54 protein-coding genes (1 of these 54 cut by a window edge) are annotated in these 57,085 nt (G+C 53.9%); 39 read left to right on the plus strand and 15 right to left on the minus strand.

Translation table 11 applies throughout. The annotated features are described in order from the left end of the window. Window positions 1-136: 136 nt before the first annotated feature. Window positions 137-1,432, minus strand: a complete 1,296-nt coding sequence (gene purD, locus CX650_RS04600) for a phosphoribosylamine--glycine ligase (RefSeq protein WP_039035243.1) — start codon at window positions 1,430-1,432, stop codon at window positions 137-139. Window positions 1,433-1,566: 134 nt separating this feature from the next. After that, window positions 1,567-3,156, minus strand: a complete 1,590-nt coding sequence (gene purH / locus CX650_RS04605; RefSeq protein WP_101095166.1) for a bifunctional phosphoribosylaminoimidazolecarboxamide formyltransferase/IMP cyclohydrolase — start codon at window positions 3,154-3,156, stop codon at window positions 1,567-1,569. A gap of 276 nt (window positions 3,157-3,432) precedes the next feature. On the opposite strand from purH, the gene zntR reads away from it, so the two are divergent. Together zntR and CX650_RS04615 are read left to right on the plus strand one after the other, a co-directional pair. Beyond that, the gene (gene zntR, locus CX650_RS04610; protein ID WP_101095138.1) at window positions 3,433-3,930 is read left to right on the plus strand and encodes a Zn(2+)-responsive transcriptional regulator; all 498 of its coding nucleotides are present in this window, start codon (window positions 3,433-3,435) and stop codon (window positions 3,928-3,930) included. Further along, window positions 3,924-5,258: an SO_0444 family Cu/Zn efflux transporter gene (locus tag CX650_RS04615; RefSeq protein WP_101095139.1), complete on the plus strand. Its 1,335-nt coding sequence runs from the start codon at window positions 3,924-3,926 to the stop codon at window positions 5,256-5,258. Before zntR ends, CX650_RS04615 begins: the two co-directional genes overlap by 7 nt. An 84-nt stretch (window positions 5,259-5,342) precedes the next feature. Here CX650_RS04615 and CX650_RS20515 read toward each other — a convergent pair whose 3' ends face one another. Further along, window positions 5,343-5,474, minus strand: a complete 132-nt coding sequence (locus CX650_RS20515) for a hypothetical protein (RefSeq protein ID WP_264184863.1) — start codon at window positions 5,472-5,474, stop codon at window positions 5,343-5,345. Window positions 5,475-5,898: 424 nt separating this feature from the next. Then, on the minus strand, window positions 5,899-6,786 hold the full coding sequence (locus tag CX650_RS04620) for a DMT family transporter (RefSeq protein ID WP_101095140.1): 888 nt from the start codon (window positions 6,784-6,786) through the stop codon (window positions 5,899-5,901). 125 nt (window positions 6,787-6,911) lie between these two features. Here CX650_RS04620 and CX650_RS04625 point away from each other — a divergent pair, with 125 nt between their 5' ends. Next, the gene (locus tag CX650_RS04625; protein WP_101095141.1) at window positions 6,912-7,715 is read left to right on the plus strand and encodes an AraC family transcriptional regulator; all 804 of its coding nucleotides are present in this window, start codon (window positions 6,912-6,914) and stop codon (window positions 7,713-7,715) included. 356 nt (window positions 7,716-8,071) lie between these two features. Here CX650_RS04625 and CX650_RS04630 read toward each other — a convergent pair whose 3' ends face one another. Continuing rightward, complete coding sequence (locus CX650_RS04630; protein WP_224867961.1) at window positions 8,072-8,461, minus strand: GreA/GreB family elongation factor; 390 nt, start codon at window positions 8,459-8,461, stop codon at window positions 8,072-8,074. A 229-nt stretch (window positions 8,462-8,690) separates the two neighbouring features. After that, window positions 8,691-9,665, minus strand: a complete 975-nt coding sequence (locus CX650_RS04635; RefSeq protein ID WP_039035238.1) for a LysR family transcriptional regulator — start codon at window positions 9,663-9,665, stop codon at window positions 8,691-8,693. A 683-nt stretch (window positions 9,666-10,348) separates the two neighbouring features. Between CX650_RS04635 and CX650_RS04645 the strand changes: the two genes are divergently transcribed. Together CX650_RS04645 and CX650_RS04650 are read left to right on the plus strand one after the other, a co-directional pair. Continuing rightward, on the plus strand, window positions 10,349-10,816 hold the full coding sequence (locus tag CX650_RS04645) for a GNAT family N-acetyltransferase (protein WP_101095142.1): 468 nt from the start codon (window positions 10,349-10,351) through the stop codon (window positions 10,814-10,816). Next, on the plus strand, window positions 10,817-11,134 hold the full coding sequence (locus tag CX650_RS04650; protein WP_101095143.1) for a putative quinol monooxygenase: 318 nt from the start codon (window positions 10,817-10,819) through the stop codon (window positions 11,132-11,134). Window positions 11,135-11,190: 56 nt separating this feature from the next. On the opposite strand, the gene CX650_RS04655 is transcribed toward CX650_RS04650, so the two are convergent. Next, window positions 11,191-11,442, minus strand: a complete 252-nt coding sequence (locus CX650_RS04655) for a hypothetical protein (RefSeq protein ID WP_025888228.1) — start codon at window positions 11,440-11,442, stop codon at window positions 11,191-11,193. Window positions 11,443-11,652: 210 nt separating this feature from the next. Here CX650_RS04655 and CX650_RS04660 point away from each other — a divergent pair, with 210 nt between their 5' ends. Beyond that, window positions 11,653-12,531: a radical SAM protein gene (locus CX650_RS04660; RefSeq protein ID WP_028781372.1), complete on the plus strand. Its 879-nt coding sequence runs from the start codon at window positions 11,653-11,655 to the stop codon at window positions 12,529-12,531. Here the strand turns inward: CX650_RS04660 and CX650_RS04665 are convergent, their stop codons facing one another. After that, window positions 12,532-13,377 carry a mechanosensitive ion channel family protein gene (locus CX650_RS04665; RefSeq protein WP_025011552.1) on the minus strand — a complete coding sequence of 282 codons (846 nt, stop codon included), beginning with the start codon at window positions 13,375-13,377 and terminating at the stop codon, window positions 12,532-12,534. A 123-nt stretch (window positions 13,378-13,500) separates the two neighbouring features. Here CX650_RS04665 and CX650_RS04670 point away from each other — a divergent pair, with 123 nt between their 5' ends. Then, window positions 13,501-13,992 (plus strand): hypothetical protein, encoded by a 492-nt coding sequence (locus CX650_RS04670; RefSeq protein ID WP_071476013.1) that lies wholly within the window; start codon window positions 13,501-13,503, stop codon window positions 13,990-13,992. A 19-nt stretch (window positions 13,993-14,011) separates the two neighbouring features. Here CX650_RS04670 and ygiD read toward each other — a convergent pair whose 3' ends face one another. Beyond that, entirely contained in the window at window positions 14,012-14,791 is a 780-nt protein-coding gene (ygiD, locus tag CX650_RS04675; protein ID WP_101095144.1) for a 4,5-DOPA-extradiol-dioxygenase, read from the minus strand. Window positions 14,792-15,202: 411 nt separating this feature from the next. Between ygiD and CX650_RS04680 the strand changes: the two genes are divergently transcribed. Further along, window positions 15,203-16,378 (plus strand): type III PLP-dependent enzyme, encoded by a 1,176-nt coding sequence (locus tag CX650_RS04680; protein WP_045282588.1) that lies wholly within the window; start codon window positions 15,203-15,205, stop codon window positions 16,376-16,378. 73 nt (window positions 16,379-16,451) lie between these two features. Here the strand turns inward: CX650_RS04680 and CX650_RS04685 are convergent, their stop codons facing one another. Beyond that, a complete protein-coding gene (locus tag CX650_RS04685) occupies window positions 16,452-16,664 on the minus strand; it encodes an HP1242/YdcH family protein (protein WP_093981952.1) in 213 nt (70 codons plus the stop codon). A 307-nt stretch (window positions 16,665-16,971) separates the two neighbouring features. On the opposite strand from CX650_RS04685, the gene udp reads away from it, so the two are divergent. Continuing rightward, window positions 16,972-17,730 (plus strand): uridine phosphorylase, encoded by a 759-nt coding sequence (gene udp / locus CX650_RS04690; protein ID WP_025011557.1) that lies wholly within the window; start codon window positions 16,972-16,974, stop codon window positions 17,728-17,730. 58 nt (window positions 17,731-17,788) lie between these two features. Here udp and CX650_RS04695 read toward each other — a convergent pair whose 3' ends face one another. After that, window positions 17,789-18,541 (minus strand): outer membrane protein OmpK, encoded by a 753-nt coding sequence (locus CX650_RS04695; RefSeq protein WP_054744496.1) that lies wholly within the window; start codon window positions 18,539-18,541, stop codon window positions 17,789-17,791. A 411-nt stretch (window positions 18,542-18,952) separates the two neighbouring features. On the opposite strand from CX650_RS04695, the gene CX650_RS04700 reads away from it, so the two are divergent. The 4 genes from CX650_RS04700 to CX650_RS04715 all read left to right on the plus strand — a co-directional run bounded on the left by CX650_RS04700 (window position 18,953) and on the right by CX650_RS04715 (window position 22,267). Continuing rightward, window positions 18,953-19,414: an NfeD family protein gene (locus tag CX650_RS04700; protein WP_101095145.1), complete on the plus strand. Its 462-nt coding sequence runs from the start codon at window positions 18,953-18,955 to the stop codon at window positions 19,412-19,414. 22 nt (window positions 19,415-19,436) lie between these two features. Further along, a complete protein-coding gene (locus CX650_RS04705) occupies window positions 19,437-20,363 on the plus strand; it encodes an SPFH domain-containing protein (RefSeq protein ID WP_025011560.1) in 927 nt (308 codons plus the stop codon). Next, window positions 20,360-21,316 (plus strand): SPFH domain-containing protein, encoded by a 957-nt coding sequence (locus tag CX650_RS04710; RefSeq protein ID WP_101095146.1) that lies wholly within the window; start codon window positions 20,360-20,362, stop codon window positions 21,314-21,316. The genes CX650_RS04705 and CX650_RS04710 overlap by 4 nt, the downstream gene beginning before the upstream one ends. A 420-nt stretch (window positions 21,317-21,736) precedes the next feature. After that, on the plus strand, window positions 21,737-22,267 hold the full coding sequence (locus CX650_RS04715) for a PH domain-containing protein (RefSeq protein WP_071476016.1): 531 nt from the start codon (window positions 21,737-21,739) through the stop codon (window positions 22,265-22,267). A 53-nt stretch (window positions 22,268-22,320) separates the two neighbouring features. On the opposite strand, the gene rarD is transcribed toward CX650_RS04715, so the two are convergent. Next, entirely contained in the window at window positions 22,321-23,205 is an 885-nt protein-coding gene (gene rarD / locus CX650_RS04720) for an EamA family transporter RarD (protein WP_101095147.1), read from the minus strand. Window positions 23,206-23,311: 106 nt separating this feature from the next. After that, a complete protein-coding gene (locus CX650_RS04725) occupies window positions 23,312-23,776 on the minus strand; it encodes a thioesterase family protein (protein WP_044733531.1) in 465 nt (154 codons plus the stop codon). A 204-nt stretch (window positions 23,777-23,980) separates the two neighbouring features. Between CX650_RS04725 and recQ the strand changes: the two genes are divergently transcribed. Next, window positions 23,981-25,768, plus strand: coding sequence for a DNA helicase RecQ (gene recQ, locus CX650_RS04730; protein WP_373297560.1), 1,788 nt, complete (start codon window positions 23,981-23,983; stop codon window positions 25,766-25,768). On the opposite strand, the gene CX650_RS04735 is transcribed toward recQ, so the two are convergent. Further along, on the minus strand, window positions 25,750-27,513 hold the full coding sequence (locus tag CX650_RS04735; RefSeq protein ID WP_101095148.1) for a diguanylate cyclase domain-containing protein: 1,764 nt from the start codon (window positions 27,511-27,513) through the stop codon (window positions 25,750-25,752). The genes recQ and CX650_RS04735 overlap by 19 nt on opposite strands. Before the next feature lie 479 nt (window positions 27,514-27,992). On the opposite strand from CX650_RS04735, the gene leuA reads away from it, so the two are divergent. The 10 genes from leuA to CX650_RS04785 all read left to right on the plus strand — a co-directional run bounded on the left by leuA (window position 27,993) and on the right by CX650_RS04785 (window position 40,135). After that, window positions 27,993-29,561, plus strand: a complete 1,569-nt coding sequence (gene leuA / locus CX650_RS04740) for a 2-isopropylmalate synthase (RefSeq protein WP_101095149.1) — start codon at window positions 27,993-27,995, stop codon at window positions 29,559-29,561. Then, window positions 29,558-30,652: a 3-isopropylmalate dehydrogenase gene (leuB, locus tag CX650_RS04745; protein WP_039035217.1), complete on the plus strand. Its 1,095-nt coding sequence runs from the start codon at window positions 29,558-29,560 to the stop codon at window positions 30,650-30,652. Before leuA ends, leuB begins: the two co-directional genes overlap by 4 nt. Beyond that, on the plus strand, window positions 30,652-32,061 hold the full coding sequence (leuC, locus tag CX650_RS04750) for a 3-isopropylmalate dehydratase large subunit (RefSeq protein ID WP_101095150.1): 1,410 nt from the start codon (window positions 30,652-30,654) through the stop codon (window positions 32,059-32,061). Before leuB ends, leuC begins: the two co-directional genes overlap by 1 nt. Window position 32,062: 1 nt before the next feature. Next, complete coding sequence (gene leuD, locus CX650_RS04755) at window positions 32,063-32,668, plus strand: 3-isopropylmalate dehydratase small subunit (RefSeq protein ID WP_101095151.1); 606 nt, start codon at window positions 32,063-32,065, stop codon at window positions 32,666-32,668. Window positions 32,669-33,175: 507 nt separating this feature from the next. Then, window positions 33,176-34,540, plus strand: a complete 1,365-nt coding sequence (locus CX650_RS04760; RefSeq protein ID WP_101095152.1) for an outer membrane protein transport protein — start codon at window positions 33,176-33,178, stop codon at window positions 34,538-34,540. A gap of 178 nt (window positions 34,541-34,718) precedes the next feature. Further along, complete coding sequence (locus CX650_RS04765) at window positions 34,719-35,189, plus strand: nuclear transport factor 2 family protein (protein WP_101095153.1); 471 nt, start codon at window positions 34,719-34,721, stop codon at window positions 35,187-35,189. A gap of 25 nt (window positions 35,190-35,214) precedes the next feature. Next, window positions 35,215-36,720, plus strand: coding sequence for a glycerol kinase GlpK (glpK, locus tag CX650_RS04770; protein ID WP_101095154.1), 1,506 nt, complete (start codon window positions 35,215-35,217; stop codon window positions 36,718-36,720). 89 nt (window positions 36,721-36,809) lie between these two features. Beyond that, entirely contained in the window at window positions 36,810-37,523 is a 714-nt protein-coding gene (locus CX650_RS04775) for an NUDIX hydrolase (protein WP_101095155.1), read from the plus strand. A 152-nt stretch (window positions 37,524-37,675) separates the two neighbouring features. Continuing rightward, complete coding sequence (gene prs, locus CX650_RS04780) at window positions 37,676-38,542, plus strand: ribose-phosphate diphosphokinase (RefSeq protein WP_101095156.1); 867 nt, start codon at window positions 37,676-37,678, stop codon at window positions 38,540-38,542. Between the two features lie 12 nt (window positions 38,543-38,554). Continuing rightward, window positions 38,555-40,135, plus strand: coding sequence for a nicotinate phosphoribosyltransferase (locus tag CX650_RS04785; RefSeq protein ID WP_101095157.1), 1,581 nt, complete (start codon window positions 38,555-38,557; stop codon window positions 40,133-40,135). Window positions 40,136-40,166: 31 nt separating this feature from the next. On the opposite strand, the gene CX650_RS04790 is transcribed toward CX650_RS04785, so the two are convergent. Then, window positions 40,167-40,466, minus strand: coding sequence for a hypothetical protein (locus CX650_RS04790; RefSeq protein WP_052248197.1), 300 nt, complete (start codon window positions 40,464-40,466; stop codon window positions 40,167-40,169). Between the two features lie 571 nt (window positions 40,467-41,037). On the opposite strand from CX650_RS04790, the gene mraZ reads away from it, so the two are divergent. The 15 genes from mraZ to lpxC all read left to right on the plus strand — a co-directional run. After that, window positions 41,038-41,496 (plus strand): division/cell wall cluster transcriptional repressor MraZ, encoded by a 459-nt coding sequence (mraZ, locus tag CX650_RS04795; protein WP_039035209.1) that lies wholly within the window; start codon window positions 41,038-41,040, stop codon window positions 41,494-41,496. Window positions 41,497-41,525: 29 nt separating this feature from the next. After that, window positions 41,526-42,467, plus strand: coding sequence for a 16S rRNA (cytosine(1402)-N(4))-methyltransferase RsmH (gene rsmH / locus CX650_RS04800; protein WP_101095158.1), 942 nt, complete (start codon window positions 41,526-41,528; stop codon window positions 42,465-42,467). Between the two features lie 7 nt (window positions 42,468-42,474). After that, on the plus strand, window positions 42,475-42,789 hold the full coding sequence (gene ftsL, locus CX650_RS04805) for a cell division protein FtsL (RefSeq protein ID WP_101095167.1): 315 nt from the start codon (window positions 42,475-42,477) through the stop codon (window positions 42,787-42,789). Next, complete coding sequence (locus CX650_RS04810; RefSeq protein ID WP_039035207.1) at window positions 42,786-44,522, plus strand: penicillin-binding transpeptidase domain-containing protein; 1,737 nt, start codon at window positions 42,786-42,788, stop codon at window positions 44,520-44,522. Before ftsL ends, CX650_RS04810 begins: the two co-directional genes overlap by 4 nt. Next, window positions 44,519-45,988: a UDP-N-acetylmuramoyl-L-alanyl-D-glutamate--2,6-diaminopimelate ligase gene (murE, locus tag CX650_RS04815; protein WP_101095159.1), complete on the plus strand. Its 1,470-nt coding sequence runs from the start codon at window positions 44,519-44,521 to the stop codon at window positions 45,986-45,988. Before CX650_RS04810 ends, murE begins: the two co-directional genes overlap by 4 nt. Further along, on the plus strand, window positions 45,985-47,361 hold the full coding sequence (locus tag CX650_RS04820) for a UDP-N-acetylmuramoyl-tripeptide--D-alanyl-D-alanine ligase (protein WP_101095160.1): 1,377 nt from the start codon (window positions 45,985-45,987) through the stop codon (window positions 47,359-47,361). The genes murE and CX650_RS04820 overlap by 4 nt, the downstream gene beginning before the upstream one ends. Continuing rightward, complete coding sequence (gene mraY / locus CX650_RS04825; RefSeq protein ID WP_071237737.1) at window positions 47,362-48,444, plus strand: phospho-N-acetylmuramoyl-pentapeptide-transferase; 1,083 nt, start codon at window positions 47,362-47,364, stop codon at window positions 48,442-48,444. A 6-nt stretch (window positions 48,445-48,450) separates the two neighbouring features. Next, the gene (murD, locus tag CX650_RS04830; RefSeq protein ID WP_025010891.1) at window positions 48,451-49,770 is read left to right on the plus strand and encodes a UDP-N-acetylmuramoyl-L-alanine--D-glutamate ligase; all 1,320 of its coding nucleotides are present in this window, start codon (window positions 48,451-48,453) and stop codon (window positions 49,768-49,770) included. After that, window positions 49,760-50,977, plus strand: coding sequence for a cell division protein FtsW (gene ftsW, locus CX650_RS04835; protein ID WP_101095161.1), 1,218 nt, complete (start codon window positions 49,760-49,762; stop codon window positions 50,975-50,977). Before murD ends, ftsW begins: the two co-directional genes overlap by 11 nt. After that, window positions 50,974-52,077 carry an undecaprenyldiphospho-muramoylpentapeptide beta-N-acetylglucosaminyltransferase gene (murG, locus tag CX650_RS04840; RefSeq protein WP_101095162.1) on the plus strand — a complete coding sequence of 368 codons (1,104 nt, stop codon included), beginning with the start codon at window positions 50,974-50,976 and terminating at the stop codon, window positions 52,075-52,077. The genes ftsW and murG overlap by 4 nt, the downstream gene beginning before the upstream one ends. Further along, on the plus strand, window positions 52,074-53,543 hold the full coding sequence (murC, locus tag CX650_RS04845; RefSeq protein WP_101095163.1) for a UDP-N-acetylmuramate--L-alanine ligase: 1,470 nt from the start codon (window positions 52,074-52,076) through the stop codon (window positions 53,541-53,543). Before murG ends, murC begins: the two co-directional genes overlap by 4 nt. 96 nt (window positions 53,544-53,639) lie before the next feature. After that, a complete protein-coding gene (locus tag CX650_RS04850; RefSeq protein ID WP_101095164.1) occupies window positions 53,640-54,404 on the plus strand; it encodes a cell division protein FtsQ/DivIB in 765 nt (254 codons plus the stop codon). 3 nt (window positions 54,405-54,407) lie between these two features. Next, window positions 54,408-55,643 (plus strand): cell division protein FtsA, encoded by a 1,236-nt coding sequence (ftsA, locus tag CX650_RS04855; RefSeq protein ID WP_039035199.1) that lies wholly within the window; start codon window positions 54,408-54,410, stop codon window positions 55,641-55,643. Between the two features lie 35 nt (window positions 55,644-55,678). After that, window positions 55,679-56,851, plus strand: a complete 1,173-nt coding sequence (gene ftsZ / locus CX650_RS04860) for a cell division protein FtsZ (protein ID WP_039035198.1) — start codon at window positions 55,679-55,681, stop codon at window positions 56,849-56,851. Window positions 56,852-57,029: 178 nt separating this feature from the next. Next, window positions 57,030-57,085: the 5' portion of a UDP-3-O-acyl-N-acetylglucosamine deacetylase gene (gene lpxC / locus CX650_RS04865; RefSeq protein ID WP_071476031.1), read on the plus strand. 865 nt of this gene lie beyond the right edge of the window; the window shows 56 of its 921 coding nt (coding positions 1-56); its start codon is at window positions 57,030-57,032; the stop codon falls past the right edge of the window.

Consider the following 57,085-nt stretch of genomic DNA (forward strand, 5'->3'; position numbering starts at 1 on the left):
AATCGGAAACCTACAAACAGGTTTCCGATTGTCTCTCATCAGGAGGATCGGTCAACCGATCCTTATCTGATCTACGTTGCGGAATTTTCCGGGCTTTTCTGTTGACTGTTGAGTCTGGTTTACTGAGTGAAAGCCGTTATGCCTGCTCGCGGGCGATGGCGCGATAGCCTATGTCGGTTCTGAAGTAGACATCGTCCCAATGGACTTCATCCACCAGGGCATAAGCGGCCTGCTGGGCCTCGGTCACTGTGTTGCCCAAAGCCGTGGCGCACAATACCCGGCCGCCATTGGTAACTACATGGCCATCGACCATCTTGGTACCGGCGTGGAACACCTTGGCTTCATTATTGCCGAGCGACAGCCCTTCGATAACATCACCCTTGCGGTAATCATCCGGATAACCCCCGGCGGCCATGACCACACCGACGGCGGCGCGCTGATCATATTCGGCGCTGACCTTGTCCAGCTCACCACGGCAGGCGGCCAGGCAGAGCTCCACCAGATCCGACTTGAGGCGCATCATGATAGGTTGAGTCTCGGGGTCGCCGAAGCGGCAGTTGTATTCCAGCACCTTGGCGCTGCCATCGGCGGCAATCATCAAGCCGGCATAGAGGAAGCCGGTGTAGACATTGCCTTCGGCGGCCATGCCGTCAACCGTTGGCCGGATAACATTGGCCATGACCCAATCGTGCACTGTTTGGGTGACAACCGGCGCCGGGGAGTAAGCACCCATGCCGCCTGTGTTGGGGCCGTTGTCGGCGTTGTCACGGGCTTTGTGATCCTGGCTGGTGGCCATAGGCAGAATATTGTTGCCGTCGACCATCACGATAAAGCTAGCTTCTTCGCCGCGCAGAAACTCCTCCACGACCACTCTGGAGCCGGCTTCGCCGAACTTATTGCCGGCCAGCATATCGTCGATGGCGGCATCGGCCTCGGTTTGATCCTGGGCGATGATCACCCCTTTCCCTGCGGCCAGGCCATCGGCCTTGATCACCACAGGGAAACCAGTGCGACCGGCAAGCTCGGCGACATAGGCCTTGGCCGGGGCAATTTCAGTGAAGTTCTGGTAGTCGGCGGTTGGGATCCGGTGGCGGGCAAGAAAGTCTTTGGTAAAGGCCTTGGAGCCTTCCAGTTGCGCTGCCGCTTCGGTGGGGCCAAAGATATTCAGGCCTTCGGCGCGGAAGGCATCGACCACTCCCAGTACCAGAGGGGCCTCTGGGCCGACTATGGTGAGGGTTATCTGTTGTTGCTTGGCAAAGGCCAGCAGCGCCGGGATATCCGTGGCTTCTATCGCCAGGTTTTCCAGCTTGGGCTCCAGCGCAGTGCCGGCATTCCCCGGGGCAACAAATACGGTTTCCACGGCGGCAGATTGCGCTGCCTTCCAGGCCAGGGCATGTTCACGACCACCACCACCAATCACGAGTACTTGCATCTTCTTATCCTTTTTCGCTTAACGCCTTGCGGGCAGGTTCCGGCCGGGCAGGGCTTTGTTACGGCGAATCGCCGGAGGTTATTCCGGCGATAAGTTCATTGCATCAGTGCAGGCCGGTTTGGGCCTGCTGACTATCAGTGACGGAAGTGGCGCATATTGGTAAATACCATGGCCATTCCATGCTCGTCTGCAGCGGCAATCACCTCTTCATCGCGGATGGAGCCACCGGGTTGAATGATGCAGCTGATACCGGCAGCAGCAGCGGCATCGATACCGTCGCGGAAGGGGAAGAAGGCATCGGATGCCATCACTGAACCTTCCACGACCAAGCCTTCATCGGCGGCCTTGATACCGGCGATTTTTGCGCTGTAGACCCGGCTCATTTGACCTGCGCCCACCCCTATGGTCATGCCGTCTTTGGCATAAACAATGGCGTTGGACTTAACGAACTTGGCGACCTTCCAGCAGAACAGCAGATCTTTGATCTCTTCGGCAGTAGGTTGACGCTTGCTGACCACCTTGAGGTCGGCCTCGGTCACCATGCCCTGATCTCTGTCCTGGATCAGCAGACCACCGTTGACCCGCTTGTAATCCAGGCCCTTGGTACGGTCTTGCCACTGACCACATTCAAGCAGGCGGACATTGGCTTTCTTGGCAACCAGCTCGCGGGCTTGCTCGCTGACTTTAGGAGCGATAATCACTTCAACAAACTGACGCTCGACAATGGCCGCCGCAGTAGCGCCGTCCAGCTCACGGTTGAAGGCGATGATGCCGCCGAAGGCCGAGGTAGGGTCTGTCTTGAAGGCGCGGTTGTAAGCGTCCAGCAGATCGCTGCCCAGGGCGACACCGCAGGGGTTGGCGTGCTTGACAATAACGCAGGCGGGTTGCTCAAACTCCTTGACGCATTCCAGCGCGGCGTCGGTGTCGGCGATATTGTTGTAAGACAGCGCCTTACCCTGCAGCTGCACGGCAGTGGCGACCGAGGCTTCGTCTGTGTTGAGGTCAACATAGAAGGCGGCACTCTGGTGGCTGTTCTCGCCGTAACGCAGATCTTGTTTCTTCAGCAGCTGAGTGTTGAAGGTGCGCGGGAACTTGGAATCCTGATGACACTCGTCCTTGCTGTGGGCCGGAACCTGAGTACCGAAGTAGTTGGCTATCATGCCATCATAGGCGGCCGTATGTTCAAAGGCGGCAATGGCCAGATCGAAACGGGTCGCCAGAGTGGTTGAGCCCTGGTGGGCCGCCATTTCTGCCAGTACGCGTTGATAGTCAGAGGCATTGACCACTATGGTGACATCTTTATGGTTCTTGGCCGCGGCGCGCACCATGGTCGGGCCGCCGATATCGATATTCTCGATGGCGTCTTCCAGGGTGCAACCCGGCTTGGCAACGGTTTCGGCGAAGGGATAGAGGTTAACGGCCACCAGGTCAATCGGGCCTATGCCGTTGGCTTCCATGACGGCTTCGTCCTGGCCACGACGGGCGAGAATACCGCCATGCACTTTGGGATGCAGTGTCTTGACCCGGCCATCCATGATCTCTGGGTGACCTGTGTAGTCTGAAACTTCAATGACAGGTATAGCGTTATCCGCCAGCAAGCGGGCGGTGCCTCCGGTGGACAGCAGTTCAACGCCCTGGGCATGCAGCGCCTTGGCGAACTCCAGGATTCCGGTCTTATCAGATACGCTCAAGAGCGCGCGACGTATGGGTCTGGCATTATTCATTTGGGTACAGTATTCCACTTTTTTATATTCAAGGATCTTTCGGAAAACCAGGCAGTTCTGATTGGCATTGTTTTCCAAAAGTCCCTCGAATGGTCCGGGAACCCTCAAGGCGCGCTGTATTTTAACGTAAAACAATTTGTGGCGGTGTTTTTTCTACGCGTTTCACAATATTGCTCTGCGAACAAGCCAAAACCCCGAAGCGGGCCAAAAAACACTTGACCTTGGATTAAGCTCCAAGCTTTATACTTGAATAGGAATTATTAGCAGGAACTGCATATGTACAGGATAGGTGAACTGGCCAAGCGCTTTGATATCAAGGCCGATACCCTGAGGTTTTACGAGAAACACGGCCTGCTGGCACCCTCCATGCGCACCGACTCCGGTTACCGGGTCTACAGCGACAGGGATGCCGAGCGGCTGAAGTTTATTCTCAGGGCCAAGGCGGTGGGTTTTACCCTGGGGGAGATAGCCGAGCTCTTGTCCATTGAACTGGATAAGTCCAACCGTGCCTGCAGCGATGTCAAAGGCATGGTGGACGACAAGTTGGATAAGGTGCAGCGGAAAATTGCCGAGCTTAACCAGTTCCGCCAGTCTTTGCAGTTACTGTCTGATACTTGCTGTGGCGGCCCGGAAAGTGCCGAGCATTGTTCGATTCTGGAGGCGTTGGAGTCTTGTGACGATGAGCTGTCCCCCAGAGTCGAAACCGGCAAGGGTCACAATCACAATCACAGTCATGCCAATAGCCGTGCAAGTAGGGGCGCAAAATCATGTTGATGGATAATTTTATTGAGCTGTTTCTCGAGTCGGCACCCTGGCTGCTATTGGGGCTGGTGCTGGCGGGGCTGCTGAAGGTTTTTGTTCCCATGAGCTGGATGCAAAAGCAATTGGGGGGCCATGGCCTCAAGACCACGGTTAAGGCGGCCCTGCTGGGAGCGCCTTTGCCGCTGTGTTCCTGCGGCGTTATCCCGGCCGCCGTTGGCCTGAGGCGCAGCGGCGCCTCCAAGGCTGCCACCACCTCTTTTCTGGTGTCGACCCCTGAAACCGGCGTCGATTCGGTTACTGTGTCCTATGTTCTACTCGGCCCCTTTATGGCGATTGTCAGGCCCATTGCCGCGGTATGCAGTGCCATAGTGGCGGGTTTGCTGGTTGGCCGCGATGATGAGCCGGTTTTGCCCTCTGAGGCAGTGAAGATGAGCGAGCCGGGGAAGGCCCAAGCCAAAACCGTGGCCCAGTTCAAGCCGGCAGGCGCCGCCAACTACAGTCCTCTCAAGGCCGCGCCGACACAAGCTCAGAGTTCCTGTTGTGCCCCGGCCAAGGTGCAAGAGGCAGACTGCTGCAGTACGGCCAAGGTCAGTACCGCTAAGGTCAGCACCGCCGGCGGGTCTTGTTGCTCTTTGGTCAAGGGGGAAGCCACTCAGTCCTGCTGCTCGCAACCCAAGGTAGAGACGGCTTCATGTTGTTCTTCATCACAATCGGCCTCAAGCTGCTGTGACAGTGATGACATGGCGGCTGAACTCAAGTCGAAGTCTGTCTTGCATAGAGTGCTGGCCGGTCTCAAGTATGCCGCCACGGATTTGGTGCGTGACACCGCCATCTGGTTGCTGGTGGGGTTGTTCTTTGCCGCGCTGGTACAGACCTATGTGCCGGGAGACTTCCTGGCCCAATGGGGCGGCGGTATTCTGGCTATGTTGGTGATGGTTCTCATCTCCATCCCCATGTATATCTGTGCCACAGCTTCAACGCCGATAGCGGCAGGTTTGCTGTTGGCCGGGGTTTCCCCGGGCGCTGTGTTGGTATTTATGCTGGCGGGACCTGCCACCAACATAGCTACTCTGGGCGTAGTCGCCAAAGAGATGGGTAAACGGGCGCTTTACGGCTATCTTGGTGGGGTACTCGGGGTGGCGCTGCTGGCCGGAATGCTGGTGAACCTGCTGGTGGCGAACTTTGGTTTTGAAGTGATGCCGCAAATAGGGGAAGAGCACCAGTTACTGCCACAGGCTGTGGTTAACTGGTCGGGGATTATTCTGGCGCTGCTGATGGGCAAGGTGATTTACGACAAGATCCCCAGGCGTTGGCTGCGGCGGGATTGCTGCTCTGGCTGACACTCAACTGAATATAGGGAAAGGCGCTCGATTGAGCGCCTTTCGTTTTATCTATTGCCAAACAGGGGCTGTGAAGGGCGAGGGTCATTTGCTTTGTTTGATATTCTCCACAGGATTGAGTTTGGCCTGTTTCTTGGCCATTTTGGCGGCCCGCTTCTCCTTGGCAGAGTGCATGGGTTTCTTCTTTTGCTCTTTGCTGTTTCTGTGCTCTTTCATGGTGTTGATTCCATTGATAGCGAAAGCCTGGCTGGGGTTTATCTCCCCGCTTCCTGCAATTTAAGATCCACTTACAGCTGGCATACCGGTCAGTCAGACACCGGTGTGATTCAACCAGTTGGTCGGCCTGGGCCGACCTGGATATTTTACGCCTGTTGCTGAAATACTGCTGTCGGCTTCAATAGAATATTTGTGAATAACGCTCTGGTTTTGAGACGGTATTTGACTAAGGGACGGGAACAAGTTTTATCTGAGCTCTGCGTCGGCTTGCTGGCCTGAATGCAAGGCGCGGTTCGCAGCCAATGGCCCTGGCCCTTTGCAAGAATTTTCTAAGAGTATTTCACTACAAAGTGGCCAGGGTTTGCGAAAGCTTGTGCGAGAGAGCGAGTGAAGCCTGGACGAATCAGTCGCTGCCACAACTTTTTTAAAGTGCTTCCGCCTTGAGTATGGCTCTTGGGCGTCTGGCACGATACTGCACCAGGCTGACCCCGGTCAGCACTAAAGCACCGCCGACATAGTGAGGGACTCCCAATTGCTCATCCAGTAGCGTGGATGCCAGCACGGCAGTGAAAATTGGCATCAGATTCATAAAGATGGCAGTTCTCTCTGTGCCCAGTAGGGCTATTGCTTTGATCCAGGCCCAAGGCGCCAGAATCGAGGCGCAGATAGCGGCATAGGCTATCAAGGGCAGTGAAGCCTGAGTAATGCTGATACTGCTGGCAAAGAGCAGCAGGGGGGACAGCATGAATACGGCGAACAGTATTTGCATGTACAACAAATCCCAGGTCGGCAGTTGCAGTGACCAGCGTTTCAACAGCACGCCGTAGAGGGCATAGACCACGGCGGCCAGCAGTAACAGGAGATCGCCGGGAACCACTGAGGTGGACAGCCGGGCCAAGTCGCCTTGGCTGAGCATAAACAGTAAGCCGCTGAAGGAGATAAAGGCGCCAAGCAGTGCCAATTTGGAGAGCCTTACTCCGAGTAAAGGCACCGCCAGCAATAGGCTGAGAACCGGCACCAGAGAGGTAATCAATGCCATATTGGTGGCGCTGGTGGTCGCGGCGGCAAAATACGCCAGGCTTTGGTTCAGCACCATTCCTAGGCTTGCCAACACGGCGAGTTTGCCAAGATGTGGGCGAATCATGGCGCGGCGGCGCCAAACCCCGGGAAGCAACACTGGGGTCAATAACAACAGTGCAAAGGCCCAACGATAGAAGGAGATGGCTTCCGGCGCTATAACATCGGCGGAGAGTTTATTAACCAGACTATTGCCGGCCCAGATGGCTACCGCCAATAAGGGAAAAAGATACAAAAAAGGACTCCTCAGCCCTAAGAACAAGGCTTAACAGATAGATAATAGGGGCAGATTATTCCACGTCTTATGTGATATACATATCTGCTATCAGACAAGTTCAATCCGCCTTCGGACATAGGTATATGGCTAATATTTATCATCCACCGGGGCAGCATCCTGGTGATGGCTCACAGGTGTTTTTCTATTACCAGCAGTTTTCACCCGATACGCTGACACCCATGCACAGCCATACCTGGGGGCAACTGCAATTGAGTCGCGGTGGTTTGATGGAGCTGGTGGCTCAAGGGCGGCGCTTTATGTCGTTGTCGCAGTGCGGTATCTGGATCCCGGCCGGTATAAAACATGAGAGCTACATGCGCCGCTGCGTGCAGTACAGTTCAATGAATGTGCCGCAGGAACTGGCTACCAGGCTGCCCAAGCACATCTGCCTGCTGGAGTTGAGTCCGATAGCGGAAGCTATTTTGATGGACTTGAACTCAAGAGGTGTTGAGCTGGCCCATACGCCTGAGGATCAAAGGCTGCTTAAGGTGCTATTGGATCAATTGAGTCGGGCCAGGGAAGTGCAGCCTTTTTTACCGGTAACCGACCATCCCATGTTGCAAGCCATAGCTGCCGAGCTGGAAGCCGTACCTGAGGGCGGGCGCAGTTTTGCTGCCTGGGCAGATACCTTGGGGACAACAGAACGCACTTTGGCGCGCTTGTGCCAGGCAAGGCTTGGGATGAACTATACCGAGTGGCGGCAACGTTATCGCTTTATCCACAGTTTACAATTGCTGCGGCAAGCGATATCAGTAAAAGAGGTGGCATTGACGCTGGGGTATCATCAAACCTCGCCCTTTATTAGTTTGTTTCGCAAGTATGCCGGTTGTACACCACAGGCTTACAGGCAACAACTGGCCCAAGGAAGTGCCCTTGTTCTTCCTTGAAAAAAAGGGGCGCCTTAAGGCGCCCAAAAGGTGGCTCGAAACTAAGCTCTCGGAGTAGCTTGGGCTTACTCTTGATCTGCGCGTTTTTCGCGCTTTTCCCGTCGTTTTTCTTTCAGGGATTTAGTTGGTTTTTTCTTCGCTTTTTCTTTACTCATGAGCGTATCTCCTCTTCAATGACCCCTCTCCACGCCGCCGCTTTGCCAGGAGAGAGGGCTGTTTCCCCTTTGACCGACCGGGAAAGAGGCGGTGGTCAAAGGATTAAGCCAAACCCCGGATCATCCTGTCGGGGCAGTTCACGGCTGAATTAAACACTTCAAGGCACTGTCTCCTCTTGTTAAGCGTCTATAAGCATGCAATCAGGCTGGCAGGCAGGGCCTTGGCTGGTTCAGGGATAAGATCTGAAACAGCACGGGGCCACCTGGTACATCCACTTCAATCAGTTCATCCAGCGTACATCCGAGCAGGGCTTCGCCCAGATCGGACAATACCGAATAGCGGCCGGAGTCGGGATCATGTTGTTGTGGATAAACCAACTCTACCTCCAGAAATTCGCCGGTTTTCAGGTTTTGCAGGCGCGCCTTGGTTCCCGGGTGCACCACACCGCCGCCGGGACAGGGTTGCGCCAGTCTGGCGATCACCGATGCCAGGGTCAGTGGTCTCAATGAGACATTGAACGAGTTTTGCAGATAGAGCTGCGATGTTTTGAATGAAAATAGATCTGCCAGTGCAGACAAAGATTTATACACCACCACAACCTCACAGGCTGAAACGGAAAATGAATAGAAAACTTTGTTACTGCCGGATGCGCGGCCGCACCCGGCTTACACTGGAAATGTCAGTGAGGTGCTCTTGAGAGAAAAAGTGTGACTGTACATAATGAGCCTCCGCAACATCAATGCAAGTGCAAGCACTTAAAAATAAGGGAAAATATGACCAACACCCACCATAGCCCAAGGAGATCGTAAAAGCAAACCCTCAATGGTCACAGCAGATATTGGTCGGGGTCATCTGTGCCAAATTCTCCGGGGGAATGACATAGGGGGGGATGTCCAATACCAGATTACCCCAACGTTGGAACAAGGCTTCATAGAAGTATTCGATAAAGGTGCGGCATTTTCTCGGTAGATAGGCGCGTTTGGGATAGATGAGATTGACAGTGACATGCTCCATGGGAAAATCTTGCAGTATCGGCAGCAAGTCACCTCGCTGCAATGCATCATAGGCAATCATCATAGGTAGGCTGGCGATCCCAAGGCCATCTATGGCGGCTTCTCTGGCCAGGGTGATATTGTTGACCTGCAAGCGACAGTCGGGAATGATCTCTTGCCACTGCTTGCCATCAAATATTCGCCAGTTGCCATCTATGTATGGTGATGCCAGGCGTATTCCTTTGTGCTTCAATAGCTCATCGGGTGAAGCCGGTGTACCAAATTTCTGTAGATATTCCGGGCTGGCCATCAACACCTTGTGGGCATTTATCAGGCGGAAGTTTTCCAGTCTCGGGTCATCCAATCCCTGGACATGAAACATCACATCGATCCCTTCTTCGACCATATCTACTTTGCGGTTGGTCAGTTCGGCTTCAATCTGCATTTGTGGATAGTCTTCCAGAAATTTGGCAATTACAGGGCCGAGAGCTTGCTGGCCAAATTCTATTGGGCAAACAATACGCAGGTTGCCGCGGATAGTTTGCTGACTGGCGCTGAGTTGATCTTCGGCGCTGCGTAAATCCGTGAGTATTTTATTGACTTTGTTGAAGTAAATAGACCCTGCCTCAGTTAGTTTCAGGCTACGTGTGGTGCGTAGTAAAAGCTGTACTCCAGTGCTGTGTTCCAACTCGGCTATCTTACGACTAACGGTCGCTTTGGTGATGCCCATTGCCTTAGCTGCGGCGGTAAAGCTTCCCTTATCAACAACTTGTGCAAAAACCTGTATCCGATTGAGATCCATTTTATTGTTACGCCTGTGAAACAGTGGGTTGAGTATCGGGTATCTAATAAATCTACTGAGACAGTTGTAAAATACCACTGCAAACTTCAGGAGTCTAATGATGTCAATGAGTGAGGCCGTCAGCGTTATCTTCGGCTCTCTTGGAATGTGATTATTGACATCGGCAGTCAATATTTATTGAAGCCAAAAACAGTGCTGATATAAAAACTGATATTGCTTGTGCTCGACCCTTGGTGCCGGATGGGGTTGTGTGAGTTAAGGGGGCTCGACAGAGCCCGACTTCCACATTGGTAACCCGGTTCGCCGATACAGACCTATTTAGATGCGTTTCCCGACCAAACCTTTACTGGTGTTATCGATAGTCTGTCACCGGCCTCCGGCGCCAAACCTATCCCACCTTCTCTAGGCTACGCCGGGAGATGGCTTGGCGCTTAACTCGGTAACTTGGGCTATTTTTCTTTGTAGCGCTTGGCTTTGAATAACAAGCAAGGCCGGTTATTTTGAGGACTCGGGACGAGCGATCACTGTCTTATCGACCACATCATGGGGCAGGCCAATGATTGGAGCGTGCGTCTCTTGATTATACATCTTCATCCCTCCTATCGTACTCATTGCTGAGATATTTTGCGCCGAATTTCAGACTGGTGTAGGCTGAGTTTCCGAGAAATAACAGAGTACTACCTGTGCAGTGGCAACTATTACCCTTTACAGAGTTAACCTTGGACTCCCTCTATGAGTTGATGAAACTGAGGGTGGATATTTTTGTAGTTGAACAAAATTGCCCTTACCCTGAGTTGGATGAAAAAGACCGCGTGGCGGGGACCATGCACCTGCTTGGCCGCGATAGTTCCGGAGAATTGTTGGCTTATGCCAGATTGCTGCCAGCAGGTGTCAGTTATTCCCAGGTTAGTATCGGCCGGGTAGCAGTCGCGCCCAAGGCTCGTGGTGATGGCCGCGCCAGGCAGTTGATGCAGGAGGCGATTGTTAATTGTCAAAAGCTGTGGCCGGCTGAAGATATCAAGATTGGCGCGCAGGATTATCTGCGGGCGTTTTACCAGAGTTTGGGGTTTGAAGCGGTTTCAGGTGTATATCTGGAAGATGGCATTCCCCACCTGGATATGTTGTTGCATGCTCAAAAGAAGGACACTTGAATGTCGTTATATCGTATAAACCAGCGTCAAATCGTATGTGTGGCCAGCTTTCTGGCCAAACCAGGCAAAGAACAGGCTTTGATTGAGGTGCTGGCGGCACTAATCACGGATACTCGCAAGGAAGATGGTTGCATTCGTTACGAGTTGAATCAGAGTCGTGATGAGCCGCGCAGGATCACTTTCGTTGAGAAGTTTGTCGACATCGAATCTTTCGATCAGCACTGCGCTAAAGAAGCCATCCAGCACTATTTCCATCAGCAAATGCCTGAGCTGGTAGAGTCCCATCATGTAGAGACTTATCAGGAAATCATCGTCTGATATTTCCGGGATGAATTGAAGCAGGCTTTAAAACCAATGCCCCGTCCGGGGCATTTTCAGGCCCTCAGGCGAATATCCGGTTGCAGATCCAGCTCTCCTGCCGAGGAGATAGTCGCCAGCTGTGCATGCTGAGCTATGATAGCCAAGGGTCCACTGAGCAGATTACGTACAAACAGCAAGCGATAACCATATCCCTGTAAGCGATAGAAGGCGAGTTGTTGCTCGGCAGTCATGGCATGCCAATGGATGCTATTGCTGACCTGCTCTGCGTCCGGCTTTCGTCTGTCAGGTACTTGTGTGGCGATCATAGTGACTCTTTCCCAGATTGGCACTTGCTGACCATAAGGCGCTGCAGTTGTTACGTATTTAACTAATATAACAGGCTTGCATGACTTAAAATATGATTTTGTTCAAAAAACAGACTAATTTAGCGCTTCAGTGTTAGCCCTAAAGTTTAAGCCTGGTCGTTACCGGAACATAAAGGGGTAATAGCGATTGGGTCATCGAGGAGGAGCCGTATGTTGTCCTATATTGAACCTGTGTTTCGGCCGCCATCGGAGTGGAAATCTCTCATACTGCAGGTGACCAATGGTTGCAGCTGGAATCGCTGCGCCTTTTGCGACATGTATACCCAGGAGCAGAAGCGCTTCAGGGCGTTCAAGTTGGAAAAGGTGGAAGCAGACCTGCGCCGGGTAGCGGCTTCCGGCGCCGAGGTGAACCGGGTGTTTCTGGCCGATGGTGATGCCATGACGTTGCCGTTTGCCAGGCTGGAACAGATTTGTGAGCTGATTCATCACTACTTGCCCAATGTCAGTCGCATCAGCAGCTATTGTTTGCCGCGCAACCTAGACAACAAGAGTGTGGAGCAGCTACTGCGGTTGCGGCAACTCAAGTTGTCCTTGCTGTATGTCGGTTGCGAGAGTGGTGATGATCAGGTGCTGACCCGTATCGGCAAGGGTGAGAGTTACGCCTCCTCGCTGGCGGCGCTGGAGAAAATTCGTGCCGCCGGAATAAAGTCATCTGTGATGATACTCAATGGTCTGGGTGGCGTGGCTTTATCAAAGCAACACGCACTTAATTCGGCGCGACTGATGAATGCGGCGCAGCCGGATTATCTCAGCACCCTGGTGGTGACTCTGCCACTTGGCAAGGAAAGAATGGATAGTGCGTTTGATGGCAACTTTCAAATGCCGGACCAAAGACAACTGTTGCAGGAGATGCGTTATTTGCTGCAGGAGTTGGAGTTAGAGCAGACCATTTTCCGCTCGGATCATGCTTCCAATTATTTGGTGTTGAAAGGCATACTTGGGCGGGATAAGGCCAGGTTGTTGGCGACGGTTGAGGAGGCGCTCGCAGGACGCTTCGCCCTGCGAGCCGAGTGGCAAAGAGGCTTGTGATCAGTCCTCTTGCCGCTCAGTGATCCTTATGTCCCGTGCCGGGCAAGGGATCTGGATCCCTGCTTGTTGCAGACCTTGCCAGATTTGCAGATTTATTTGGTACTTATCCTGAAAATAGCTGGCAGTTGGGACCCAATAGCGCACACCTATATCTATGCCTGTGCTGTTGAAACCATTGATACCCACCTGTGATGGGGAGTTGGCATCGACACTGGGATGGCTGCCGAGCACCGCCTGGGCTATGGCTATCGCCTGCTGGGGATCGGCTTTATAGTCGATATTGAAGTGGGTTTCTACCAATTTGTTGGCAAAGGAGTTGTGCAGTATCTCGCCGATAATGTGTTTGTTGGGAATACTGATCTGCTCGCCCTCCTCGTTGGTGAGTATGGTCAGCCCCAGGCGAATATCCTTGACCAGGCCTGTGACGCCTTTGACCGTAATGGTATTGCCCACGATAAAGGGACGGGTGACAATAATGGTCACCCCGGCGGCATAGTTGGACAGCATGCCCTGAATTGCCAAACCGGCGCCCAGTGACGCGGCGCCTATGGCTGCCACCATGGGGGTGACGCTGATCCCCAGTTTGCCCAAGGCGATGATGGCAATCATTATGATGATCAATATCCGCACCAAATGAGTGACAAAAGTGGCCAGAGTGACGTCGACATTGTGTTTTTCCAACTGGCGGCTGACTGTGTTGGCTACCTTGGCGGCCAGCCACAACCCCAGTAGAAAGATGATCAGTGCACCCAGGAGTTGGAAGCTGTATTTCACCAAAAACTCGGTTATCAGATCATAAACATTTTGCAGCTGCGCCAACTCCAGCTCCAACCCGGTATTTTTCATTGCTTGGCTCCTTTCCTGAAATGTCGCAAGATATGGACACAATATTCCTGAGTCATGTCACTCACTTGTATTCAATAACAGGGTATTCTGCCTCTTTGTTATGGCAAATTAAAAGGGAACTATATGAAGTCTTTTGCGTTTTTATTTTCTCTGTGTCTGACCATATTGGTCAGCCCTATGATCCAGGCTTCCGAATATACAGTGGGCGATAGATTGACTCCCATTTCGCTGCAGGATCAGCATGAAGCAACCATGGTGTTGGATACTTCGGCCAAGTATCTTTTGTTTGGTCGCAGCATGAAAGGCGGGGAGATCATCAAAACTGCACTCGAAGGCCGTGATAATCAGGCGTTGCAACAGGCGGGTATCTTTTACCTGGCCGATATCAGCGGTATGCCATCCTTGATTGCCAAATTTGTTGCCATTCCACAGATGCGGGATCTGACTTTCAGTATTGCCCTGGACAAAGAGGGTGAGATCAGCAAATTACTGCCCGCCGCCAAGGATGCCGCCAGCCTGATCTCTCTGGACAAGTTGGCCATTACCAAGCTGCAATACTTTGATGATGCCGAAGCCCTGAAGCAGGCACTCAAAGAAGCCGGGCTGCAAGACTGAGCCCTTGGCAGCTAGAGCTTCAGCCGAGCTGCAGACTCAACATACTGATAGCCCCCATCTCCAGGCTGTTGTTGAACAGCAGCCTGCGCTCTCCTGAAAAGGCACTTCCCAATAAATAAAACAGCGGCTGCAGATGCTCATCTGTTGGATGACACAGCTCGGCGGTGTTGGCATCGACCAGGGTTTTATAGTCCAGCAGCGCTGAGTATTCTTCTGCCAATAAACTGTCGGCAACCGCTTGATTAAACCGGGTCGCCCAAGGCCGTGGTGGGCTGCCTGGTGCCAGGACGCGCAGATTGTGGACCACATTGCCTGAACCTATGATCAGTACGCCTTGCTCGCGCCAATGCCTTAACTCGCGTCCAAGCTGGAACTGCTGCTGCGCTCTGAGGTTTTGATCCAGACTCAGCTGAAATACCGGAATATCGGCCTCGGGGTAGAGGTGAACCATGGCCGACCAACTGCCATGATCCAACCCTTGCGAATTGATACGAGTGACAGGAATGCTCAAACTGGCAGCAACCTGCTCTGCCAACTCCGGCGCGCCGACTGCCGGGTACTGCATGGCAAAGAGCTCGGCGGGAAAACCGCCGAAATCATGTATGGTTTGCGGCCGACGTGCGGTGGAAATAACTGTGCCCCGTGTCAACCAATGGGCCGAAAGCAACAATATCGCTTTGGGCTTGGGGAGTGTTTGTCCCAGTTCTTGCCACTGCTTTGTGGTGGTGTTGTTTTGCAAGGCGTTCATCGGGCTGCCATGGCCCAGAAACAGCGCCGGCATTATCTGTGTTGCGGACATAGAGTCTCCAAATCAGCTGTAGGATGCCGTTCCTGACATATCTGCATTCAGCTTACCCGGATGCTCGATTGAAAATAATCGCAAAATACTCGCCATACCCTTCCATAAAATCGAATATCCCCTGCTCTCTTGCTTGCCGCTATGCTTTATCGTTTCCGGTAGCTGCTTACACCAAGCGCTCTCAAGCGAGCAGCAATCATGGTTTGTATTTGAGGGTGAAAGTAGTAATTGCATGATTCTTAATGCTTTTATTTTATAGTTGCTACGGTTTGAATTTGTGGAATAAAAAAATGATTTTAATGTATAAAAATTCATTGCGTGAGGGGCGGAAATAGCGTTTACTGCGCTGGATTTTAACCCGCTTCGGCGAGGCTGTTCGCCGCACTTGAATGTCGAGGAGACACAGGGCCAATGAGCCAATTTCAATCTATTGATGTTGCTGATTACTATGACAATGAAACCTTTGAGCGTATCAAAGCTTTTGCCAGTGATAAGGTGACACCTTTTGTGGTGATAGATACCAAGATCATCGCGAAACAGTATGATGATATGGTGCAGAGCTTTCCCTTTGCCAGCGTTTATTATGCAGTGAAAGCCAACCCGGCACCTGAGATCCTCAGCTTGCTGCGAGATAAGGGGGCCAATTTTGACATAGCTTCCATCTATGAGCTGGATATGGTGATGGAGTTGGGTGTTTCCCCTGAGCGGATAAGCTATGGCAATACCATTAAAAAACGCAAGGATGTCAGAGCCTTCTACCAGCGTGGCGTGACTATGTTTGCCTCCGACTCAGAGGCCGATCTGCGGATGATTGCCGAAGAAGCCCCTGGGGCCAAGGTCTATGTGCGGATCCTTACCGAAGGTACAGAAACCGCCGATTGGCCGTTGTCGCGTAAGTTCGGCTGTCAGAACGAGATGGCCTATGAGCTTTTGGTGCTGGCCAAGGAGTTGGGGTTAAAGCCCTACGGCTTGTCATTCCATGTGGGTTCACAGCAGCGGGACATAGGGGCTTGGGATGCGGCAATCGGTAAGGTTAAGGTGATCTTTGACAGGCTCAAAGAGGAACATGGCATAGTGCTGGATATGATCAATATGGGCGGCGGCTTTCCGGCCAACTATATCGACAAGACCAATAGTCTCACCACTTACGCCGAGCAGATCATTCACTTCCTCAAAGAGGATTTTGGTGAGCAGTTGCCCAAGATAGTGCTGGAACCCGGGCGCTCCTTGATTGCCAACGCCGGTGTACTGGTCTCTGAGGTGGTATTGATCAGCCGCAAGTCCAACACGGCACTGGAGCGCTGGGTATTTACCGATGTCGGTAAGTTTTCCGGGCTGATTGAGACTATGGACGAAGCGATTAAGTTTCCGATTTACACCGAGGCTCAAGGGGAGCTGCAACCTTGCGTCATTGCCGGGCCTACCTGCGATAGCGCCGATATAATGTATGAACAGTACAGTTATGGGTTGCCAGAGGAACTGGCTATCGGCGATAGGCTTTATTGGTTGACCACTGGCGCTTATACCACCACATATTCGGCGGTGTGCTTCAATGGTTTCCCACCCTTGCAAGACTACTATTTGTAATCTCGGCCAAGAGTGAGGTTTTAGCTGAGATTGATTTCAACAGGGCGCCAAGTGGCGCCCTGTCTGTTTTGGATTAACCGTTAGCTTTGAGAATGTCGTACAGCTGTTCTTTCAGCTCCAGTTTGCGCTTTTTCATCTCTTTGACTTCTTGGGTATATTCACTGGAAAGCTGCTGCTCCTTATTCTTTATCTCTTTATCCAGCAGATTGTGTTCATCAAAAAGCTTCTGAAAATGGCTATCGCTGCTCTTGAGACTGGTGATCAGATCGCGGTATTCCGGAAACATTGGTGCACTCCTGTTGGCTGGGGGATTATTGTTAACCCTAACCTGTTTGGGATGACGAATATGTGACCTTGATCAATGGAAAGATTAACCGTTTGGTGGAGGTGAGTGAGGCCTTTTACTGCTATGCTTTCGAACAATCTGTTGTAAAACCAGTCAGACAATCGTAGCAAACTTGGTAACTCTGTTACGGCTGATTATTTAATTATTGCCGTAAAATCTGTGATCAAGTTAATCTTATCCGCTTCCATACTGGGATAGAGTCTCGGTAAGACGAATTTTATAATCAAAATTGAAAGGGGTTTTCACTATGGCTGATGTATTTCACTTGGGTTTGACCAAGCAGATGTTGGATGGCGCCACACTGGCTATCGTGCCTGGCGATCCTGAACGAGTTAAACGTATCGCTGAACTGATGGACAAGCCGACTTTCCTGGCCAGCCATCGTGAGTACACCAGTTATCTGGCTTATCTTGATGGTAAGCCGGTAGTGATTTGCTCTACCGGTATCGGTGGTCCTTCGACTTCCATCGCGGTGGAGGAATTGGCGCAACTGGGAGTTAATACTTTCCTGCGTGTCGGTACCACAGGTGCAATTCAGCCTCACGTAAATGTGGGTGATGTGATTGTGACTCAGGCTTCTGTGCGTCTCGATGGTGCCAGTTTGCACTTTGCGCCAATGGAGTTCCCTGCTGTGGCTAACTTCGAATGTACCACAGCCATGGTTGCCGCCTGTCGTGATGCCGGTATTGAACCACACATTGGGGTTACTGCCTCATCTGATACCTTCTACCCGGGTCAGGAACGCTATGATACCGTTAGTGGTCGGGTAACCCGCCGTTTTGCCGGTTCAATGAAAGAGTGGCAGGAAATGGGCGTACTCAATTATGAAATGGAGTCTGCGACTCTGTTCACCATGTGTGCCTCTCAAGGCTGGCGCGCCGCTTGTGTCGCCGGTGTGATTGTCAACCGTACCCAGCAAGAGATCCCCAATGAGGCAACCATGAAACAAACTGAAGTCAGTGCGGTTTCCATTGTGGTCAACGCCGCCAGAAAACTGCTGGCCTGATTAGGTAAAAATGGAAAAGGCGCTCACTGAGCGCCTTTTTAATGAATCATGATCCGGCTCAGAAATGATATTGAGCTATCACCGAATAGGTGTTCTGGTCGACACCGTCCACACCATACTTGTTCTGCCAGTAATCGTACTCGATACCTACCAGAAACTTATCCTTCTTGGCTTCACCAAAAAGCACTGCGCCCAGGTCGTATTTGATCTGGGGGTTGATATGGATATTTTCTTTATAGCCGTCTTCATCGGCGGCAAATACCCAGTCGATAAAGCCATCGAAGACAATCTTGCTGTTGCCCACGGGAATGTCCATGCGGAACACAGGAGTCAACTGCCAGCCATCGCTGATATTGGCACTGTTTTGGGCGTCACGGCGATAGGTGTTCAGCTGGAAATAGGTGAAGTAGGGCAGCTTGAGGTCCATACCTATACCGTAGAGCAGTGTTTCCACCGGGCCTTCGCCCTCTTCGAGTGTCAGCGCCAGTGACAGATCTGTCACTGGGCCAAAACCCACAGGTTTGCCGAGAATTTTACCGGCGCTGAAGCGAGTAGAGATCTCGCCATAGGTGGTGCTGTCCTTACCGCCATTGTGGCCGTTGAAATTGATAAAGTCCTGAAACACAAACCAATCGCCGTATTTCCAACCGCCGGCGGTTTCCAGGGTAAAAGTGGTTTGCTTATCCGATGGTGCCAGGTCGTAATCCTGGCCATAGAGCGCAGTGATATTGACGTCCCACCATTGCACCAGAGGTTCGCTGAATGCTTGAGGTGAGAACAACAGAGCTGCGCACAGGCAGATTTTTTTCATCTTAGAGTATCCCTTTGGTAGAGTCAGAAGCAGTTTGCTGTTGTGCCGGCGGCTATCTGTTGGCAAAACGTTTTACCAAGGCTGAATTCTGTGATTCGATTGCCGGTCAAAAAGCCATGGCAATATAGGGAAAAATCGCGTTGGACTCAAAGCTTTTTTAACTGGCAGAAATACTTGTTAATTAATAATATTTTTGTCTTTATTCAATGGCTTAACTTGTATTTTTGGAGCTGTTGATTCGAGGCGGGTTAACAGGGATGTAAAGAAAAGTTGAATTTTGTGAGCTGAAAGTCATTTGGTCAGCGAATCCTGAAGGTATCAATTGATTCAAGGTGACATATTATGTCGCCAAGGGATGCAACTGCTGATATAGTGCCAAGATGGACACTTGATTTCTGGGGGGAGGGATATATGGCGTCTTCGGATCCCATGCTTTATTGGGCCTTAATCGGTATAGTGCTGATGCTGGCTGAACTGATACTGCCTGGCGGGATAGTGGTATTTCTCGGTGCTGCCTGTTTATTGGTAGCCGGGGCTATCTGGGTGGGTTTAGTCGAGGGCTGGGCACAAAGCCTGACCCTGTGGTTTATCTCCTCAATCGTCTTGCTGTTGAGCTTCAGGCAACTGACTCAACGTTTGGTGGGAGGCGACTCTCACGTTGGCAATACCGACGAGGAGCTGGATCTGTTTAATCTGCCGGCCCAGGTCAAGGAAACCATTGGGCCGGGTGAAAAAACCGGTCGCATCGAATTTCAGGGGGCGGATTGGCCCGCACTGGGAGACGGCTCGGAGATCCCGGTCGGCACCAGAGTGAAGGTTATCTGTCGCGATAATATTGCTCTGGTAGTGGAACCACTCGACGACTCTGAATAATCAATCAAGCAGGAAGGACTCTATGTTTGCATTTACCATTTTTATACTTTTTGTTCTGTTCATTCTCTATAAGCTGATGTTGATTGTGCCCATGCGTGAGGTGCATGTCATTGAGCGTCTGGGGAAATTCCGTACTGTACTGCAGCCGGGCTTTCACTTTTTAATTCCCTTCTTCGATCGAGTCGCTTATCGACACGATACCCGTGAGCAGGTGCTTGATGTACCGCCACAGAGCTGTATTTCCAAGGACAATATCCAGCTGGAAGTCGACGGCCTGGTTTATCTCAAGGTGATGGACGGCAAACTGGCCAGCTATGGTATTGAAGACTATCGTCTGGCGGCGGTAAACCTGGCACAAACCACAATGCGTTCCGAGATAGGTAAACTGACTCTGAGCCAAACCTTTTCCGAGCGAGATGCGCTCAACGAGGCGATTGTCCGCGAAATCGACAAGGCGTCCGATCCCTGGGGGATCAAGATGCTCAGATATGAGATCAAAAATATCAGCCCATCCAGGCATGTGATCCACACCCTGGAGAAGCAGATGGAAGCCGAGCGTCGCAAGCGCGCCGAAATCACCCTGGCCAGCGCCGAGAAAGAGGCGATGATCAACCTGTCTCAGGGTGAGCGTCAGGAAGCGATTAACATCTCAGAGGGCCAGAAACAGAAGCGCATCAATGAGGCTCAGGGTACGGCGCAGGAGATTGCGATTGTTGCCAATGCCCAGGCCGAGAGTATGGCCATGGTTGCCAAGGCGCTGGCGGTCAACGGCGGTAATGAGGCGATGAACATGCAGCTGAAGGAACAGTTTATCGAACAGGTCGGTGAGATATTGCAGAAGGCGGATATTTCCGTGGTTCCTACCGAATTGGCAAAGATGGAAGGTTTTTTCGAGGGTATTCAGCAAGTCAGCAATACAGCTGCCGGTAGCAAAGGAGCGCGCAAATGAATCTGGGACAGATAGATACCGACATGATAGTACTGGGGATCTGGGGGCTTATCTTCCTGATCTTTATCGTCAAGCTGTTTCAGTCGATTCGCTTGGTGCCAACTAAATCTGCCTATATCGTGGAGCGTTTGGGTAAATATCATATGACCCTGGATGCCGGTTTCCATGCGCTGCTGCCATTTATTGATAAGGTTGCCTATATCCATGACCTTAAAGAAGAAACCATAGATGTACCGCCTCAGGAATGTTTCTCCAGCGATGAAGTGAATGTCGAAGTCGATGGGGTTATCTATATTTCTGTGGTGGACCCGGTTAAAGCCAGCTACGGGGTAACCGATTACCGTTATGCTGCGATTCAGCTGGCGCAAACAACCACTCGCTCTGTGATAGGTACTCTGGAGCTGGACCGCACCTTTGAAGAGCGCGACTTGATTAGTGCCAAGGTGGTAGAGGTACTGGATCAGGCCGGTGCCACCTGGGGGATTCGGGTGCATAGATATGAGATCAAGAATATTACGCCGCCGGAAACCGTGAAAAACGCCATGGAGATGCAGGTCAATGCCGAGCGTGAACGCCGGGCATTGCTGGCCAAGAGTGAAGGCGATAAGCAGAGTAAGATCAATCGCTCCGAGGGTTTGAAGCAGGAGATGATTAACCACTCAGAGGGTGAGATGCAGCGCCGAATCAACGAGGCCGAAGGTAAGGCCGAGGAGATACTGGCGATTGCCCGCGCTACAGCAGGTTCGATAGAGAAGTTGGCCGAAGTGATCGCTGCGCCCGGTGGCAAAAACGCACTGCGGATGCAACTGGGTGAGCAGTATCTGGCGCAGCTCAGTGGTCTGAGCAAGCCAGGCAGTAAGATAGTCTTGCCGGGGAACATGGTGGACTTTGAATCCTGGATGGCCTCAATCGGGCTGACTGAAGAGAATGATACCATTCCACCCAGGAGTTAATTTAATCCTCTAAGAATGGAAAGGTGGGGATGCGGCTAAGGATATACATTGTCCGGCGCCGTATCCGTGCCCGTTTGATGCGTCTTGCAGGTACTTGTCAGCCACGTGATTATTTACCAGATTGTTTAGTTCTAGGTTTTTGCTTGCGACTCGAATGAGTGCCGTAGTTTCCGGTAGTGTAAACATACTCCAAAGTTGCTGGGTCATGGATTCTGTTTATATATCAATCCCCTGCATTTTAAAATTATCCACTCCTTCTTTGAATTAAAGTCTTGCAGACCACATTAAGGCCCTGTTCTGGCTTTGATTTCAGTTTTAGTCGGGCAGCGTTTTTTATTACTGCGAGATTTTATTTTTGACATATTATGTCTTTCAAACCTAAGCTAAGGCCACTTATGCCTATCCATTAAGGAGCAAGAGATGAACAGTGGAAGTTACGAGTTGGCGCCATTGACCGGCGTCGCCATTGGCAGCTTTATCGCCTTGATACTGATGTTGGCGGCTATATTGCTGTTTATCCGCAGGCGAAAGATGCCGACAACGGCCAAAAGCGCCGCCTCGGGTTTGCTGTTGGTAACACTGGCGGGTTCTGTGTGGGTATTTTGGCAGGCGCAGGCATCCAAGGTGGAATTGACGGCTCAAAGCCTGGTGATCGAGGTGCCTTTCTACGGTCAGAGTCTGGCTCCTGAGCATCTGCGTATTTCAGAGGCGAAAGTGATTAAGCTCGGCGATGCCAGCGGCCCCAAGCTTGGCATGCGTACCCAGGGTATAGGCCTGCCCGGTTACACCCTGGGGTGGTATCGGCTCAATGATGGCAGCAAAGCGTTTGTGGCTCTGACGGAAAAAGACAGCGTTTTGTTGTTGCCGACCGACCTTGGTTACAGCCTGTTGCTGAGTATGCCTGAAGCGGAGAGTTTGCTTAAGGGACTGGGGCAGAACCTGCCGGGATAAACGTTGAATATTGCCAACCGGCCCGGAAACTCCATCCGGGCCGGTTGTGTTTGTTACCTGCGAGAGCGTTTTTGCAGCATATCCAAAGTAAACACCACCAGGGCGGCCCAGATAAAGCCGAAGGTAATGCTCTTTTCGATATCGAAGGGTTCATCGAACAGGGTCACCGCCATGATAAACATGATGCTGGGGCCAATGTACTGGAAGAAGCCCAGCATGATCAGCGGGATCCGCACTGCCGCACCGGCAAAACACAGCAAGGGGATGGTGGTGATGATACCGGCGGCCATCAACAGCAGGTTGAGATCCCAACTGTTGCTGAGCATGCTGGCGCCGGCTTCACCGCCGCCCAGTAGTAAAAAGCCCAGCGCTGCCGGCATTAACACCGCGGTTTCGACCAAAAGGCCTGTCTTGGCGTCGACATTGACCTTCTTGCGCAGCAGGGCGTAGAAACCGAAGGAGGCTGCGAGCCCCAGGGATACCAGCGGAATCGAACCGAAGGAAACCAGCTGGATCACCACCCCGGCAGCGGCAAGCGATACCGCAACCCATTGCAGTTTTCCGAGTCGCTCCCCCAGAAACAGCATGCCGAGCATCACATTGAACAACGGGTTGATAAAGTAGCCCAGGCTGGCATCCAGCATATGATCATTGTTGACCGCCCAGATAAACAGCAGCCAGTTACCGGCGATAAGAATCGAAGTCAGCAGCAGTACCGCCAACTGTTTTGGGCGCTTGAGCAACAGCCTGAGCTGTCCGAAACCACCGATAAACTGCATCAGGATCCCCATAAAGACGAAGGACCAGATGATGCGGTGCAATAGGATCTCGGGGGCCGAGACATGATGCAACAACTTGAAGTACAGCGGCGCAAAGCCCCAAAAAATATAAGCGCAAAGGGCGAGAATGACCCCCTTGCGGTATTCGGTTTCAGGCATAGGTACTACACAATGACGAAAAGGAGAGAAGGGCGATTGTAGGGGGCAAAGCCCCTCGGCTCAAGTTATCGACAACAGATTCAGTGTTTGAGTTTTAAACAGCCACTCAGCCGACCATGTAAGTCCCTGTACCAAAAGCAATATGGCTGCCTTTTTCATTATGCAGCTCCATTCGACAGACAGAGACCCTGTTGCCGGCACGGATCACTGTTCCTGTGCCGCTGAAGACTTCTCCCCAGCCGGGGCGCAGATAGTCGACCCTGAGATCTATGGTGCTCAGGGTTTGCAGTCGCTGTTGCAGCTGCTCCACTGTCCAGTTGTCGCGACTGATAACCAAGCCGGAGAATGCCGTCAGGCCGCCAACCACATCCAGCACGGTTGCGGTAACCCCGCCATGGAGTATTTTTTGATGTATGTTGCCGATTAGCTCCGGCTTCATTTTGATCTCCACTTCGACACCAGAGGCGTCGTATCGGCGTATCCCAAGGCCGAGAAGATTGTGAAAAGGCACATGTTTATCAAATACTTCTGCTACCTTGGCGAGTACTTCGGCTTGAATGTCCTGGCTCATAGGGCTTCCTGCTGTTGTTGTTTTTTAGAGCAATCAATCTAACGCTAATATGGCCGTTTGCCTAGTCCAGGCGGAAAAATCCCCTCTTGGCTGGCACTCTGGTGTTGGCTTCATTTAGAATAGCGGCCTCTTCTTTGGACACAGACAGTCATGGATCAGCCGCTGAGTATCGCTCCCGAGAGCCTAAATCATCCCCAAGACCCTATGCAGCAAGCCTTGCAGCAGGTATTTGGCTACCGGACTTTCCGTGAAGGGCAGCGCCAGGTGATTGAACGTGTGATGGCCGGGGAAGACTGCATGGTGATCATGCCCACCGGCGGTGGCAAGAGTCTGTGTTACCAACTGCCCGCATTGTTGATGCCAGGGCTGACTCTGGTGGTTTCGCCGCTGATCTCCCTGATGAAAGATCAGGTCGACAGCCTGCTGCAGACCGGAGTCAATGCCGCTTATCTCAACTCATCCCTGCCCAGGGAGCAGAGCCTCAAGGTGCTGCGCCAGTTGCATCAGGGGGAGATCCGCCTGTTGTATGTCTCGCCGGAGCGCTTGCTGCAGCATGAGTTTATTGAGCGGCTGCAATCCCTGCCGTTGTCGATGTTTGCCGTGGATGAGGCGCACTGTATCAGCCAGTGGGGCCATGATTTTCGCCCCGAATATGCCCAGCTTGGCCGCCTGAAACAGCTGTTTCCCGGCGTGCCTGTGATGGCGCTGACCGCCACCGCCGATAAGGCGACCCGGGAAGATATCTGCCAGCGGCTCAATATCGCCCCCTATGTGCTTCTTTCCAGCTTTGATAGACCGAATATTCGCTACACAGTGGCGGAAAAGCTCAACGCCGCCAATCAATTGCGTCAGTTTATTGCCGCGCAGAACGGCGCCGCCGGGATTGTTTATTGCTCCAGCCGCCGCCGGGTCGATGAAGTGGCCGAAAGGCTGAGGTTACAGGGCTATGCCGCCGAAGGCTATCATGCCGGTATGAGCGGTGACGAGCGCGCCAGTGTCCAGGACAGATTTCTCAAGGAGCAGTTGGATATAGTGGTGGCCACGGTCGCCTTCGGCATGGGGATCAACAAGTCCAACGTGCGTTTTGTGGTGCATTATGATCTGCCCAAGAGCATAGAGGCCTACTATCAGGAAACCGGCCGCGCCGGGCGAGATGGTCTCGAGGCCGAAGCCTTTATGCTGTTCGAGCCCGCCGATATCGGCCGGGTGCGCCACCTGATTGAGCAAGGTGAACCCGGGCCGCAGCAACAGGTGGAACTGCATAAACTCAATACCATGGCGGCCTTTGCCGAAGCCCAGACCTGCCGCCGCCAAGTGTTGCTGCACTACTTTGATGAGCCCGCGCTGGAGCCCTGCGGTAACTGTGATATCTGCCTGGATCCACCCAAACGCTACAACGGCACCGAGGATGCACAGAAGGTGTTGTCCTGCATATATCGCTTGGGGCAGAGGTTTGGCATGAACCAGTTGATTGAGGTGCTCAGAGGCTCCAAATCGGCCGCAGTGGTCGACAGGGGGCACGACAAGTTATCCACATGGGGTGTCGGCAAAGACAAGAGCCATGAACACTGGCTCAGTGTGACCAGGCAGCTTATCCATCTTGGACTGGCGAGCCAGGATATTACCCGCGGCTCGAGTATTCGCCTGAATCCGGCCGCCAGGCCTGTGCTCAGGGGCGAAGTTGCACTGATGTTGGCCGAACCCAGAATTGACTTGCATGTTACCCGTAGGCGCAGTGTCAGCAGCAAGGCGCCACTCAATTACGATCGCAAGCTGTTTGCCCGTCTCAAGCAGTTAAGGCGCAGCATAGCCGAAGAGCAGGACGTCCCCCCCTATCTGGTATTCAACGATGCAACCCTGGCAGAAATGGCGGCGATTTTGCCTACCAGTCAGGGCGAGATGTTGGCGGTCAATGGTGTTGGCGAGCGCAAACTGGCCCGCTTTGGCGATCAGTTTCTCGATGAGATAGAGGCTTATCTCGCCGGGGACTGATGTTGCTCGGCTGCTTTCTGCTGGCTGAGTTGGCTGACGCCGGCACGCTTCACCAGGCTATCCAGGGTATCGGGCTGCTGCAGCGAGGCTACTCCAATAGGTACACAGTGATCTACTTGCCAGCTCTGCACTATCGGCTTGAGTTGCTCACTGACCTGCAAGGCGCCCTGAACCGAGGTGTAGGGCAGCAGGATCACTATCTCATCCATGCTGTAGCGCAGCAGTCTGTCGTGCTCTCTGAGTTTCTGTTCCAGCGCCTGCTGCAGGGCGGAAAGATCCACCTGACGTATATGGCTGGTACTCAGCAGCAACAGGCTCAAGGGGTAGTTGCCCTTTTTGGCACTGCTGAGCATAACATCTAATTGCTGGGCCACCGGCAGTCTTTCCAGCGCCACAGTGCTTGGTTGTTGCCAGCGGTTACGGCAACTGACCAACCAGAATAGTGTGCCTATGATGGCGAGCGCCAGCACTGAAATGGCGCCGTAGGCTTGGCTTAGTTTGGAGCGCTGATCGGCACTGGCAAGACGAATATTCTGCTGGGTTTCTACCTGCAGCTGCTCCTGCTGGCTGAGCCTGGCCTTGTATTGCATAAAGCGGGTGTTGTTGAGCTGTTTTTGGGCCTCGGCCGCAGCCTGGGCCGCCAGTTTCATCGCCTCGTATGCCGGCTTAAACTCTGCTTTTTCGGCGTAATAGTCACTGATAAGCTGTTGGGTGTAGGCTACTTCATCGGCCAGTTGCAGTTGCTCGGCTTGCTGCGCTGCTTGCATCAACAGCCTTATGCCTTCATCGTCGTTGCTTTGGGCGAGACGTACCCTGGCCAACAGTCGGGTAGCACGCATAGAGTTGTTTACTTTACCTTGTTTTTCATAGGTCTGCAGGGCAATACCCACTAACTCATCGGCGATCTCGGTTCTGCCCCTGGCGAGTTCTATCACGGCTATTTGGCTGTAACTGTTGGCAAGCTCCAGCGGTGAGCCTATCTCGGGCAACAGTATTTTGGACTGTTTCAACAGGCTGTCGGCTTGGGCCATATCCTCCTGCGCCAGCGCGACTCTGGCGGCCATTAATAACAGCACATGGCGCACCTTGCCCCTGGTTTCATCTGTGTCAAGTGCCAGCTTGAGATAGTAGGCCGCTTGGCGCAGGTCGTCGGTGGAATACATCAGACTGGCCATGTCGCCATAAACATAGGCCAGAGGCGGCGATAACCAGGACGGATTCTGACTGCTGATATCCGGGTAGATGTCCAGCGCCAGGCGCAGATCTTCAATGGCGGTGCCATAATTGCCAAGGTCGTTCTCCAGCTGGCCCTTGAGTCTCAGGGCGTTGACCAGAGCCTGGGGTTGGTTGTGGTATTTGGCCTGTTCAATGGCGCCGTCGAGTAACAGCAGTGATTGCTTCAGATCGTCGAAATTGGCATAGGCATCGGCGCGGCAGATTTGAAAATAGCTTTTGGCCTGTTCCAGCCTTAGCTGCCTGGCTCTGGCTTCCCCCAGTTCTGCCAGATTGATGGCGGCGCCGTTGTCTCCTAATTGCAGGAGTGCTTCACATTTAAATAGCTGTAATCTCAGCATTTGGGCCTGACTCAACTCGGAGGCCTGACGCTCAAGTTCATTGATTTGGGTCAGCGCCAGCGTAGGATACTGATAGAGGGTGTTGGCCAGAGTGTCCAACCGCTCCGCGGCCCAAAGCGCGCCAGAAAATGACCACAGGAGCAAGCTCAGTGCCAAGAGGCGAAAATCCATTTTTTCTCCGCTGAGTGAAGGTGAGTTTTGCCGGGGGAAACCGTGTTGGGATAATAACTATTTTTTATCATTTTTGGCACAAAAAATGATGCTATCGGCAAGATTTTATTCATCTATTTAGCTTTGGATTACCAAGGCTTGAATGGTGCAAATCAGCACGTTAAGCCGAAATTTTCAACTGATGCTGAGAAATATAGGCTTGACAGCGAGCAAGGAGGCAGTTAATTATTGAACCTCTTGAGCCCGGTGGGAAGAATATAAACCCACTTCAAACGAATTTTTATCTGGTATAGAACGGCTAAATGAACCCACAAATGCAACTGTCTCTCCTCCTCCTTACTCTCGCAGCCACTGCGCGGAGGAGCTAGACTTGCACGTCGATTAGCAAGCCAGAACTCAAAACCCCGCGCCAGAAACCGCGGGGTTTTTTGTTTCTGGCACGGGAAAAATCAATCGAAACCCCTGAATGGAGAATCCAGATGTCTGACAGAGTGTTTATTTTCGATACCACCTTACGGGACGGCGAGCAGGCGCTGGCTGCCAGCCTGACAGTGAAAGAAAAACTGCAGATAGCCCTGGCTCTCGAGCGCCTGGGGGTCGACATCATGGAGGTAGGGTTCCCGGTTTCCTCTCCCGGCGACTTTGAGTCGGTACAGACCATAGCCCGGACCATCAAAAACAGCCGGGTTTGTGCCCTGTCGCGGGCACTGGAGAAAGATATCGACGCCGCGGCCCAGGCCTTGTCGGTCGCGGATCAGTTCCGCATTCATACCTTTATTTCAACCTCAAATATCCATGTGCAGAGCAAACTGAAGCGCTCCTTCGACCAAGTGCTGGAGATGGCGGTAGGGGCGGTGAAGTATGCCAGGCGTTTTACCGATGATGTGGAGTTTTCCTGCGAAGACGCCGGCCGGACCCCGATAGATAATCTGTGTCGCATGGTCGAGGCGGCCATCGAAGCAGGTGCCCGCACCATCAATATTCCGGACACAGTGGGTTATACCCTTCCCAGCGAGTTCGGCGGCATTATTCAAACCCTGTTCAATCGGGTGCCCAATATCGATCAGGCGGTGATCTCTGTGCACTGCCACGACGATTTGGGATTGTCGGTCGCCAACTCCATCATGGCGGTGCAGCAGGGGGCCCGGCAGATTGAGTGTACAATCAACGGCATAGGTGAACGGGCCGGTAACTGTTCACTGGAAGAGATTGCCATGATCCTGGCGACCCGCAAAGACATCCTGGGGCTGGAGACAGGCATCAAGGCTCAGGAAATTCACCGCACCTCCTCCATGGTGAGCCAGCTATGCAATATGCCGATTCAGGCCAACAAGGCGATAGTGGGCGCCAATGCCTTTACCCATTCATCCGGTATCCATCAAGACGGCATGTTAAAGGCGCAGAACACCTATGAAATCATGACACCTGAGAGCATAGGCCTGAATCGCAATCACCTGAATATGACCTCACGCTCCGGCCGCCATGTGATCAAGCACCGAATGGAGCAGATGGGTTATTCAGAGCAGGATTATTCATTGGATCAGCTGTACGACGCCTTCCTGAAACTGGCCGACAAGAAGGGCCAGGTGTTCGACTATGACCTGGAAGCCTTGGTGTATATGGAGGGCCGGGCGGCGGCCGACGATCACTTCCAGTTGCAACAGCTGGTGGTGCAATCCGACTCTACCGAGGGAATGGCCACCGCCACTGTACGTATTGAAGCTGGCGGTGAGGTAGTGACCGAAGCCGCCACCGGCAATGGCCCTGTGGATGCCGCCTATAAGGCGATAGCCCGCGCCAGCGGCCAGAGTGTGGATATCTGCAGCTATAAGTTGAGCGCCAAAGGCGAAGGCCAGAATGCGCTGGGGCAGGTGGATATCACGGCTCAGTACCAGGGGCGCAATTTCCACGGTGTCGGCTTGGCTACCGATGTGGTCGAGGCTTCGGCCGCGGCCCTGGTGCATGTGATGAACCTTATTCAGCGCGCCGACCAGGTGGCGGATCATAAACAGAAAATACAACAGAGAAAGGAGTTGGGTGGCGTATGAGTTATCAGATAGCGGTATTGGCCGGCGACGGCATAGGCCCGGAAGTCATGGCCCAGGCCCGTAAGGTGCTGACGGCGGTAGAGCAACGCTTCGACCTGGCAATGGAGTACGCCGAATATGATGTCGGCGGCATAGCGATAGATAACCATGGCTGTCCGTTGCCGGCATCGACCCTGGCCGGATGTGAAGCGGCAGATGCGATTCTGTTTGGCTCGGTCGGCGGTCCCAAATGGGAAAAACTGCCTCCCAATGAACAGCCTGAGCGCGGCGCGCTGTTGCCGCTGCGGGGCCATTTCGGTTTATTCAGTAACCTCAGGCCGGCCAAGTTACATCAGGGGCTGGAACATCTGTCGCCGCTGCGTGCCGATATCTCGGCCAAAGGGTTTGATGTGCTGTGCGTGCGTGAGCTGACCGGTGGTATCTACTTTGGCAAACCCAAGGGGCGTCAGGGAGAGGGCGAGAGCGAAGAGGCGTTTGACACCATGAGATACAGCCGCGCCGAGATCCGTCGTATCGCCCATATCGCCTTCGAGGCCGCCCGAGGTCGCCGCGGCAAGGTGACCTCGGTCGACAAGGCCAACGTGCTGGCCTGCTCGGTACTTTGGCGTGAAGTGGTCGAGCAGGTCGCGAGCGAGTATCCGGATGTGGAGCTGGAACATATCTATATCGACAATGCCACCATGCAACTGCTGCGTCGCCCCTGGGACTTTGATGTGATGCTGTGCTCCAACCTGTTCGGCGACATACTTTCCGATGAAATCGCCATGTTGACCGGCTCCATGGGGCTGTTGTCATCGGCTTCCATCAACAGCAGTGGTTTTGGTCTCTATGAGCCGGCCGGTGGCAGTGCCCCGGATATTGCCGGCAAGGGGATTGCCAACCCGGTAGCGCAGATCTTGTCGGCGGCCTTGATGTTGCGCCACAGCCTGCAGCAGGAAGAGGCGGCGGCAGCGATAGAGCGCGCTGTTGGCAAGGCGCTGGCAGATGGCTTCTTTACCTGTGAGCTGCTGGCGCCGGAGCAGCGGCATAATGCCAAGACCACGGCAGAGATGGGCGACTATATCGCCAATGCGATTCGGGAGGGGGTGTAATGGGCAAGACATTGTATGAAAAGGTGTGGGATGCCCACCTGGTGACGACGCCGGAAGGAGAAGCGCCGATTATTTACGTCGACCGTCATCTGGTGCACGAGGTGACCTCGCCCCAGGCCTTTAGTGGCCTGAAGATGGCCGGGCGCCAACTTCGGGCACCGGACAAGACCTTTGCCACCATGGATCACAACACCTCGACCAAGAGCGCCAGTCTGGACGCCTTGAGCCCCATGGCGCGCACTCAGGTTGAAACCCTGGCACAGAACTGTCGCGAATTCGGTGTGCGCCTGTATGACATTCACCACCCCAATCAGGGCATAGTGCATGTGATGGGGCCAGAGCTGGGCATTACCCTGCCGGGTACGGTTATTGTCTGTGGCGATTCCCATACCGCTACCCACGGTGCCTTTGGCGCGCTGGCCTTTGGTATCGGCACCTCTGAGGTGGAGCATGTGCTGGCCACCCAAACGCTGCGGCAGCTTAAGGCCAAGACCATGAGAGTTGAGGTCAAGGGGCAACTGGGCGAGGGGATTACCGCCAAGGATGTGGTGTTGGCGATTATCGGCAAGATAGGCATGGATGGCGGCACCGGCTATGTGGTGGAGTTTTGCGGTGACGCGATTCGCGCCCTGTCGATGGAGGGGCGCATGACGCTGTGCAACATGGCGATTGAGATGGGTGCCAAGGCCGGCATGGTCGCGCCGGATGAAACCACGTTCGCCTATCTTGAGGGGCGTCAGTTTGCGCCCAAGGGCGCCGATTGGGATGCCGCCCTGGCAGCCTGGAAGACGCTCAAGTCTGATGAAGATGCTATCTTCGATGCCTATGTGGAGTTGGAAGGCAGTGAAATCGCGCCGCAAATGACCTGGGGCACTAATCCGGGCCAGGTGGTGGCCATAGATAAACCTGTGCCCAACCCCGCCGAGGAGGCCGATGCCACAGTGCGCGGCAGTATGGAAAAGGCGCTGAATTACATAGGGTTGACGCCGGGTACCCTGATGACGGATGTGGCCATCAACAAGGTCTTTATCGGTTCATGCACCAATTCACGTATCGAAGATCTGCGCAGCGCCGCGGCGCAGATCCGCGGTCGGCGGGTGGCTGACGGCGTGACCGCCATAGTGGTGCCTGGCTCGGGACAAGTAAAGGCTCAGGCCGAAGCCGAAGGGCTGGATAAACTGTTTGTAGAGGCCGGGTTTGAATGGCGCTTGCCGGGCTGCTCCATGTGCCTGGCGATGAATGATGATCGCCTGGAAAGCGGCGATCGCTGCGCCTCAACCAGTAACCGCAACTTTGAGGGGCGGCAGGGGCGCGGCAGTCGTACCCATCTGGTGAGCCCTGCCATGGCAGCCGCTGCCGCCATTGCCGGGCACTTTGTCGATATCCGCCACGCTGGCCAGGAGAAATAAAATGCAGGCTTTTACTATTCATCAGGGAATTGCGGTGCCATTGGATAGCGCCAATGTGGATACGGATCAGATCATCCCCAAACAGTTTCTGTCCAAGGTCACCAAGGATGGCTTCGGTGTCCATCTTTTTCACGACTGGCGCTATCTGGACGATGCCGGTGAGCAGCCGGATCCAGCCTTTGTGATGAACCAGCCCAGATATCAGGGAGCCTCTATTTTACTGGCGCGGGAAAACTTCGGTTGTGGCTCCAGCCGTGAACACGCGCCTTGGGCCCTGGCCGATTATGGTTTGCGGGTGATTATTGCGCCCAGCTTTGCCGATATCTTTTACGGCAACGCCATCAATAATGGGTTATTGCCGGTGATTCTTGAGGCCGCTGAGGTGCAGCAGTTGTTTGAGGAGGTAACGGCGACCGAAGGCAGTGAAATCAAGGTTGACCTGCAGCAGTGCCAGGTTGTTTCACCCTCCGGGAAACGCTTTGCATTTCAACTGGCTGAATCTGCCCGTCATAAGCTGCTTAATGGATTGGATGCCATCGGCCTGACTCTGTCCCATGAGCAGGCCATTGCCGATTATGAAGCCGGGCTACCGGGCTGGCGGGCCTGATCCAATCTGTATATTCAGCGTACACTTGTACAAGAGCAGACCAGTGGCTTGGTAACTGGGCTGCTCTCTTGTGTTCCAAACAAGTATGTTGACCGTCTTAAACTATAATTTGTCATTTAAAAACAATTGTTTGATTGTTTTATCTATAGGGCGGCAGACTAGAGCTTTGAATGCTTAGAGATTTATGCTGTTTGTCTGGTTTAAATTAAGTGAACAAGTGTTTTTATGGGTTTTTGTTTTAGTTGTATTATTTTTCAATAGCTTATGTTGATTCTATAGTGATTTTTCAATCCTTTTTAGCAAACATTAATGCCATTTATTCTCTGTTTTAAGCACTTTTAAGGTGATCTTTGTCACTTTCTTGTCTTTATGTGGTGATTTTTTGGTGTTTTACTCTGTTTTTTGCCTTCTGCTTGCAAAGATATTCTGTGTCAGTAAACTGCGCCGCAACAAAATGGAGTGATTACTCTATTTAGAAATTGCTAAATGAACAGGCAGAGAATAACAATGAAGAAACAACTTATTGCTGTCGCCATTGCGGCCAGCTTTGTGGGTGCAACGACTCAGGTACAAGCGGCGGGTTTCCAACTGGCGGAATCTTCCGCGACCGGACTTGGACGAGCCTTCGCCGGTGAAGCGGCCATGGCCGATAACCCAGCGGTTCAGGGGCGTAACCCTGCCATGCTCAGCTATCTTGAAGGTCGGCAGATCTCTGCCGGGGCCATCTATGTGATGCCGGACGTTGACGCCACAGGCCAGGTTTCGCTGGCATCTCCTTTGCTGCCGCAATCTATCACCATGAATGCCGATGCGCTCGATGTGGCAGACAACGCCGCAGTGCCTAACTTCTATTACTCCAACCAGCTCAACGACAGTTGGACCTGGGGTCTGGCTCTGAACTCCAACTATGGTCTGTCTACCGAACTGCCGGCCGCTCATGCGGCCTCCATTTTCGGTAATAAGACAGCCATTACCACAGTAGAGTTGAATACCAATATTGCTTACCGCATTGATGAGCACTTCACTGTGGGTGCCGGTCTGCGCGGCGTATATGGTGACGGTGAAATCGGTGCTTCGGTTCCCGGCTGGATTGAAGGTGTTCGTGCCATCCCTGGCTTGCCTGCAGAGGTGACCTCGCGTTTGCCTGCCGCCGGTACTGAGCTCAAGCATCTGGAAGGCGATGATTTCGGTTATGGATGGCAACTGGGTGCCAGCTGGCAGATCAATGCTAATCACCGCCTGGGTATCGCCTATCACAGTCACGTTGAGCTGGATCTGGACGGTCAGGCGCGCGGCCTGGTTTATACAGGCGGTACTGCCGAGGTGGATGGTTACCTGCCATTGGAGCTGCCGGCATTTGCCGAGCTGGCTTCTTACCATCAGTTGACCGACAACTGGGCGATGCACGCCAGTATCAACTGGACCGACTGGAGCGTATTCAACAAGCTGGTGGCGTATTTCCCCGGCGAGCAGAAGCCTGTCGGTGGCCTGGAATCCGATCTGGTGAAGGAAGAAAACTTCAAAGACAACTGGCGCTTTGCTCTGGGTACCAGCTACCAGCTGAACAATGCATGGTTGCTGCGTGCCGGTGTGGCCTTGGATAAGACAGCGGTTGACGATGAATACCGTACCATCACTATTCCAGATACCGACCGTCTCTGGTTCAGTGTCGGTGCCGGGTATGCGCCCAGCAAGAACCTGACAGTGGATCTGGGTCTGACCTATATCCGCGCCCATGGTGATGCTCCTATCACTGAGACTCAAGATTTTAAGCACCCCGATACTGAAAAGCGTTTAGCTCAGGTTGCCTTCCAGGGCGATGCCAGCGGCCACGTCTGGTTGGTGGGTCTGCAAGTGACCTACAAGATGTAATACCATTCCGGCCAAGGAATGAGACAAGAGCCCCGCTGAGCGGGGCTTTTTCATATCTGTCAGGCAGGCCAGACCGGCTTGATGGTTATCAAGGTTAGATCTAAGGCTGTTTTATACTTGGCGTGACAGGTCTCAGGGCTTATATTCATGCTATTGCCAACAAAAGAATAATAAGCCCATGAAATATCCATTCCTGTTTGCCAGCGCTATCTCACTGATTTCAATGCCGAGTTTTGCCGAGTCCGATCCTGTCAGTTTGTTTATTCAGGGATTCAATGAGCAAAAGATTGAGCTGATGTTGGCGCAAACCACCGAAGAGGTGACCTGGTTTAATGTCAGTATCACCAAGGTCGACCGACAAGCTTCCGGGCATGCGGAGTTGGGCGCGGCTATGACCGACTATTTTCAAACTTTGCCGGGGGCCAAGGCCAGTATTCTTGGCTCGCTGAGTTCGGGTAACTATGTCAGCACCTTGGAAAAGGTCAGCTGGCAACAGGATGGCGAGCAACACAGCCAATGTAATATGGGCGTTTATAGCTTGAGGGGCGATAAGATTGCCGCCGTCTGGTATTACCCGGCGCAGGAGTGTGATATTCCCGAAGCGGAAATCGGCTTACCCCGGGGCGATCAGCCCTGGCAGCAAAATTAATTCAGCCACCCAAGAAAGCTTTCACGTGCAAAAGAAATATATTATTGCCCTGGATCAGGGCACGACCAGCTCACGGGCGATTATTTTCGATCAGCAGGCCAATATCGTGGCCGTCTCCCAGCGAGAGTTCAGTCAGCACTACCCGCAACCCGGCTGGGTCGAGCATGATCCCATGGAAATCTGGGCATCCCAGAGTTCGACACTGATAGAAGTCATTGCCCGCGCCGGGATCCACAGTGACGAAGTGGCAGCCATCGGCATCACCAATCAGCGGGAAACCACTGTCATCTGGGATAAGCTCACGGGTAAGCCGATTGCCAACGCCATTGTTTGGCAGTGCCGGCGCAGCAAGGAGATCTGTGAGCAGCTCAAGGCCGAGGGGCTGGAGGACTATGTCCGCGACAATACAGGTTTGTTGCTGGATCCCTATTTTTCAGCCACCAAGATTAAGTGGCTGCTGGATAATGTCGAGGGTGCCCGCGAGCGGGCCGAAAGAGGCGAGTTGCTCTTTGGCACGATCGACAGCTGGCTGGTATGGAAGCTGACCGAGGGCAAGGTGCATGTGACCGACCCCACCAATGCGTCGCGCACCATGCTCTACAACATCCACAAACAATGCTGGGATCAGACTCTGTTACAGGCGCTCGACATCCCTGCTTCGTTGTTGCCCGAGGTCAAGCCGTCTATGGCTGTTTATGGCACAACCCGGATTGCCGGTGAAGGCAGTGAAATTCTTATCGCCGGTATGGCCGGGGATCAGCAGGCGGCGCTGTTCGGCCAGCTGTGCGTCGAACCCGGCATGGCCAAGAATACCTATGGCACCGGCTGCTTTTTGCTGATGAACACAGGTGACAAGGCGGTGCGCTCAGAGCATGGGTTGCTGACCACAGTGGCTGTAGGCCCCAAGGGTGAGGTGCAATACGCGCTGGAAGGCTCGGTATTTATGGGCGGCGCGACCATACAGTGGCTGAGGGACGAGTTGGGGCTTATTCGTGATGCCCAGGACACAGAGTACTTTGCCTCCAAGGTAGAAGATACCAATGGGGTTTATCTGGTGCCGGCATTTGTTGGGCTGGGAGCCCCTTACTGGGACGCCAACGCCCGCGGCTCCTTGCAAGGATTGACCCGCGGCGTAAACCGCAACCACATCATACGTGCGGCGCTGGAATCCATCGCCTATCAGAGCCGGGATCTGCTGGATGCCATGAGTAAAGACAGCGCGGTTGCACTCAAGCAACTGAGGGTGGATGGCGGCGCCGTGAGTAACGACTTCCTGATGCAGTTTCAGGCCGATATCACAGATACTCAAGTACTGCGGCCGGCCTTGACCGAAACTACCGCCATGGGCGCGGCATTTTTGGCCGGTCTTGCCTGTGGTTTCTGGGACTCGGTGGAAGATCTTTCTCACCGGAGCGATGTTGAACGTTGCTTCGAGCCGGCTATGGATGAAGGACGGCGGGAGCTGTATTACCGCGGTTGGCAGAAGGCGGTGGACAGGTGTCGCCACTGGCATGAAACCGAGGAACTGTGATGTGCCGGGCGGTTTCTTGTCGGCTGTTATTGTCTCCCATTGAATAGTGACTCAAAATAGTGCCCCAAAGACACCAAAGTGAGCCCGCCATGACAGTGACGACCGAAGACGAATATCTGGCGCAATACAATATCCATGATTATCCGCTGCCGCTAACCAGTGTCGATAGCGTGCTGCTCTGTGTGCAAGAAGGGCAATTGTGTGTGCTCTTGGTCAAGCGTTCCGGGTTTCCCTGCAAGGGGATGTGGGCATTGCCGGGAGGCTTTATCGATCTGCAGCAGGATCAGGATATCGATGCTTCGGCCAAGCGCAAACTTAAGCAAAAGACCGGCATAGTGCCGCCCTACCTGGAGCAGTTACAGAGTATAGGCAATGGCCGCCGGGATCCCAGAGGCTGGTCGGTCACCATCAGCTATTATGCGCTGATGCCTCATCTTGAACCCGTCATGGAAGGGTCTGAAGAGAGCCGCTGGTTCAGCTTGCAGTCGCTGCCCGAACACTTGGCCTTTGATCACGCCGAGATCATAGCCTTGGCACAGGAGCGCTTACGCCAAAAGGCGCTCTACAGCCTGGTGGCGGCTTTTGCCCTGCCGGAAATGTTTACCTTGGCCGAATTGCAGCGAGTGCATGAGGCCATCCTGGGCAAGCCACTGCAGAAGAAATCCTTCCGGCGGCGAATCGAGCAGGCCGGCGTGCTCGCCCCCTGTGGCGAGGGCCGGGCCGAAGTCGGTCGCCCACCCCAGCTCTACCGGGTATTGCCTGAAGCCGCCGATTATCGCTTTGTACGCAACCTGGAAGCTTGAAACGTCATTTGAGCTTCTTTGGTTTATCACTATCTTAGCTATTGGTTTAATTCTTCTTTTTAAATAAGTGTCCTATAGACTCAAAATAAGCTTGACCGCTCTAAGTTGTTGTTTTAGATTAAGTGTCATTAAGACACTTAGTGGTGAGCGATATGGATATCAGTATTGAGCTAGTAAACAAAGATGCGACCCGACAGGCTTTGACTGTTGAGCAATGGCAGTTTGCCGGTGGTGAGCAGCATGTGCGTTTGGCAGGTTTTGATCGACAACAGCTACAGAGCGCGATTATCTACGCCAGGTTGCAGAGCAGTGATGCCATCATGCAGCTGCTGCTGATCAAAGATGCTTTGGACCGCGCCGCCCCCGGCATTCAGGTTTCACTGCAACTTCCCTATTTCCCCTATGCCCGCCAAGACAGGGTTTGCGTCGCCGGTGAGGCCTTTTCCGCCGCCGTGATGGCGGGGTTGCTGCGAAATGCCGGCTTCAGCCAGATCCGCTGCTGGGATCTGCACTCGGTGGTCAGTGAGCAACTGCTGGAGGCCGAGCAGGTACATCAGGCGCAGCTGGTTTGTCAGTTTGCGCAGCTGAAGCAGTGGCTGCAAACCCACCAGGCGGCACTGCTTGCGCCGGACAAGGGCGCCAGCCACAAGATAGCCAAGGTTGCCGATGCGCTGAGTGCCGCCGGGATTGAGGCCGAAGTGTTTCAGGCCAGTAAACGCCGGGATCCGGCGACGGGCGCCATATTGGCATCCGAGTTGGACGCCGATGTCGCTGGCCGCAGTCTGCTGATCCTGGATGATATTTGTGACGGTGGCAGAACCTTTATCGAGCTGGCGCGGCTTTTGAAACAAAAAGGCGCCGCCCGAGTGGGACTCTATGTGACCCATGGCCTGTTTTCCCGCGGAATCGAACCGCTGGAAGGTTTGATTGATGCCGTGTTTACCACAGATTCGCTGCGCCCATTGCATCCGTTTGAGTCGCAAATTGTCGAGCTGCACACCTTGAAACTGTTTGAATAAAAGGAGTTTATTATGAGTATCATCGCCCCCTCAATGCAGAAGGATGTCTACAAAGAGTTTCATGGTCGCGCCTATCATCCTCAGGTGACAGAGGTGTATGCCAACTTCACTTCCCGCAGCGGTCGCAATGCCAACATAATGGATAATGACAAAGTCGCCTTTATTGGACTGCAGTATTTTATCAAGAGCTATTTGATGGAGGAGTGGGACAGCTTCTTTCGTCAGCCCAAGGCGCAGGCCGTGGCCGCCCATAAGCGCATACTCAGTGCCATGCTGGGGTACAGCGTCGATGTTTCTTATCTGGAAAAACTCCACGACCTTGGGTATTTACCGCTGAGGATCAAGGCGTTGGAAGAGGGCACTCTGGTGCCTTATCTGGTGCCGCCGTTGACCATAGTCAACACCCATCCGGATTTCCCCTGGCTGACCAACATGATAGAAACTGTGCTCAGTTGTGAAAACTGGCCGATACAAACCAGTGCCACCACGGCCGTTGCTTACCTGCGTACTTTTAAAGAGTTCGCCGACAAGACAGGCTTGCCCGCCGAGATGATAGCGTTTCAGGGGCATGACTTCAGTTTTCGCGGCATGTTCGGTAAGCAGGCCGCCGCCATGAGTGGTTTTGGCCATCTAGCCAGCGGTTTTGTTGGAACCGACACCATTCCGGCGGTGCTGTTTGCCGAGAAGTACTATGGTGCCGATGTCGATAAGGAGTTGGTCGGCGCCTCAGTGGATGCCACCGAGCACTCGGTGACCTGTTCCTGGATCCTCGAAGGGGAGATCGCCTTCTTCCGTTATCTGATGCAGACCCAGTCTCCCAAGGGGATCCTCAGTGTGGTGTCCGATACCTGGGATTTCTGGACTCTGGTGACTCAATACTTACCTGAACTCAAGCAGGAGATCCTCGAGCGTGACGGCACCCTGGTGATCCGTCCCGATTCCGGTGATCCTGTGACCATTCTCAGCGGTTATAAGCTGGCGCCTGAATCACTTATCCGCGAATGCGGCCTGGATGAAGCCTTGCAAAAGGCGGCCGATAGCGGTTATGAGGCGATAAGTTGGTATGGTGAGTTTATCGGTCTGCAGCGTCAAATCCTGATGGCTTGCGAGGTGAAGGGGCTTATCGAGTGCCTGTGGGACATTTTTGGTGGCACCTTGACCGACAAGGGTTACAAGCTATTGGATAGCCATGTGGGTGCCATCTATGGCGATGCCATCACGCTTGAGCGCCAACGACAAATACTGCAGCGTTTAATGGATAAAGGTTTTGCTTCCAAAGTCGTGCTGGGGATTGGCTCATACAGCTATCAGTATGTCACCCGAGATACCCATGGCTCGGCAGTCAAGGCGACTCATGTGATAAAAGACGGCGAGCCGCTGGCTATTTTCAAGGCGCCCAAGACAGATAACCAAAAGCGTTCCGCCAAAGGGCTACTGCAAGTGGTTATGCAAGACGGGGAGCTGGTGCTGAGAGACGATGTTTCGGTGACTGAAGAAGCCCAGGGGCTGCTGCAAACCGTTTATGAGGATGGCAAACTACTTCGCGAAACCAATCTGGCCGAGATACGTCAACGGGTGGCGGCGCAGCTGTGAAGCCTTGATTCAATGGCCCCAGTGGGCAGGGTCAGACATCGATATCTATGATCTGACCCTTGCCTTCTTCTTGAGGCCTGGATTCATTTTTTGCCTCATCTTCCCTACGACGGTTATGTTTGCGCCGCTCGCGGGCAAAGCCTTTTTGTTCTTTGCGGCGATCGCCGATTCTTTCACGTTTGTCTATCTCGGGAGGCAGTTGCGATTGCGGGGCTTCGTGGCTGTCGGGCGCTATAGCTGAGCTGGTCTTGACCTGCTCCACTTCGCGTTTGGGCTGAAATACCGCTTTGACCGGGCGTGCCAACATGGCGTAAATGCTGTCTAATCCCATGATGTCCCCCCTGATTTAACGGTGTTTTTTTAGTTGAACACCGCATTGTCTGTAAGCCTTATATCCTTTTATCGGCCAGGAGTGTTTAAAATTTAGACTGTTATTGTTGTTTCTGGTTCCTTGGGCTTTTGGGGTAAGAATAAATTGCTTCTTTGCATTCACAATAGCGGTTCGCCGAATGACCTGACGGCTTTAGGTTATAAGGGGTAAATCTGCTTTTCTGTGCCTTTAGTGTTTTGTTCTGGGTTCTTGGAGCCATGACAAAGTTTGCGCTGGATCGTATTACTCACATGCTCAATTTTGGGAAACTTCTCCACAATCATCTCTTTTCACTGTGAAAATCTTCTTGGCCTGTGTCGAAATTTTCCCCTGACAGGTGCGTTTGCACCACTTTTTGCCACTTGGAATTCGCTAATGTAAAAAATGTTGTGACACGCTGCTAACCCGCTTGGTGACTGGCTTTATTCGAGTTTGCATTGCTTGACAATCCTTGTTGACTGTCCCTAAACTTAGCATCTGTGGGAATTTGTGGATATTTGTGGATCTATTAACTGAACAAGGATGAAACCAAGTGTTTTCCGGCGCAAGTGCTTTGAATCTGGATGCCAAGGGGCGGATCGCTATGCCAACGCGATACCGCGAGCCTCTGCATGCCGATCATCAGGGCAAGCTGGTGATTACTGTGGATATCCAATCTCCCTGTCTGTTGATCTATCCGGTAAACGAATGGAACAAAGTTGCCGACAAACTGCTCGGTTTGTCTGATTTCCAACCGCAGGAGCGGGCGATGAAACGCCTGATGCTGGGTTATGCCCAGGAATGTGAGTTGGATACCAATGGCCGGGTTTTGTTGACTCCGCCGCTCAGACAATATGCCTCCTTGGAAAAGAAGACCATGTTGGTCGGGCAGTTGAACAAATTCGAACTCTGGGATGAACAGGTCTGGCAGCAGCAGTTGGCCGACAGCCTGGAGATGATTAAGAGCCAGGGATTGACCGCCAGTGAGCGGCTGGCCGATTTCTCACTCTGATGAGTGAGACCAGATTAAAGAAGAGAGTGATGAGCCAAAACTTTGCCCACCTGTCTGTCCTGCTTCAAGAAACGGTAGACGGGCTCAATATCCGCCCAGATGGCATCTATATCGACGGTACTTTCGGTCGGGGTGGACACTCACGTCAGATCCTTGCCCGCCTGGGGCCTCAAGGGCGGCTGATCGCCATCGACAGAGACCCGGCGGCCATTGAAGCCGCGAAACAGTTCGCCGATGACCCGCGTTTCTCCATAGTTCATGGCGGTTTCGGCCAGTTGGCCGATTATGTTGAGCAACTTGGGCTAGTGGGCAAGATAGACGGCGTCTTGCTGGATCTCGGTGTGTCATCGCCGCAACTGGACGATGCCGAACGTGGCTTTAGTTTTCTGCGTGATGGCCCACTCGATATGCGGATGGATAACAGTCAAGGGCAAACGGCGGCGCAGTGGCTCGCCAGAGCAGAGATTGAAGATATGGCCTGGGTGTTCAAGACCTATGGTGAAGAGAAAAATGCCCGCCATATTGCCCGTTGCATCGCCGCTGACCGTGATGAAAAACCGTTTTTACGCACCAAAGATTTGGCCGGCTTGATCGAAAGGATCACCAAACACAAAGAACGTAACAAGCATCCGGCAACCCGGGTGTTTCAGGCGATTCGTATCTATATCAACAGCGAGCTGGATCAGATAGATCAGGCGCTGGAAGGTGCATTGAAGGTACTGGCGCCCAAGGGCCGACTGTCGATCATCAGCTTCCATTCTCTTGAAGATCGCATGGTGAAGCGCTTTATCCGCCGTCACAGCAAAGGCGAGGAAGTGCCTTACGGCTTGCCGGTGACCGAGGCCGAGCTCAACCGCTCACGGCAGTTGTTGCCCATAGGCAAGGCGATGAAACCGTCGGATGAAGAGATTGCCGTTAATGCCCGGGCCCGCAGTTCTGTACTCAGAATTGCCGAGCGTTTGCCCTACTGAGGTGGCGGTGAGTAAGTCGCAACTCAATCTGGCGCGCATAGTGCTGCGGGATCTTTGGCAGCACAAATGGATTTTTTTGCTGGGCATGCTGGTGTTGGGGAATGCGGTTGCCGTGGTATATACCAGCCACATCAGTCGTACCCAGACCAGTGAGTTGGACAAGCTGTTACAGGAAAGGGATCGCTTGGATATCGAATGGCGCAACCTTTTGCTGGAAGAACAGTCGCAGGCTGAGCACAGCCGGATAACCCGGATTGCGACCAAGGAATTGGACATGATAAGGCCCTTACCCAATGAAGAGGTGGTAGTGAGACTTCCATGAGAAAACAGGCTAAAAGGATTCAAAAGCCCCAACTGATCCACTGGCGACTGCAGGTGGTGGTGGCTTTTGTTTGTCTGTTGTTTGTCTCACTGGTGGGACGCGCTGCCTACATTCAGGTAATAGAGCCGGAAAAACTGCGTCATGAGAGTGATATGCGCACTTTGCGAACCACTTCCAACCAGGTGCAAAGAGGGCTTATTACCGACCGCAACGGCGAAATGTTGGCCGTCAGTGTGCCGGTGCGTGCTGTCTACGCCGACCCCAAGGTGGTTCACGACAAGGATGGCTTCAATGACATGCGCCGCTGGCGGGCGCTGGCCGATGTATTGCACGAGCCGCTGGATGAGTTGCTGGCAAGAGTGCAGTCCAACCCCAGGAAACGCTTTACCTATCTCAAGCGCCAGGTTACCCCGGCGGTCGCGCACTATATCGAGCAGCTGAAGCTACCCGGTATCTACCTTAAGTCCGAGTCACGCCGTTACTATCCGGCTGGCGAGATCAGTGCTCAGCTGGTCGGGATCACCAATATCGATGATGTCGGCATCGAAGGCATTGAAAACACCTACAATAGTTGGCTGACAGGCACTCCCTCCAAACAGAAAGTGCGCAAGTCCCGTGACGGCCGGGTGGTTGAGCGGCTGGATATCATCCAGGAGGGCGAGAGTCCCAACGATCTGGTGCTCAGCATAGATCAGCGTATTCAGCAGTTGGCTTACCGTGAGCTCAAGCGTGCCACCGAAATGAACCAGGCAACATCCGGTTCCGTGGTGGTACTGGATGTGCACACGGGTGAAGTGCTGGCTATGGTCAACACCCCCTCCTATAACCCCAACTCGCGGGAAAACCTGCAGAGCCACAGGATGCGTAACCGTGCCCTGACAGACACCTTTGAGCCGGGTTCGACGGTGAAACCCTTTGTGGTGGTGGCAGCGTTGGAGGCCGGGATCGTCAAGAATGATGAGCTGATCCCGACATCACCCGGTTGGATGCGTATTGGTGGCCGGCAGGTGCGGGATGTCCGCAACTATGGCGATATGTCATTGGCGAAGATTTTGATCAAGTCCAGTAACGTGGGGATCAGTAAGTTGGCGCTGGAAATGCCGGTGCAGCAACTGCTGGGCACCTATCAGTCCATGGGGCTCGGCAACTATTCAGGGATCAACCTGACCGGCGAGAGTGCCGGTTTGGTGCAGGACAGACACAGATGGTCTGACTTTGAACGGGCGACTCTATCTTTTGGCTATGGTCTGACAGCCACCCCGCTGCAGTTGGCGCGAATGTACGCCACTCTGGGCAGCGGCGGCATACTTTACCCGGTATCGATTCTTAAACTGAAGCAACCGCCGGAAGGCACCCGGGTGATAGCCCCGGACGTGGCCCGTGATGTGATCAACATGTTGGTGGGCGTGACCGAAAAGGGTGGCACAGGTACCCGGGCTCATATTGAGGGTTATCCGGTCGCCGGTAAGTCGGGCACCAGTCGTAAGGCGATAGCCGGTGGTTATGGCGATGATTATGTCGCCCTGTTTGCCGGTGTTGCGCCGGCCAACAACCCCAGACTCGCCATGGTGGTGGTGATCAACGAGCCCAAAGGGGACAGATATTACGGCGGCGTGGTGGCGGCACCTGTGTTTGGCAAGGTGATGTCCGGCGCGTTGCAGATGTTGAATGTGGAGCCTGTGAGTGATGATGCTCGCGTACAACTGGCTCAGGTACCTAGGAGAGCAGAATGATGTTATTGCGGGATCTGCTGGCTCCCTGGTTTCATTACTCCGGCGTGGAGGCGGTGGCCGAGCCCTGTCTCGACAGTCGGAAAGTAGTTGAAGGTGGCCTTTTCGTGGCCGTTCCCGGACATCAGGCCGATGGTCGGGAGTATGTTGCCGCCGCCTTCAACAAGGGAGCCGCGGCTGCCTTGTTGCATACGGACGATCCGGATGCCCACGGCAAGGTAGAGCGGGAGCAAGGCTTAACCATTTATTTTTTTCAACTGAGTCGGCAGCTATCGGCGCTGGCTGCCCAGTTCTATGGCATTCACGCGGCCAAGCCACGTTTGGTGGGGATTACCGGCACCAATGGCAAGACTTCCGTCAGCCAGCTAATCGCCCAGTGGGTGTCTTTGCTCGGCGAAAAGGCCGGTGTCATGGGCACTTTGGGGAACGGTTTGCTGGGGGAACTCCAGCAAGCGACCAATACTACCAGTGATGCCTTGGCCGTAATGGCCCGGCTCAAGGCTTTTGAGCAGATGGATGTCAGCGTCTGTGCCATGGAAGTATCCAGCCACGGTTTGGTGCAGGGACGGGTAGAAGCCGCGCCCTTTGAAGTGGCAGTGTTTACCAACCTGAGCCGGGATCATTTGGATTATCACCAGACTATGGAGGCTTATGCCGCCGCCAAATTGAGGCTAATGCGGTTTGCCAGTCTCAAACACGCTGTGATTAACCTAGATGACGCCACAGGACAGGCTTGGTTTGAGGAATTACCCAAGGCCAAGTTGCTCGGCTATAGCATTAAGCAAGATCCCAGAGCGGCAGTTATTGCTGTTAACCCTCAATATCACGCCAAGGGCGTACGCGCCGAGATCCACTGGCCGGAAGGTAAAGGTGTGCTGGAAACCCCGCTGCTGGGCGAATTCAATCTCTCCAATCTGTTGGCGGCGTTGACGGCGCTCTATGCCATGGGTTATCCGCTGCAAAAGCTGCTGTCGCTGTCACCGGCTCTGAAACCCGTGCCCGGACGGATGGAGTGTTTCCCGTCGAGAATAGGTTTTTCGCTGGTGGTGGATTATGCCCACACCCCGGATGCGCTGGAGCAAGCGCTCAAGGCGCTGCGGCTGCATACCGACAACCGCCTCTGGTGTGTCTTTGGTTGCGGCGGCGATCGTGACAAGGGCAAGCGGCCGCTGATGGCCCGCGCCGCCGAGGCTTTTGCCGATCGCTTGATGGTCACCAGCGACAATACTCGCAGCGAAGATCCGCAAACCATCATTGATGAAGTTATGGCCGGGCTGACTCGCCCCGAGTCGGCACTCTCCTGTGTCGATAGGGTGACCGCCATTAAACAGGTTTGCGCCCAGGCCGAGGCGGGAGATGTGATCTTATTAGCCGGTAAAGGGCATGAAACCTATCAGGAAGTTGCAGGAAGCCGTCACCACTATGATGAGCGGGCCTTGGCACTGGAACTTAGCGGAGGCAAGGCATGATCCCTTTGACCCTGCAACAAATAGCAACGGCGCTGAATGCCAAATTGATTCCGGCAACTGCCGCAGAGCAGCTGATTGAGAGTGTCAGCACAGATAGCCGCGATATAGGCACCCAAGGTTTGTTTATCGCCCTCAAGGGTGAGCGTTTCGACGCCCATGAGTTTGCGCCAACGGCGGTCAAAAATGGCGCCGCGGCGCTTCTGGTCAGCCGCGAGTTGGCACTCGATGTGCCGCAGCTGCTGGTGGCCGACCCTCACCAGGCCCTGGGGCAACTGGCGGCTATGGTACGCAGCCTGGTATCACTCAAGTGTGTTGCCTTGACCGGCTCCAACGGCAAGACCAGCGTCAAGGAGATGTTGGCGACCATATTGTCGCAACATGCCAAGGTGCTCTACACAGCCGGTAACTTCAACAACGATATAGGCGTGCCGCTGACAGCCTTGCGACTGGAGCCTGAACACGAATACGCGGTATTTGAGCTTGGTGCCAACCACAAGGGTGAAATTGATTACACCTCGGCCATAGTGCGCCCGGATGTTGCCCTAGTGAACAATGTTGCCAGCGCCCACCTCGAAGGGTTTGGCTCAGAGGCCGGTGTGGCGGCGGCCAAATCCGAGATTTTCAATCACTTGGCCCCAGACGGCTGCGCCATTATCAATGCCGATGACAGATACGCCGAGGTAATGCGTCAGGCTGCGTTAGGCTACCGTCAGTTAAGCTATGGCATTGACGCAGCAGCCGAACTGACGGCCAAAGATTTACAGGCCGATGCCTCGGGGCGTTATCGCTGCACTCTTTGCTGGCAGCAACAGGAGTATTCGCTGGCGCTGCCGCTGGCCGGCCGACACCAGGTGGCCAATGCCCTGGCGGCAACTTCGGTTTGCCTGGCGCTGAGCCTGGATATGGCAAGCATTATCTCTGGCTTGCAACAGATGCAGCCGGTCAAGGGACGCATGCTGCCCACTGAGCTTGGGCGAGTGCAGCTGATCGACGATAGCTATAACGCCAATCCGGCCTCGGTCAAGGCTGCGATCAACTGGCTTCACGAAATTCACGGAAATCGCATTCTGGTACTGGGCGATTTGGGGGAATTAGGCGACAATGCCCCCCTTTTGCATCGCGAGCTGGGTGAGTATGCCCGGGAGGCCGGGATAGATGCCCTGTTTTGCAGCGGTCAATTAACCCAGAACACCAGCCAGGGGTTTGGTACGGAACATCTGGATACCCAAGGGCGTTTGGTGGAAAGTTTAATCAAATATATCAATCAGTTGTCAGGGAGTGTCACTGTATTGGTCAAGGGTTCACGCAGCATGCGTATGGAGCGTGTGGTCGAGGCCCTTAAATCAGCCTTCGGGCGTGGGGAGTTAGTGTAGATGCTGGTGTATCTGGCGGAGTATCTAACCCAGTTTTATACCGGGTTTAACGTGTTTTCCTATTTGACCTTCAGAGCTATTCTGGGGTTGTTAACCGCCCTCAGCTTCGCGCTCTGGTGGGGGCCCAAGTTGATTGAACGTTTGCAGCTTTTGCAGATAGGCCAGGTGGTGCGTAACGATGGCCCTGAGTCACATTTCAGTAAGCGTGGCACCCCAACAATGGGTGGATTGCTGGTGCTGGCGGGGATCTTTATCAGTGTCCTGCTGTGGGGCGATCTCGGTAACCGTTATGTCTGGGTGATGTTATTCGTTCTGGGCAGCTTTGGCCTCATCGGTTTCCTCGATGATTACCGCAAGGTGGTGCGTAAGGATCCCAAGGGGCTGGTGGCCCGTTGGAAGTACATTTTACAGTCGCTGGCGGCAATTGCTGTGGCCTTTTATCTCTACGCCACCGCGGCCCTGCCGGGTGAAACCCAATTGGTGGTGCCTTTCTTCAAGGATGTGATGCCGCAGCTGGGGCTATTTTTTGTGGTACTGGCCTATTTCACCATAGTGGGTTCGAGCAATGCGGTTAACCTGACCGACGGCCTCGATGGCTTGGCGATTATGCCGACCGTTATGGTTGCGGCGGCGTTCGCGCTTATTGCTTACCTCTCCGGCCATGCGCAATTTGCCGGCTATCTGCATATTCCGCATCTGCCTGGCGCCGGTGAACTGGTGATTGTCTGCACCGCGATAGTCGGTGCCGGTCTTGGTTTCCTTTGGTTCAACACCTATCCGGCACAAGTGTTTATGGGCGACGTGGGCTCGTTGTCACTGGGCGCGGCGCTCGGCACCATGGCAGTGCTGGTACGCCAGGAAATCTTGCTGGTGATCATGGGCGGTGTATTCGTAATGGAGACTGTGTCAGTCATCCTTCAGGTTGGATCCTATAAGCTGCGTGGCCAACGGATTTTCCGTATGGCACCCATACACCACCACTATGAATTGAAAGGTTGGCCCGAGCCCAGAGTGATAGTGCGTTTCTGGATTATCTCTTTGTTCCTGGTTCTGCTGGGATTGGCCACCCTGAAGTTGAGGTAAACAGTCATGATGAGTCGCTGTTCGCACATAGTGTTGGGATTGGGGGCCACAGGCTTGTCTGTGGTGCGCTATCTGGTGGCTCAGGGGCATGCCCCTATGGTGATGGACAGCCGCCGCAATCCACCCGGTGCTGAGGCGCTGAAAAATGAGTTTCCGGATCTGGAGTTTTGCTTCGGTGGTTTCGATTGCCGTGGTCTGGTGCAGGCCGAGCAGATCATCATCAGTCCAGGGATCCCCATGGATACCCCCGAAGTAAGGGCAGCGTTGGATATGGGCATAGAAGTGATCGGCGATGTGGAACTGTTTGCCCGCGCCATCGCCGACAAGGGCCCATGTGTGCTGGCGATTACCGGTTCCAATGGCAAGTCGACTGTGACGACTCTGGTCGGTGAAATGCTCAAAGCCGGTGGCAAGCAAGCCGCCATCGGCGGCAACATAGGGGTGCCGGCGTTGGAGCTTTTGGGCGAAAACGTCAGTCACTATGTGCTGGAGCTATCCAGTTTCCAGTTGGAAACCACTCATAGTCTCAAGTGTTTGGCGGCAACTTGCCTGAACATTTCTGAAGACCACATGGACAGATACAGCGACCTGGAAGCCTATCGTCAGGCCAAACTGCGGCTCTATGAACTGAGCCGACTGGCGATTTTCAACCGGGATGATCCGCAAACTCAGCCCATGTCACCCATGAACAACAACAGCTTTGGTTTGGGTAACCCCGAAGGGGATGAGTGGGGGATCACCGACGGCAAGATTTTCCACGGCAGCAGTGAAATCATGAATCTGATGGATGTGGCACTGCTCGGCAGCCATAACCACGCCAACCTGCTGGCCGCCATGGCGTTGGCCGATGCGGCCGGCGTGGATAAGGAAGCCATGGCCAGAGTGGCCCGCGAGTACAAAGGCTTGCCGCACAGATGTGAACTGGTGGCGGTCAAGAATGGCGCCACCTGGATCAACGATTCCAAGGCCACCAATGTGGGCGCTACCGTGGCTGCGCTCGAAGGGCTCAGCGACTACCTCGGTGATGTTATCCTGATTGCCGGTGGTGATGGTAAAGGAGCCGATTTCCGGCCGCTTGCCAATGCGCTCGGCTCTGTGACTCACCTTATTACCCTGGGGCGAGACGGTGACAAGATTGCGGCATTGAAAGAGGGCGCCATCAAGGTTGGCTCCATGGCAGAAGCCGTGAGCAAAGCCGCCGAGCTGGCGAGTTCCGGAGACATAGTCTTGTTGTCACCGGCCTGTGCCAGCCTGGATATGTACAGCAACTTTATGGCCAGAGGCGATGATTTCCGCCAACTGGTGGAGGCGCTGGATGAGCAGTGATGAACGACAACTCAGCCTGTTCGGAACCAGCCTCAAGTGGCGCTGGCCCGACTGGTTCGGTGAGAAGCAATCGCAGGGCATGCAACTGTATGACCGGCGTTTGCTGCTTGCCGTTTTGTCGTTGATCGCCTTTGGCTTTGTGATGGTGATGTCGGCTTCTATGCCGGAAGCCCAGAGCCTGACAGGTAATCCGTTTCACTTTGTGACCCGTCATCTGTTTTATCTGGTGGGTTGCGTGGTGATAGCCGCAGTGGTGTTGCAGGTAGAGATGCAGCGCTGGCAGCAACTGAGTCCGCTGATGCTGTTGCTGGTTGGAGTCATGTTGGTAGCTGTGCTGGCAGTAGGCACCACGGTAAACGGCGCGACACGCTGGCTGTCGCTGGGGCCGGTGAGAATTCAGGTGGCCGAGATAGCCAAGTTTGTTTTTGCGGTCTACATGGCCGGTTATCTGGTTAGGCGGCATCAGGAAGTGCGTGAAAACGCCAAGGGTTTTTACAAGCCGATTGCGGTTTTTGCCGTCTATGCCTTCTTGATCCTGATGCAACCTGATCTGGGGACTGTGGTGGTGCTGTTTGTTGGCACAGTCGGGCTGCTGTTTTTGGCCGGCGCCCGTTTGCTGGACTTCTTTGCGTTAATCCTTGCAGGGGTTATGACCTTTGTGGCTTTGGTTCTGCGGGAGCCCTACCGGATGCGGCGGGTAACTTCCTTCCTCGACCCCTGGCAGGATCCGTTCGGCAGTGGTTACCAGTTGACTCAGTCGCTGATGGCCTATGGCCGCGGCGACTGGTTTGGTCAGGGACTTGGTAATAGCATCCAGAAACTGGAATACCTGCCGGAGGCGCACACTGACTTTATCTTTGCCGTTATAGGGGAAGAGCTTGGATTTATGGGCATTATCGCTGTGCTGGCGGTACTGCTGTTTGTGGCGCTGCGGGCAATTCGTCTCGGCAGTCAATGCTTGGCCATGGATCGGGCATTTGAGGGTTATCTGGCCTACGCCATAGGGATCTGGATCTGTTTCCAGACTGTGGTGAACGTGGGCGCCAGTATCGGCATTTTGCCGACCAAGGGGCTGACACTGCCCTTTATCAGCTATGGCGGCAGTAGTCTCTGGGTGATGACGGCTGCGGTCATGATGCTGATCCGGATAGATCATGAGCGGCGTCTCAGCCTGATCCAGGCGGTGCAGGGGAGGCTGAAGTCATGAAGGGTAACAATTTGAATAACAAACGTATTTTAGTGATGGCCGGTGGTACCGGCGGTCACGTTTTTCCGGCGTTGGCAGTGGCCAGACGCCTGGCACAGCAGGGTTGGCAGGTGCGTTGGCTGGGTACGGCAGACCGGATGGAGGCGCGCTTGGTGCCTCAACACGGCTTTGACATAGATTTTATCGACATCAAGGGCGTGCGCGGCAACGGCATAGTGCGCAAGCTGGCGGCACCTTTCAAGGTGCTGCGCTCGATTATTCAAGCGCGCAGGGTCATCCGCGAATTTCGGCCGGATGTGGTGTTGGGCATGGGCGGCTTTGCCAGCGGTCCGGGCGGCGTTGCCGCCAAGCTCAGTGGTATTCCGTTGGTGTTGCATGAGCAAAACGCCATTCCGGGGATGACCAATAAGCTGCTTTCCCGTATCGCCACTAAGGTGCTGTGCGCCTTTGCCAATACCTTCGAGCCGGGTAAGGCCGAAGTGGTGGGCAACCCTATTCGCCAGGAGCTTATCACTCTGGGTGGGCAGCCCAGAGCCCAGCATCAGGATGCGCTGAAAATTCTGGTCGTCGGTGGCAGTTTGGGGGCCAAGGTATTCAACGACCTTATGCCGGCCGTGGTTGCCGAGGTCAGCAAGTCACAGTCGGTGACGGTTTGGCATCAGGTGGGTAAGGGCAATCAGGCGCCGGTGGAAGCCGAATATCAGCAGCTGGGACAAGACGGCAGAGTCAAAGTGGCTGAGTTTATCGATGATATGGAAGCCGCCTATCGCTGGGCCGATGTGGTCATCTGCCGCGCCGGAGCCTTAACCGTTTCCGAGTTGGCGGCCGTTGGCCTGCCCAGCCTGTTGGTGCCTTATCCCCATGCGGTGGATGATCACCAGACCCGCAACGCCCAGGTGTTGGTGGATGCGGGTGCGGCCTTCCTGTTGCCGCAGCCTATTGTCGATGTGCCCAGGCTGGCGAATAAGCTGGCCTTGCTTGGCAGTGATAGAAATGAATTGGCCCTGATGGGGCAAAGAGCCAGAGCGGCCGCCGTGCTGGATGCGACCGATAAAGTCGCCCAAGTCTGTATCGAACTGGCAGAGAAAGGAAATAGATGAATAACAGAGCAGAGAAATACGCCCAGCTTCGCGCCATGATCCCGGAAATGCGCCGGGTGCGTCGTATTCACTTTGTTGGCATAGGTGGTGCCGGCATGGGGGGCATTGCCGAGGTTCTGGTCAACGAAGGTTATCAGGTCAGTGGTTCGGATATTGCTGAAAATGCCGTGACTGAGCGTTTGGCGGCTCTGGGTGCTCGCATCATTATCGGCCACAGTGCCGAGGCTGTGGTGAACGTTGATGTGGTGGTGGTTTCCACCGCGATTAAAGCGGATAACCCGGAAGTCGCGGCCGCCAGAGCCAGCCGCACTCCGATAGTGCGCCGTGCCGAGATGCTGGCCGAGCTGATGCGTTACCGTCATGGGGTGGCGATTGCCGGCACCCATGGCAAAACCACTACAACCAGCCTTATCGCCAGTGTTTATGGCCAGGCCGAGCGGGATCCGACCTTTGTAATAGGTGGTCTGCTCAATAGTGCCGGCACCAATGCTCGCTTGGGGCACAGCCGTTACCTTATCGCCGAGGCCGATGAGAGTGATGCCAGCTTCCTGCATCTGCAGCCCATGGTGAGTGTGGTAACCAATATTGAAGCCGACCATATGGATACTTATGGCGGCGATTTTGAGAAGTTGAAAACCACCTTTGTGGACTTCCTGCATAACCTGCCGTTCTACGGCGTGGCCGTGCTCTGTATCGATGATCCTGTGGTGAAAGAGATCATGTCGCGTATTGGTCGCCACATGGTGACCTATGGCTTCAGTGATGAGGCCGATGTGCAGGCACTCAACTTTAGCCAGGAAGGGCCTCAATGCCGTTTCACCGTGCGTCGCAAGGGGCGGGACGACTTGGAGCTGCTGCTGAATCTGCCGGGACGGCACAATGTGCTGAACGCCTTGGCGGCGATTGCCGTGGCCAGTGAAGATGATATAGATGATGCCGCCATAGTGCAGGCGCTGGCGGAGTTCCAGGGAATTGGCCGCCGCTTCCAGCACCTGGGGGCCTTCGATACTCCCAAGGGCGAGGTGATGCTGGTTGATGATTACGGCCATCATCCCAGTGAAGTCGCTGCCACTATCAAGGCGGCTCGTGCCGGTTGGCCTAATAAGCGCCTGGTGATGGCTTATCAGCCACACAGATATAGTCGCACCCGGGATCTGTACGAGGACTTTGTCGAAGTATTGTCTCAGGTCGATGGCCTATTGCTGCTGGAGGTCTATCCCGCCGGTGAAGCACCTATCGCGGGAGCAGACAGCCGCGCGTTGTGCCGCAGCATCAGATTGCGTGGTCAGGTCGACCCTATCTATGTCGCTACGCCGGAGCAGTTGCAGGAGATACTGCCGGATGTGCTCAAGGACGGCGATCTGCTGATGACCCAAGGCGCCGGCAATATAGGCGCCCTGGCGCGCCAACTGGCGAGCAGCAAACTGGGGTTTAGTGATGATAACAAAGATACGATTGCTGAATAGATTTCCGCCGCTTAATGGCTTGAAAACAGTATCTTTTGACCAAGAAAACCAGCCCTATATAATGGCCGGTTTTCCGCCAAGCTAACAGGCAGGACCATGGCGCTGAAGGACAGGTTGCACAAGGGCCGGGCAAGGCTAGCCGGAGTCAATTGGTATCTCTGCAGCGGGATTGGCTTTCTGCTGTTGGTACTGGCGGCATTCGGCATGGCGGCTTGGAAACTGGGACTGGTGCTGAATGATGCCGAGGCTTTGCCCATTGAGGCAGTGGCGATAAAAGGCGAGCGCCAGTACACCACGGATGCGGAAATCCGTGGCGCCTTGCAGGACTTGATGCAGCGTAGCTTTTTCAGCGCTGATGTGGCCGAGGTGCAACAGGCGCTGGAGGCTCTGCCTTGGGTATACCGGGCCTCGGTTCGACGTGAATGGCCGGCCAAGCTGAAGGTTTATCTGCAGGAGCAGGTCGCCGTGGCGCACTGGAATCAGGATGAATGGCTCAATGAACACGGCGAGGTGTTCCTGGCGCCACCGCAACCCGGGCTGGAAAATCTGCCTTGGTTGGCGGGACCTGAACCTATGGCACAGGAGGTATTGACCTCCTTTCGGCAGATGGATGAACTGCTGCGGATAAACAGCTTTAAGTTGGATAGATTGAGTCTCAGCCCGAGACATGCCTGGGAGGCGACTTTGGGCAACGGCATCATGCTGGAGTTGGGACGAGAAGACAAGATGGCGCGGATACAGCGTTTTATCAATGTGTATCCGGAGTTGGTTAAACAGGAAAAGAGTGTCGCCAGAGTGGATCTACGCTATGACACGGGTCTGGCTGTAGGCTGGGAAGACGCACAAGAAGAGAGCCGTTAATTAATGACCAAGAACCAAGATAGAAATCTGATCGTCGGATTGGACATAGGGACATCCAAGGTCGCTGTGATCATAGGTGAAGTCTTGCCCGATGGCGAAATCAGTGTCGTCGGTCTGGGTAATCATCCATCACGCGGCATGGATAAAGGCGGGGTTAACGACCTCGATTCTATCGTGCGCAGTGTGCAGCGGGCCTTGGATCAGGCCGAGCTGATGGCAGACTGTCAGGTGTCTTCGGTGTATTTGAGCATTTCCGGCAAGCATATCGCCTGTCAGAACGAAAACGGCATGGTCTCCATCAATGATGAAGAGGTGACCCAGGAAGACGTGGACAACGTCATCCACACGGCCCGTTCGGTGAAGATCCCCACCGAACGCCGCATTTTGCACGTATTGCCGCAGGAATATGCCATAGATGTTCAGGAAGGGATCCGCAGCCCTATCGGCATGTCCGGCATGCGGATGGAAGCCAAGGTGCATATAGTCACCTGCGCCAATGATATGGCCAAGAACATCACCAAGAGTGTTGAGCGCTGTGGCCTCAAGGTGGACGACTTGGTGTTTTCCGGTATCGCTTCGGCCGATGCGGTACTGACCAATGATGAAAAAGATCTGGGTGTTTGTCTGGTGGATGTCGGTGGCGGTACCACAGATATCGCCGTGTATACCAATGGCGCTCTGCGTCACTGCGCCGTGGTGCCGGTGGCCGGCAACCAGGTAACCAGTGATATCGCCAAAATTTTTCGTACGCCACTGTCGCATGCCGAGCAGATTAAAGTGCAGCATGCCAGTGCCCGCAGCTCCATGGTGAGCCGTGAGGACAGTATAGAAGTGCCGTCCGTGGGTGGCCGACCGTCAAGAACCATGTCGCGTCATACTCTGGCCGAGGTGGTTGAACCCAGATATCAGGAACTGTTCGAGTTGGTATTCAAGGAACTCAAGGACAGTGGCCTGGAAGATCAAATTGCCGCCGGCATAGTGTTGACCGGTGGTACCGCCTCTATTGAAGGGGCTGTGGATGTTGCCGAAGCCACGTTCGGCATGCCGGTCAGGGTGGCATCACCGCTGCCGGTGAAAGGTTTGTATGAATATGTGGATCAGCCCATCTACTCCACAGGTGTTGGGCTGTTACATTACGGCGCGCGCAGGGTTATCGAACGTCAGTTTGAACGACCCGAGCGTCAAGGGGTGACCAGTCTCTGGAATCGGGTTCAGAGCTGGTTTAAAGGTGAGTTTTAACTTACGTAAACGCAGGTAATACGGAGAATTAAACCATGTTTGAGATCATGGATACTCATTCTGACGAGGCGGTGATAAAGGTCATCGGCGTCGGTGGCGGCGGTGGTAATGCCGTCGAACATATGGTGAAACACAACATCGAAGGTGTTGAGTTTGTTGCCACCAATACAGATGCCCAGGCACTGCGTAAGTCTGCCGCGGGCACCACTATTCAACTGGGACGTGATGTCACCAAGGGTCTGGGGGCTGGTGCCAACCCGGAAGTCGGTCGTGCTGCAGCCGAAGAAGATCGTGAAAATATCCGTGAGGCTATCAAGGGCTCGGATATGATTTTTATCGCTGCCGGTATGGGTGGCGGTACGGGGACAGGTGCCGCACCTGTGGTGGCGCAGATTGCCCGCGAAGAAGGGATCTTGACTGTGGCCGTGGTCACCAAACCTTTCCCATTCGAAGGCAAGAAGCGTATGGCGTTCGCCGATCAGGGGATCACTGAGCTGGCCAAACATGTTGACTCGTTGATCACTATCCCCAACGAGAAACTGCTTAAAGTATTGGGCCGTGGCACGTCATTACTGGATGCCTTTGCTGCCGCCAACAACGTGCTCTTGGGTGCTGTGCAAGGTATCGCCGAACTGATCACCCGTCCCGGTCTGATTAACGTCGACTTCGCCGACGTGAAAACCGTTATGTCCGAAATGGGTAACGCCATGATGGGCACAGGTGTCGCTCGTGGTGAAGACCGCGCTGAAGAAGCAGCCGAAGCGGCTGTTGCCAGTCCGCTGCTGGAAGATATCGACTTGGCAGGCGCCCGTGGCGTGCTGGTTAACATCACTGCCGGCATGGATATGAGTATCGAAGAATTTGAGACTGTGGGTAACCACGTCAAGGCTTATGCTTCAGACAATGCGACTGTGGTCGTCGGTGCTGTTATCGATCCGGAAATGAGCGATGAACTGCGGGTTACTGTGGTTGCTACCGGCATAGGATCGGAAAGAAAACCTGACATCCAGTTGGTATCCAAACCTGCTCCGCGTCAGGAACCTGTGCCAGAGCCCAAGGTCGAAGCCTACATGCCTCAGGAAGAAGCTGCTATGCCTGTTTCTCATAAGAGCAATGCAGTTCCGGCGTCCCAACCTGCGGCCAATCCGCATAAGAACGAGCTTGATTATTTGGATATTCCGGCGTTTTTGCGTAAGCAAGCCGACTGATACTGGCGGGTATCGCGGGTGTAAATTGGGTGAGCCCCTTTGTTTCCAGGAAGCGAAGGCAGGTAAATTTTTGTGAAATTGCCGATTTATGCTAGGATATCCGACCAGCTGCGCCCGAGGAGTGTCGATTTTATCGTCCTAGGCAGAGCTTTTTGTTGAGATGAATACGGGTAACTAAATGATTTTTCAAAGAACTGTTGAAAAAATAGTAAAGACCACAGGTGTCGGTTTGCA

The sequence above is a fragment of the Shewanella indica genome, from assembly GCF_002836975.1.
In the GTDB taxonomy this organism is placed as follows: domain Bacteria; phylum Pseudomonadota; class Gammaproteobacteria; order Enterobacterales; family Shewanellaceae; genus Shewanella; species Shewanella indica.

What these genes read in the sequence shown, in the direction of transcription:
- CX650_RS04725 (WP_044733531.1), bottom strand. Translation starts at nt 23,776, where the DNA reads ATGAGCCAGGACATTCAAGCCGAAGTACTCGCCAAGGTAGCAGAAGTA.
- ygiD (WP_101095144.1), bottom strand. Translation starts at nt 14,791, where the DNA reads ATGTCCGCAACACAGATAATGCCGGCGCTGTTTCTGGGCCATGGCAGC.
- CX650_RS04705 (WP_025011560.1), top strand. Translation starts at nt 19,437, where the DNA reads ATGTTTGCATTTACCATTTTTATACTTTTTGTTCTGTTCATTCTCTAT.
- recQ (WP_373297560.1), top strand. Translation starts at nt 23,981, where the DNA reads ATGCAGCAAGCCTTGCAGCAGGTATTTGGCTACCGGACTTTCCGTGAA.
- mraY (WP_071237737.1), top strand. Translation starts at nt 47,362, where the DNA reads ATGCTGGTGTATCTGGCGGAGTATCTAACCCAGTTTTATACCGGGTTT.
- ftsW (WP_101095161.1), top strand. Translation starts at nt 49,760, where the DNA reads ATGAGCAGTGATGAACGACAACTCAGCCTGTTCGGAACCAGCCTCAAG.
- CX650_RS04635 (WP_039035238.1), bottom strand. Translation starts at nt 9,665, where the DNA reads ATGGATCTCAATCGGATACAGGTTTTTGCACAAGTTGTTGATAAGGGA.
- CX650_RS04615 (WP_101095139.1), top strand. Translation starts at nt 3,924, where the DNA reads ATGTTGATGGATAATTTTATTGAGCTGTTTCTCGAGTCGGCACCCTGG.
- CX650_RS04760 (WP_101095152.1), top strand. Translation starts at nt 33,176, where the DNA reads ATGAAGAAACAACTTATTGCTGTCGCCATTGCGGCCAGCTTTGTGGGT.
- CX650_RS04710 (WP_101095146.1), top strand. Translation starts at nt 20,360, where the DNA reads ATGAATCTGGGACAGATAGATACCGACATGATAGTACTGGGGATCTGG.
- udp (WP_025011557.1), top strand. Translation starts at nt 16,972, where the DNA reads ATGGCTGATGTATTTCACTTGGGTTTGACCAAGCAGATGTTGGATGGC.
- murE (WP_101095159.1), top strand. Translation starts at nt 44,519, where the DNA reads ATGATGTTATTGCGGGATCTGCTGGCTCCCTGGTTTCATTACTCCGGC.
- CX650_RS04820 (WP_101095160.1), top strand. Translation starts at nt 45,985, where the DNA reads ATGATCCCTTTGACCCTGCAACAAATAGCAACGGCGCTGAATGCCAAA.
- CX650_RS04665 (WP_025011552.1), bottom strand. Translation starts at nt 13,377, where the DNA reads ATGAAAAATACCGGGTTGGAGCTGGAGTTGGCGCAGCTGCAAAATGTT.
- purD (WP_039035243.1), bottom strand. Translation starts at nt 1,432, where the DNA reads ATGCAAGTACTCGTGATTGGTGGTGGTGGTCGTGAACATGCCCTGGCC.
- CX650_RS04695 (WP_054744496.1), bottom strand. Translation starts at nt 18,541, where the DNA reads ATGAAAAAAATCTGCCTGTGCGCAGCTCTGTTGTTCTCACCTCAAGCA.
- leuA (WP_101095149.1), top strand. Translation starts at nt 27,993, where the DNA reads ATGTCTGACAGAGTGTTTATTTTCGATACCACCTTACGGGACGGCGAG.
- ftsA (WP_039035199.1), top strand. Translation starts at nt 54,408, where the DNA reads ATGACCAAGAACCAAGATAGAAATCTGATCGTCGGATTGGACATAGGG.
- CX650_RS04765 (WP_101095153.1), top strand. Translation starts at nt 34,719, where the DNA reads ATGAAATATCCATTCCTGTTTGCCAGCGCTATCTCACTGATTTCAATG.
- CX650_RS20515 (WP_264184863.1), bottom strand. Translation starts at nt 5,474, where the DNA reads ATGAAAGAGCACAGAAACAGCAAAGAGCAAAAGAAGAAACCCATGCAC.
- murD (WP_025010891.1), top strand. Translation starts at nt 48,451, where the DNA reads ATGATGAGTCGCTGTTCGCACATAGTGTTGGGATTGGGGGCCACAGGC.
- zntR (WP_101095138.1), top strand. Translation starts at nt 3,433, where the DNA reads ATGTACAGGATAGGTGAACTGGCCAAGCGCTTTGATATCAAGGCCGAT.
- CX650_RS04810 (WP_039035207.1), top strand. Translation starts at nt 42,786, where the DNA reads ATGAGAAAACAGGCTAAAAGGATTCAAAAGCCCCAACTGATCCACTGG.
- purH (WP_101095166.1), bottom strand. Translation starts at nt 3,156, where the DNA reads ATGAATAATGCCAGACCCATACGTCGCGCGCTCTTGAGCGTATCTGAT.
- ftsZ (WP_039035198.1), top strand. Translation starts at nt 55,679, where the DNA reads ATGTTTGAGATCATGGATACTCATTCTGACGAGGCGGTGATAAAGGTC.
- leuB (WP_039035217.1), top strand. Translation starts at nt 29,558, where the DNA reads ATGAGTTATCAGATAGCGGTATTGGCCGGCGACGGCATAGGCCCGGAA.
- CX650_RS04775 (WP_101095155.1), top strand. Translation starts at nt 36,810, where the DNA reads ATGACAGTGACGACCGAAGACGAATATCTGGCGCAATACAATATCCAT.
- CX650_RS04700 (WP_101095145.1), top strand. Translation starts at nt 18,953, where the DNA reads ATGGCGTCTTCGGATCCCATGCTTTATTGGGCCTTAATCGGTATAGTG.
- CX650_RS04650 (WP_101095143.1), top strand. Translation starts at nt 10,817, where the DNA reads ATGTCGTTATATCGTATAAACCAGCGTCAAATCGTATGTGTGGCCAGC.
- CX650_RS04715 (WP_071476016.1), top strand. Translation starts at nt 21,737, where the DNA reads ATGAACAGTGGAAGTTACGAGTTGGCGCCATTGACCGGCGTCGCCATT.
- rsmH (WP_101095158.1), top strand. Translation starts at nt 41,526, where the DNA reads ATGAGCCAAAACTTTGCCCACCTGTCTGTCCTGCTTCAAGAAACGGTA.
- CX650_RS04680 (WP_045282588.1), top strand. Translation starts at nt 15,203, where the DNA reads ATGAGCCAATTTCAATCTATTGATGTTGCTGATTACTATGACAATGAA.
- CX650_RS04670 (WP_071476013.1), top strand. Translation starts at nt 13,501, where the DNA reads ATGAAGTCTTTTGCGTTTTTATTTTCTCTGTGTCTGACCATATTGGTC.
- CX650_RS04685 (WP_093981952.1), bottom strand. Translation starts at nt 16,664, where the DNA reads ATGTTTCCGGAATACCGCGATCTGATCACCAGTCTCAAGAGCAGCGAT.
- CX650_RS04660 (WP_028781372.1), top strand. Translation starts at nt 11,653, where the DNA reads ATGTTGTCCTATATTGAACCTGTGTTTCGGCCGCCATCGGAGTGGAAA.
- CX650_RS04735 (WP_101095148.1), bottom strand. Translation starts at nt 27,513, where the DNA reads ATGGATTTTCGCCTCTTGGCACTGAGCTTGCTCCTGTGGTCATTTTCT.
- CX650_RS04625 (WP_101095141.1), top strand. Translation starts at nt 6,912, where the DNA reads ATGGCTAATATTTATCATCCACCGGGGCAGCATCCTGGTGATGGCTCA.
- rarD (WP_101095147.1), bottom strand. Translation starts at nt 23,205, where the DNA reads ATGCCTGAAACCGAATACCGCAAGGGGGTCATTCTCGCCCTTTGCGCT.
- CX650_RS04655 (WP_025888228.1), bottom strand. Translation starts at nt 11,442, where the DNA reads ATGATCGCCACACAAGTACCTGACAGACGAAAGCCGGACGCAGAGCAG.
- CX650_RS04785 (WP_101095157.1), top strand. Translation starts at nt 38,555, where the DNA reads ATGAGTATCATCGCCCCCTCAATGCAGAAGGATGTCTACAAAGAGTTT.
- leuC (WP_101095150.1), top strand. Translation starts at nt 30,652, where the DNA reads ATGGGCAAGACATTGTATGAAAAGGTGTGGGATGCCCACCTGGTGACG.
- murG (WP_101095162.1), top strand. Translation starts at nt 50,974, where the DNA reads ATGAAGGGTAACAATTTGAATAACAAACGTATTTTAGTGATGGCCGGT.
- murC (WP_101095163.1), top strand. Translation starts at nt 52,074, where the DNA reads ATGAATAACAGAGCAGAGAAATACGCCCAGCTTCGCGCCATGATCCCG.
- CX650_RS04790 (WP_052248197.1), bottom strand. Translation starts at nt 40,466, where the DNA reads ATGGGATTAGACAGCATTTACGCCATGTTGGCACGCCCGGTCAAAGCG.
- CX650_RS04850 (WP_101095164.1), top strand. Translation starts at nt 53,640, where the DNA reads ATGGCGCTGAAGGACAGGTTGCACAAGGGCCGGGCAAGGCTAGCCGGA.
- prs (WP_101095156.1), top strand. Translation starts at nt 37,676, where the DNA reads ATGGATATCAGTATTGAGCTAGTAAACAAAGATGCGACCCGACAGGCT.
- leuD (WP_101095151.1), top strand. Translation starts at nt 32,063, where the DNA reads ATGCAGGCTTTTACTATTCATCAGGGAATTGCGGTGCCATTGGATAGC.